Origin of the sequence: Kitasatospora sp. NPDC093550 (assembly GCF_044764985.1) — a bacterium.
Lineage (GTDB): Bacteria > Actinomycetota > Actinomycetes > Streptomycetales > Streptomycetaceae > Kitasatospora.
In genome coordinates this window covers 1-47,551 of sequence record NZ_JBIWJF010000046.1, presented here as the reverse complement: position 1 = coordinate 47,551, position 47,551 = coordinate 1, and the positions used below count along the sequence as shown (strand labels likewise).

The following is a 47,551-nucleotide window of genomic DNA, read 5'->3' as shown; positions in this document are numbered from 1 at the left end:
TTGTCCTATTTCTCGAGCGCCCGACCTGGGAGTCAAACCGCATCCAAACGGACACCCTGCCGCGGCCCCCAGCCTTGTGAAACAACCTTTAGGCGGCGACCAGCGCCGATGCCGGCCGCCCGGCGTGCATCACGCTGAGGTTGGTCGCCAGTCTGACCGGGTCCTGTGCCAGCCAGAGCCGCAGCGCCGCGCCCAGGGCCGCGCTGGCCGACTCGATCCGGACGTCGGTGATCTGCGCGATCCGGGCCGCGCCGGGCACCAGCAGGTCGGCCAGCGCGGTCGGCAGCCACACCGTCAGGGCGCACGGCGCGGGCCTCGCGATGGCGCCCAGCAGCCGGTAGGCGTCCCCCGGCGCGCTGAGCGTGGGGATGATGTCCAGCAGAGCGTCGGCCACCACCTCGGACACGTCGCTCCGGTGTCCCTGGGCGAGCCGGCGGAGCAACATGCGCTCGGCGGCGGTGATTCGGACGGTCAGCATGACCTCGTCGCACTCCATTGCGCGATTTCCTCCTCGTTCCTCCCCGTACCGGCACGGACGGCCGGCACGTACTACCCCTCTTGCACCTCGGCCCGGCTACCTCCTGCGGAAAGCCGGGCCGGTGGGTGTGTGCCCCCGGTCAGATCCCCGCGTAGGAGTGCTTGCCGGTGACGAAGATGTTCACGCCGTAGTAGTTGAAGAGCCAGCAGGCGAAGGCCGCCAGCGCCAGGTACGCGGCCTTGCGGCCCTTCCAGCCGGCCGTCGCGCGGGCGTGCAGGTAGCAGGCGTAGGCCACCCAGGTGATGAACGACCAGGTCTCCTTCGGGTCCCACTCCCAGTACTTGCCCCAGGCCGCCTCGGCCCAGATCGCGCCCGCGATGATGGTGAAGGTCCACAGCGGGAAGACCAGGGCGTTGATCCGGTACGACAGCTTGTCGAAGGTCGACGCGGCGGGCAGCCGGCGCCAGATCGACGCCGAGGTGCCCAGCGGGCCGGTGGTCAGGCCGGCCGCGATCCGCTTGTCGAAGGAGTCCTTGCCCAGGTACAGCAGGGTGGCGATGAAGGCCGCGTAGAAGGCGCCGCCGCAGAAGATCGCGGTGGACACGTGGATCGCCAGCCACGGCGAGTGCAGCGCCGGGACGAGCTGCTCGGAGTCGGTGTACAGCACCGTGGTGGCGATGCCGAGGGTCAGCAGCCCCGCCAGGACCACCGGCAGGCCGAGCCAGCGGACGTTCTTCCTCGACGCCAGCAGCACCAGGTAGGCGGCCGTCATCGCGAAGGCGAACGCGCAGGAGAACTCGTACATGTTGCCCCACGGCCAGCGGGACACCGACAGGCCGCGGGCGACGATGCCGCCGCCGTGGAGCAGCAGGCCCAGGACGGTGAGCGAGACCGCGATCCGGCCGGCCAGGTCGGCCTTCTCGCTGGTGCCGGCCGCGCCCGGGCCGTCCTCCTCGTCGGCGCCGCGCCCGCTGGTGACCACCGTCGCGCCCTCGCCCGCGATCGCGGTGCGGGTGAGCGTGGTGGTGCCGCCGCCGGCCCCCGCCACGGTGACGGTGACCTTCTTGGCGGCCTTCTTCGCGCCCTTCGCCTCCGCCGCGGCGACGGTCTCGGCCAGGCTGCCCGCCTGCTCGGTCGACCGGACGGCGACGGCGCCCTTGCTGCCGAAGGTCCACTCGATCATGTGGGCGAACATGGCGAGCGTGTAGACCACCATCGCCGAATAGATCAGCTTGTTGGAGAGGTCGGCCAGCTGGGGGTCGACCGCCGAGGCGAGTTGCACCGTCTACTCCTTGGAGTTCTGGTCGGCAGGGACTGCGGGGGCTGAGGCCTCGGCCTCGGGGTCGTCGGGCACGGCGTCGGACGCGGCCGGATCCCCGGTCCCGTCCTCGTCCTCCGTCGCCGGGGCGTCGTCCTGGAGGTCCACCGCGAGTTCGGCCAGCTCCTCGGCGATCTTCGCCGACTCGCTGCGGGCCAGCCCGGCCAGCTCCACCTGGGTGCCGCCGCCCGGCAGGGCGACCGCCCGCACCCAGATCCGGCGGCGCTGGATGAACAGCGAGCCGATCAGGCCGAGGATCGCCAGCACGGCGCCGGTCAGGGCGATCGCGTTGCCGGGGCGGTGCGAGACGTTGAAGCTGGCCCACTGCTTGTAGCCCTCGAAGGTGACGGAGCCGTAGCCGTCGGGGAGGTTCCAGCCCTGGCCGGGCTTGAGCCGGGCCTTGGCCGGCTGGCCGTCCTGGGTGAGCTGGGTGAGCTTGCGGGTGTTGAGCTGGTAGACGTTCTGCGGCAGGCCGGAGTCGGTGCCGAGGTCGCCGGCGAAGGCGTTCAGCACCAGCTCGGGGGCGGCGTCGCCGGGGAACAGCGAGACCGGGCCGGTGCCCTCGAAGCTCAGCGGGGCGGTCGGCAGGAAGAAGCCGGAGAAGCCCATCTGGGTCCTGGTGCCGTCCGGGCCGGTGCCGTAGTCGGAGACCTTCACGACGCCGGTCGAGGTCAGGTTGCCGTCCTGCGGCAGGAAGGGGACGGCGCCCTGGTAGACGACGTCGCCCTTGCCGTTGCGGACGGTGATGACCGGGGCGTAGCCGTGGCCGATCAGGAAGACCTTGCTGCCGCCGATCTCCAGCGGGTGGTTGACCTCGATCGTGGACTTCGTCAGCTTCGACGCGTCGCTGCCCTGGTAGTACTCGACGTTCGCGGTGAACTGCCGGGCGGCGCCGATCTGGTCGCCCCGGTCCTGGAACTTGGACGTGAAGCCGTCCAGCTTCAGGTAGAACGGGTCGAGGTCCTGGCTGCCGTAGAAGCGGGTGCCGTTGAAGTCGTCGAGCTGGGTGATGGTGTTCGAGTAGCCCTCGCCCTCGACCATCAGCTTGCCGCCGGTGCCGGAGGCCAGGCTGGCCCAGGCGAATCCGCCGAGCAGCGCGAACAGCGACAGGTGGAAGAGCAGGTTGCCGACCTCGCGCAGGTAGCCCTTCTCGGCGGCCACCGCGCCGCCGGACAGGTTGGCGCGGAAGCCGCGCCTGCGCAGCAGCCGGTGGGCGGCGGCGTTCACCGCGTCGGCGTCCGCCCCGGTGCGCCAGGCGGCGTGCACCGGCATCCGGGTCAGGTTGCGCGGCGCGGCCGGCGGCTGGGCCCGCAGCACCCCGACGAACTGCCAGGTGCGCGGGACGATGCAGCCCGCCAGCGAGACGAACAGCAGGATGTAGATCGCGGAGAACCAGATCGAGCTGTAGACGTCGAACAGCTGGAGCTTCTCGTAGACCGGCGCGACCGTGGTGTGCTGCGCCTTCCAGGCCTCGACCTTCAGCTGCCCCTGGCCGTTCTGGTACTGCGGGATCAGCGAGCCCGGGATGGCGGCCAGCGAGAGCAGGAAGAGCAGGATCAGGGCGACCCGCATCGAGGTCAGCTGGCGCCACATCCAGCGCGCCCAGCCGAACGCCCCTATGCCGGTGGGGCCGTCGGACTCGACCGGGGCGGTGCTGAGCCGCTCGGCGGCGGCGTCGTCCGGCGCCGGCGGCTGCTCGGTCTCGGTCGTGGTGTTGCTCACGGTCAGATTCCGATCGACGAGTCGGCGGTCCAGGACTGCAGGTTGCTCATCCAGTCGTCCCAGGTCCCGGTGACGAGCAGCAGACCGACCACGACGAGCATGCCGCCGCCGATCCGCATCACGAGCGGGTAGTGCCGCTTGACCCACCCGAAGGCGCCGAGCGCACGGCGGAAGGCCAGCGCGGCCAGGATGAACGGTACGCCCAGGCCCAGGCAGTAGAAGGTCGTCAGCAGGGCGCCGCGCTGGGCGTCGGCCTGGTTGAGCGCCAGGTTCTGCACGGCGGTCAGGGTCGGGCCCATGCAGGGCGTCCAGCCGACGCCGAAGACGACGCCGAGCATCGGGGCGCCCAGCAGACCGACCGCCGGGCGGCGGTGCGAGCGCACCTCGCGCATGCTCAGCCCGGGCACCAGGCCCATGAAGGCCAGGCCCATCACCACGGTGAGCGAGCCCAGCACGATGTCGATGGTCCGCTTGTAGTCCCGCAGTTCCTGGCCGAAGTAGCCGAACAGCGCTCCGGTGGAGACGAACACCGCGGTGAAGCCGAGGATGAACAGCAGCACGCCGAGCAGCATCCGGCCGCGCCGCGAGCCCCGGGCGTCCGCCAGGTCGGCGGCGGAGAAACCGGTCACGTACGACAGGTAGCCGGGGACCAGCGGCAGCACGCAGGGCGAGAAGAACGACGCCAGCCCCGCCACCAGCGCGACCGGGGCGGCGACCAGCAGCGCGCCGCTCTGGACGGTCGAGGTGGTGTCGGCGAGCTGGAGGGCCCCACTCACTGCTTCTGCTCCGCGAGCACCGGCTGCAGGATCGACTCCAGCGCGTCCTGGGTCGTGCCGCCGACGGCGCGGGCGGCCAGCTTGCCGTCGCGGTCGACGACCAGCGTGGTCGGGATGGACTGCGGGTTGAGGCTGCCCTTGGGGAACTTCAGCAGCTGGGTGCCGGCCGGGTCGAAGATGCTCGGGAAGGTGACGCCCTGCTCCTGCTCGAAGCGGACGGCGTTGCCCTTCTCGGTGTCCCGGGTGTTGACGCCGAGGAACTGGACGCCCTGGTCCCGGTACTTGTCCGCGACGGCCTGCAGGCTCTTCGCCTCGGCCCGGCACGGACCGCACCAGGAGCCCCAGACGTTCAGCACCACGACCTTGCCCCGGTAGTCGGAGAGCTTGACCTGGCCGCCCTCCAGGGTCTCCCCGGAGATGTCCGGCGCGTCCCCGCGCTTGCCGGCGTCCGCCTTCGACAGGTTGGTGCCCTTGACCGTGACGAAGCCGACCTGGCCCTCGCCGCCGCCGGTCGAGCCCGACGAGGAGCAGCCGGTGAGGACGAGCGCGGCGGCTGCGGCCACGGCGGCGGCCGCTGCGGCGACACGGGGACGGGGGCGCGTCATGGCAGACATGTGAAAAGTTTCGCATGGAGTTCCGGGCAGGTTCGGGGGGGTCCTGCCTTGCGCGTCGCACCCCCTCTGACCTGCGACGAAATCGGGTCACCCGGCACTCGCCGGGTGACCCGAAGTCATACTTACGCACCGCTTACGGGCCGTGCGCGCGGGCGTGTGACACCGCTCGCACGCCCGTGCGGGGGCGGCCCGACGGAGGGCGGCCCCGCCTAGGCGCCGAAGCTCTTGCCCACCGGCTTGTCGCCCTTGCGACCCTTGCCCACCAGGTGCGCGGGCAGCAGGTCGCGGGCGGGCTCGCGGTAGCCCACCGAGACGATCTTGTCGCCCTCGAAGGTGAAGCTGGTCAGCGAGGCCAGCGAGCACTGCCGGTTGCGCGGGTCGTGCCAGAGCCGGCGGCGCTCGACGAAGGAGCGGACGATCCAGATCGGCAGCTGGTGGCTGACGCAGACCGCCTCGTGCCCCCGCGCCGCGTCCCGGGCCGCGCCGAGCGCGCCCATCATCCGCACCACCTGGTCGAGGTACGGCTCGCCCCAGGAGGGCTTGAACGGGTTGGTGAGGTACTTCCAGTAGCCCGGGTTGCGCAGCGAGCCGTCGCCGACGCCGAAGGTCTTGCCCTCGAAGACGTTCTCCGCCTCGATCAGCCGCTCGTCCGCCGCGACGTCCAGGCCGTGCGCCTTGGCGATCGGCTCGGCCGTCTCCTGGGCCCGCTCCAGCGGCGAGGCCACCACGTGGGTGATGTCCCGGTCGGCCAGGTCCTCGGCCACCCGGTCGGCCATCCGCCGGCCCAGCTCGGACAGGTGGTAGTCCGGCAGGCGCCCGTACAGGACGCCCTCCGGGTTGTGCACCTCACCGTGCCGCATCACGTGGACGACGGTGATCTCTTTGGCGCTCACTTCTCGACTGCTCCTGGGGCTCGGGGTGGACTGCTGGGCCGTGGACGCGGGGCCTAGGCCGTGGCGGCCGCGGCGGCGCGCGCGGCGGCCGGCAGGGCGGCGGCGATCCGCTCGATCGCCCGCTCGTCGTGGGCCGCCGAGACGAACCAGGACTCGAAGGCGGACGGCGGCAGGTAGACGCCCTCGGCCAGCATCGCGTGGAAGAAGGCGGTGAAACGGTACGCCTCCTGGGTCTTCGCCTCGTCGTAGTCGGTGACGGCGGCCTCGGTGAAGAACACCGAGAACATGTTCCCGGCGGTCTGCATCCGGTGCGCCACGCCCTCCTTGGCGAGCGCCGCGGAGACCAGGCCGGAGACCTCGGCGGCGACCTTGTCCACGGTCGCGTACACCTCGTCGGTGCAGCCGCGCAGCTGGGCCAGGCCCGCCGCGGTGGCGATCGGGTTCCCGGACAGGGTGCCCGCCTGGTAGACCGGCCCGGCCGGGGCCAGGTGCGCCATCACGTCGGCGCGGCCGCCGAAGGCCGCGGCCGGGAAGCCGCCGCCCATGACCTTGCCGAAGGTCAGCAGGTCCGGCGCCCAGCCCTCGTTCGCGGCCTCCAGGCCGTACCAGCCGGCCTTGGAGACGCGGAAGCCGGTCATCACCTCGTCGGAGACGAACAGCGCGCCGTTGTCGCGGCAGAGCCGGGCCAGGCCGGCGTTGAAGCCGGGCAGCGGCGGGACGACGCCCATGTTGCCGGGCGAGGCCTCGGTGATCACGCAGGCGATCTCACCCGGGTGGGCCGCGAAGGCCTGCTCGACGGCGGCCAGGTCGTTGTACGGCAGCACGATGGTGTCGCCGGCCTGGGCGCCGGTGACGCCCGGGGTGTCCGGCAGGCCGAAGGTGGCCACGCCGGAGCCGGCGGCGGCCAGCAGGGCGTCCACGTGGCCGTGGTAGCAGCCGGCGAACTTCACCACCTTCGCCCGGCCGGTGAAGCCGCGGGCCAGCCGGATCGCGGACATGGTGGCCTCGGTGCCGGAGGAGACCAGCCGGACCTGCTCGACCGGGGCGACCCGGGCGACGATCTCCTCGGCCAGCTCGACCTCGCCCCGGCCGGGCGTGCCGAAGGAGGTGCCGTTGGCGACGGCCCGCTGGACGGCGTCGATCACCGCCGGGTGCGCGTGGCCGAGGATCATCGGACCCCACGAGCACACCAGGTCGACGTACTCGCGGCCGTCGGCGTCGGTCAGGTAGGGGCCGGTGCCGGACACCATGAAGCGCGGCGTGCCGCCGACGGCGCGGAATGCGCGCACCGGGGAGTTGACGCCGCCGGGCGTCACCACGGAGGCGCGGTCGAACAGCGACTGGGACTGGGGGGCTTCGTAGGGGTAGCTCACAAAAGACATGGTCTCAAATCGTGTCCTGACGCTCTGCATGTCGGACCCGATCATCTGGAACGATGATCCGGGCACCGTTGTCTGTACGGTTGTCCGTACAGTCCGTACGGACGGGGTCGCTGACTGCCCCGGAGGACGGACCAGTCAGACTGTGTGCACAGGGTGCGCGAGCGCTCCGGTTGTGTGCAGGGGTGTGGAGAGGACTGCTGTCGGCCGCGAGTGGGTATGGCCCGCGCGTGGGCACGGCGGCGCATGACGGGTAAGGAGCACGTCCGGAGGGACGCCGGGCGTGCGGGGGTCTGTCGATTCCGGCGAATTCCGGTGAGGATGGTCCGAGTGTCCGAGGCGCAGGACGGCTACGACGAGGCCGCGGGGGGCTCCCGCAGGCCCGCCGAGGCCGCACGCGGGGGTACGGGAGCGGGTACAGGACGTGGTCGCCGCGGCGGCGAGAGGCGGGGTGAGGGACGCGTGGGGGTGACGTACAAGTACTTCGGCGCCCCCGACCGCGCGACCGCCGCCAGGGTCCCCACCGCCCTCGGACCGGGCGGGCTGGGCCTGGACGCCGGCGAACTCGGCTCGCTGGGGCGGCTCGGCGACCTGATGGAGACCAGCGGCTCCCCCACCGGCCACCTCTCCACCAAGATCAAACCGGAGACCATGAGCGCCATGGTCCTCACCGGCATCCAGGGCGTCCCGCTGCACCAGGTGCCCCCGCTGGAACTCGTCGTGCTGCACCCGGACTACGCCGTCGTCCAGCTCCCCCACAACGTCGTCGAACCGCTGCGCAAGGCCGACGAGACCGAGCTCGGCGCCGCCGCCTTCATCTGGTCGACCGTCCCGGACCGGCGCGGGCCGCGGGACGCCTTCGTGATCTACAGCATGCTGCACGAGTGGCAGGACTTCGCCAACCGGCTGCACGACGCCGGGCACCAGCTCTACTGCCTGGTCTGGCCGTAACGGCGGCACCGGCCCGCTTCCGGACGCGACGGAAAAACGGCTGCCGCCCTCGCGCGGGGGTTCGCGAGGGCGGCAGCCGGACCGGTCGGATCCCGCTGTCGGCGGGATCCGCCGGTGGAACGTGGTGTCCGGTCAGCCGGAGCCCGTCCATCGGGGCGAACGGCCGGAGTCGGCCCGATCGACCGGGGCGGACCGGTACGGCCGGCCGGCGAGGAACTCGGCGATCCGTCTCAGCACGTCGTTGGCCGAGCGGAGCTCCTCGATCTCGGACTCCAGTCGGGCGATGCGTCGGGCGTGGGACTCACACATGCGGTCCTCCTCCGGAGCGGACATCGGCTCGCCGGCTATCCCTTGACGTTCCGCCGGGCCGAGCCCACCAGGAAGACCACCGCGAGCATCGCCGCGGACAGCGCCACGATCAGCAGCGGGCTGGGACCGGCCGGCCGTCCGTCCACCCGGACCGCGCCCATGAAGTCCAACGCCGCCACGTTGTTGACGAGGACGTACCAGATCGGCAGGTAGATCGCCTGGAAGACCCGGTGGGTACGGCTCAGCACGCCCAGGGACATGGCGAGCGAGGGGATGAACAGCACACCGCCGAACCAGCAGGCCACGCCCGGGCCGTCGCCCGCCACCAGCATCCGCACCAGCGGGGCGACGCCCATCACCGCGGTGAGCACCAGCCCGGACGCCCACTCGGCCAGCAGCCTGCGCCGCGCCGCCGGATAGGCGCCCAGCAGCACCTCCAGGCCGTTCTCGACCTGCTGGCTGCCCAGCCTCGACCAGATCAGCACCGGCCACAGCCAGACTCCGGGCAACAGCATGCCGGTCACGGTGTCCATCGGCAGCGCGAAGCCGGCCACGGTGAGCGCCCCGGCCACCGCCCACCACCAGGGCGAAACGCCCTGCAACAGGATCCGGACCTCGCCGGCCAGCAGGCGCCCGAAGGCTCCGGCCCGGGTCGGCTCGGTCCTCGGGAGCTCGCCCGGCGCGGTGGACCAGGTGGCGGCCGGCGCCGGCCCGGCGGTGTCGAAGGCGCCGGCCGCCAGGGGAACGGACGCGCCGTCCGCTCCCGGCGCGTCCGCGCCCGCCCCGGCCTTGACCGGCGAGCCGGCCGAGCGGGCCGGGTCGAACCGGCCGAACCACAGCGTCGGCAGCAGGGCGACGAGGCAGGCCAGCAGGACCAGCACCAGCCGGCCGAGGACGAAGCCGCCGGACGGGTCGAAGCCGTCCCACACGAAGGTGCCCAACGGCTTGCTCACCTTGGTCAGGCCCAGGCTGAACCCGCCCTCGCCGGACTGCAGGTGCTGGTTCCCCATCGCCGCGTTCATCGACTGCGCGACCTGGTGCACACCGAGGCCACCGAACGGCGCCGAGCCTGACTGGCCACCGATCGAGATCACCAGGGCCAGCACGAACCAGACCACGTTCCCGAAACCGGCCCGCAGCAGCGGCACCGCCTCGAACAGGATCGCGGCCGCGGCGGTCAGCGCCATCAGCGGCAGCGCGAGCAGCACGAACGGCTCGACCAGGGCGACCGGGTCGACCGAGCGGTTCTCGCCGCGGGCCAGCTGCATCACCAGCGCGGTGAGCGCCAGCACGCCCGTCATCGAGGCGAGCACCAGCAGATTGCTCAGGAACTTGGCGAACAGGTAGCTCGACGTCCGCAGCGGGGTGGCGGCGAGGATCTGGCCGACCCGGCTGGTCTCGTCCCGCGCGATGCCGCTGCGCACCACGTAGAAGCCGCCGAAGGTGAGCCAGAGCGCCCCCGCGAGGGCGGTGACCGCGCCCACGTAGGCGCTGTTGTAGACGCCCCGGCTGCCGCCGACGTCCATGATCACCCACGTGCTGTTCACGTTCGGGACGGCCAGGTAGCCGAGCCCGACCGCGGCGAGCAGGGTCACCGCGTACGCCGGTCGACGGACCCGGTCGCGGAAGTCGCCGACCGCCAGGCCGGCGAGCACGCGCGCGTTCATCACCGCACCGCCTGCTGCTGCTCGGCCGCCGTCCGCCCGGTGGGCCGGTGGATGATGCCCAGGTAGGCGTCTTCGAGGTCGGGCGAGACCCGGACCGCGTCCCGGGTCGGCGGGGCGGCGGCGAGCAGCCGCAGCCGTACCCCGTTCGCGGTCCGCACCATGCGGCTGACCACGTGCCGGGCCTGCACGCCCGGGACCTCCGCGGGGGCGACCATGACCTCCCAGACCTGCCCGTCGATCTCCCGGAGCAGCTCGTCGGGGGCGCCGCGGCGCAGCAGGCGCCCCTGGGCGACCACGGCGATGTCGGAGGCGACCGACTCGACGTCGGAGACGATGTGCGTGGAGAGCATCACCACCCGGTCGGCCGCGAGGTCGCTGAGCAGGTTGCGGAAGCGCACCCGCTCCTCCGGGTCGAGGCCGGCCGTCGGCTCGTCGACCACGATCACCCTGGGGTCGGCCAGCAGAGCCTGGGCGATGCCGACCCGGCGGAGCATGCCGCCGGAGTACTTGCCGAGCGGGCGCTTGACCGCCTCGGTGAGGTTCACCAGTTGGATCAGCTCGTCGATCCGGGCCCGGGCGGAGCGCGCCGAGAGGCCCTTGGCGGCCGCCAGGTAGGACAGGAACTCCCGCGAGGTCAGGTTCGGATAGACACCGAAGTCCTGTGGCAGGTAGCCGAGTTCGCGACGCAGCCGGTCCGGGTTGGCGACCACGTCGGTCCCCTCGTACCGGACCTGGCCGCTGGTGGGCTTGGTGACCGTGGAAACGATCCGCATCAGCGAGGACTTGCCGGCACCGTTCGGTCCCAGCAGGCCCAGCATGCCCGGGCTCAGGTGCATCGTCATGCCGTCGACGGCGCGCTTGCCGCCCTTGTACACCTTGGTGATGTCGATCAGTTCGAGCATTGTCGTCTTCTTCCCCGTCGGACCGGTCGGCCTCAACCCTTCAGCTGCGTCTCTTTGCCGTCGCGCGTCACGGCGACGCCGCGCGGGACCTCCACCCGGAACTTGGCGTCACAGTTGGCCAAGCCGGTGCACTGCGCCTGGAGTTCGAGCGTTCCGTTCTCCAGCTGCCAGGTCTCCTTGGTGTCACCCACCTTGGAGCCCTTGTCGAACCAGCGGGTGACCTTGACGTCCTTGCGGTCCGCCGGGACGAGGTCGGTGGGGATGCCGTGCGACTTCACGTCCAGGGACGTGCCGCTGAACTCGAAGGTCTTGTCCTCCGGCGTGGCGTCCCCGGCCTTGGCGCAGCCGGTCAGCGGGATGAGGGCGGCGACGGCGAGGGCGAGCAGGGCGGGTGCAGCTTTCTTGTGCGAGACCACCGGTTCCTCCGGGAGGCTGGAATTGGGCACGTTGAGAGCCTCTCCGATCCGCGGCCCGCTGCCATCTGCCGTTCGGCAGATATTGCGCTATCGCCGGGCCGGCCGCCCGGGCCCCGCGGGGTCGGGGTGCAGCGGCAGCACGCCGCGGACGCGCCAGCCACCGCCGTGCGGGCCGGCGGCCAGGTCGCCGCCGAGGGCGGAGATCCGCTCGGCCAGGCCGGCCAGGCCGGTGCGGCCGCCACCGGGACGGCGGGCCGCCAGGCCGCCGGAGCCGCGTCGACGTCCGCTGTCGGTCACGGTGACCTGCAGGGCGGGTCCGGCGGTGCGGACCACCTCCACGTCCAGCCGGGCGGCGCTCGGGGCGTGCCGGCGGATGTTCGTCAGCGCCTCCAGGACGACCCGGTAGGCGGCGTCCTCGATCTCACGCGGTGCCGTCCCGGCCAGGCCCGGCTCCAGGTCGAGGGCGCCGCCGACCGGGCCGGAGGCCAGGAAGCGCTCGACCAGCTCGGGCAGGTCGGCGAGGCCGTGGACCCTGGTCGGCGGCGGTTCGGCGGCGGTCGGCGCCTCCGGATCGCGCAGGGTCTGCAAGGTGTGGTCCATCGAGTCCAGCGCTCGCAGACCGGCCGCTTCCAGCCGGCCCAGCAGCTCCGTGACCTGCTCCTCGTCGTACGCGCCGACCTGGGCCGCCTGGACCTCCAGCAGGATGCCGGTCACCTCGTGGGCGACGAAGTCGTGGAGGTCCCTCGCCACCTCGAGCCGCTGCTCCCGGCGGGCCTGCTGGACCGCGCGGGCCCGCCGGTCGTCGTTCGCCCGCAAGTAGAGCCCGACGCCCACGGCACAGGCCGCCGGGAACATCGCCATCGCGACGGCGACCACGGAAGGCGCGAGCACCGCCTGGGGCAGCCGGAGGGTGAAGCGCAGGGGGAGCGCCATCAGCGCCAGGGTCAGCGCCGAGCCGACCAGCGCCGCCCGGCGGACGTCCGCCCGCCGGATCACCCGCCCGACCAGCACCAGCATGGCCGCGAACTCGAACGGGAGCCACGGCAGCACGAGCCCCTGACGGCCGGGGTAGCCGATGTCGGCGGCGACCGACAGCACCGCGACCACACCGGCCGCCACGACCGGGGAGACCGGTCCCAGCGGCCGGCGCAGGATCGCGGCCACCACCGCCAGCACGGCGACGAGGGCCACGATCCACGCACTCGGTGGGGCGATCGCCGCCGGAGCCGCGAGCAAGAACGTCGCCGTCGCGCACACCGTGCGGCGGCGGTGCGAGTCAGCCATCAGTTCGGTCTGCACGGGGCCGAGCCTACGCACGGCCCGGGACCGTTGCGGCCCCCTGCAGATGACCGCCGATCAGACATCTGCCGTTCGACAGATCTTTCGGACGCGTGCGGACGGCACAATGGCCGGACGGGCGTTCACGCCACCCCGCCCACCGGGGTCGGCTCCGGCCCCGGCACGGACCGGGGCCGGGACCAGCGGCGCATGGCCGGCCGCTCCACCAGGACGTTCACCACCCAGGCCAGCAGCAGCGACAGCAGGAAGGCGGCGGCGATGAGTGCGATGCCGACCGGCATCCCGTAGCTGGGGCCGACCAGGTCACCGTCCTTCTCCACGGCGCCCAGGGCCAGGTGGCCGTACTTGAGCACCAGGTTGTGCACCAGGTAGAAGGCGAAGGAGAGTTCACCGAGGCGGACGACGACGCGGTGGTTCAGCACGGTGCGCCGACCGGCCAGGTCGGCGACGGCGATGGAGGCGGTGAGCAGACCGATCGGGATCACCGTGGCGGCGCTCGTCCGGTACAGGTACGGCAGTTGCTGTCCGACCCAGTAACCGATCACCAGGAGCGGCGCGGCCACGTACGGCCGCATCCAGGTGATCCAGCGGCCGGCCAGGACGATCCGCGCCAGCAGCATGCCGAGCAGGCACTCCGCCAGGCGGGCCAGCGGGAAGAAGTACACCAGCCAGTACTGGTCGACCGACACCCCGAAGAGCGGCATCTGCCGGTCGTCGTGGACGAAGTTCTGGGCCACCGTGGGGACCAGGACGGTGACCAGCACACAGGCGCCGGCCCAGAACCAGAGCAGACCCGGCCGGATGCGCCCGACCAGCCGGTACAGCAGCGGGAAGAGCGCGTAGACGGCCAGGTCCACCGAGAGCGACCAGGTGACGGAGTTGCCGATGTCGAAGTAGGCCGGGTCGGGTATCCAGGCCTGGAGCAGCAGCGCCTGGGCTCCGAGCCCCTTCCAGTCGGGCAGATCGGCGTAGCGGCTGATCAGCAGGACCGCCGCCGCCAACGCGGCCAGGTGGCTGGGGAAGACTCTGAAGAGCCGCCGGCGCCAGAATCTCCCGACTCCGTCGGCCTGGCGGTACGACCAGGTGAGCACGAAGCCGCTGAGGACGAAGAAGTACGAGACCGCGACGTGTCCGGAGGTGCCGATTCCGTTCAGGAAGTCCCAGTCCGCCTGGGTGTCGCTGAAGATTCCCTCCAGTGAACTGTGGAAGAGGAAGACCGGGATCATCGCGAGGAATCGGAGACCGGTCAGTGAATCCGGTCGGTTTCCGCTCTGTCGGTCGAGCATGGAATGCCTTTCGCCGTTTCGGTGCTGCACGTGCACCGGACCGGCCACCCCTGATCCGTGATTTCTTCGGCACCCGTCGGCCGGACGGAATCCTCACCCCGCCGATCGACCGGTCGCGTATCCCATCTCGAAAGCGCGCACCGCGATTCCGACCCGGTTCCGGACGCCCAGCTTCCGCTGAATGCTGGCGACATGGGTCTTCACCGTGCCCGCCGAGATGAACAGTTCACCGGCGATGTCGGAGTTGGTCTTCCCCTCGGCCACCTTCCCGGCGATCTCCGCCTCCCGATCGGTGAGCGGCTCGACCATGGCCGGGCCGCCCGGCCGGCCGCCGGTGACGTGTTTGAGCAGCCGGACCGTGATGGACGGACTGATCAGGCTGTCGCCCGCCACCGCGGCCCGGACCGCCTCGACCAGCAGCGTCGGGCCCGAGCGTTTGAGCAGGAATCCGGAGGCGCCGTGGCGCAGCGCCGGGTACACGTATTCGTCGAGATCGAAGGTGGTGACGACGACCACCTTGATCGGCGGCGCCGCCGAGGGGCCGGCGAGCAGACGGACGACCTCCAGACCGTCCATGCGCGGCATCCGGATGTCCACCAGCGCCACGTCAGGCCTGAGTCGGCGCGCCGCCTGCACGGCGGCGACTCCGTCCTCGGCTTCGCCGACCACCTCCATGTCCGGCTGGTTCTCAAGGATCCGCCGCATACCGCGGCGGACCATTTCCTGGTCGTCTGCGAGCAGTAATCGAATGGTCACAGCCAGGAATTCTGTCATACCCCCGGCGGACCGGATGGTCCGGTCCGCCGGGCGGGCCGGGCCCGGTCAGCCCTGTCGGGCTGCCAGGCTCGCCGGCCGCATGTCCGTCCAGTGGGTGTTGACGTAGGCGATCGCGGTCTCACGGTCGGCGTCGGCCAGGACCGTGCGCCAGCCGGCCGGTACGTCCGCGAAGACCGGCCACAGCGAGTGCTGGCCCTCCTCGTTCACCAGGACGTGGAAGGAGCCGTCGGGGTCGTCGAACGGGTTCGGGGTGCTCATGGTTGCGCCTCCTCAGGCCGGGATCTCGGTTCGTTGGTGGCTGTGGAACGGCACCGGCGCGAGCTCGCGGCTCTGCAACAGGGCCATGCCGAGCGAGGTGAGGGTGTGCAGTGCGGTGTTCCGGTTGCGCGCGGTGGTGATCAGGCCCGCCCTGCGCAGGACCGCCGCGTGCTTGCTGGCTCCGGCGAGCGATATGCCCAGCCGTTCGGCGAGTTCGCCGGTGGTGCAGCTGTCGGTGAGCGCCTGGAGCGCCGCGGCCCGGGTGTGGCCGACCAGGGCCCCGAGCGCCTGCTCGTCCGACTCCCACGCCTCCCAGAGGCCGGGTTTGACGGCCGAGCCGATCGGGAAGACCACGGCGGGCCCGCCGGCCTCGCGGTCGTCGTCGACGAACACGCAGGACGGGTCGCTGAGGAAGAACGAGGGGCTCAACACCAGGCCCCGGCCGTTGAGATGGACATCGCGGTCCGGCCCGCCGCGGACTTCGAGGACCGGCGCGCTCCAGTGCAGCCTCGGGTGGATGGCGCTCAGCAGCCGCTCCGCGCCGTGGGCGATCGCGATCCGGCCGCGGGCGTCCCGCACCCGCTCCAACTGCGGCCTGATGTCGGTCCAGTGCGGCAGGACCGCGACCTGGGTGAACCTGTTCAGCAGCGCCGCCGTACCGCTCTGTCCCTCGCCCTGACCGGGCGGCCCTAACAGCTCGACCAGATCCGTTAAGTTCGGTGTCTGCTGGGCGAGCAGCTCCAGTTCGGCGGTGCGTGCCCCCAGCGCGGCGCGCACCCGCACGCGCCAGGGCTGGAACAGCACGCTGCCGCTGTTGACGAACCGGTGGAGGGCGAAGACGCCCTCGGTCAGTGGCCCCAGTCCCGCGACCATGCGCAGACGGGCCAGATCCTCGACAGTGAAGTGAATTCTCAACACAAAGCACGCCCCCGTAATTGCTGTGCCTTCGGCTGGTTCAGTCCTTGCCGTCCATCAGGACCCGCCCCCCGTGCAGCGTCTCGGCGTACGAGAAGACGTGACCGGCTCCGACCTCGATCGGGGCGAGGCCCGCGAAGTCCGCGCCGAGCACATCGAGGAATGTCATCTCGGCGGTGCCCGACCACACTTCGGAGAACTCCACACCGGACACCTGGGATGCCACGAGAGTCGCCCTGCTGGGGTTGGCCATGGTCCAGTCCGGAAAGTGCAAAGTATGCGCCAACGGTACCATGTGCAACGCGGGCGGTTCGTGGGCAATTCCCGTGAGCGTGACGGTAGTTCGGACAGCTCTCCGGTCCTGAACGGACAGCGTCCCGGTGAACTTCCCGCCGGCCTCCAGCCGGGGTGCGGCCCGGCCCACGGTGGCCGCACGGGTCTGGTGGACCGACCCGAACTGCTTGGGCATGCCCTGCATCCACCCGCGCATCATCGGCACCGGCTGGTCGACCCACGCGAACGGGCAGCGCGCCATCGGCTCGCCCTCGAACTCGCAGGCGAGCAGCACCAGGAACTCGGAGAAGCGGTTGTGGCCGGGCTCGGTCAGCTCCTCCCCCGAGTCCGAGCACCATTGCCAGTCGGCGAAGACCGCCGCCGCGGCGCCGGCGTCCCGCCCCGGGGTCAGTCCGGGCGGCAGGAAGGCCGCCGCGGCATCGGGGTCCACTCGGTAGTCCACCATCACCACCTCTCCCGTGAAGTGCCACGGGGGCGCGGTGATCATGGATGACCGGCCGGACGGGGAGAGCGGCAGGCTGTACCCGCGCAGGCCGCCCACGACGGCGGGCGTCCCCTCTTCGGTCACGGACACGTTCGGCTCCTGTCGGTAGCTAGGACGTCGGTGGGTGGGACATCGACGGGTGGGGCAGGGTGCGCCACGCGGCGGCCAGCCGCTCGGTGGCCGTCGTCAGCCGCTCGGGCGAGTTGAAGCTGAAGGCCAGCCGGAACGCGTGCACGCCACCGGGGCCGAACCGCGAACCGGCGGCGATCCGCACACCGGCCAGCGCCGCGGCCCGGAGCAGTTCCTCCTCCGGCCGGCCGGCCACCGGCTCCAGCCAGAGGAAGTAGCCGCCGGACGGCACCCGGAAGCGGACCGGCTCCGGGTGGTCCACGGCCCGCAGGCCCGCCGCCAGGGCGTCCCGGCGCAACCTCAACTGCTCGCACAGGAAGGCCACATGGCGGTCGTACTCGCCGTTGTCGAGCATGACGGCGGCGGCCAGCGAGGCAACGTGGTTGAGCGAGCCGCCACTGACGAACAGGCCGTGCGAGGCCAGCCGGTCGACCAGCGCGGGATCGCCGAGCAGCCAGCCGAGACGCAGTCCGGGGGCCAGCGTCTTGGCGAAGGTGCCCAGGCGCAGCACCCCCCGGTACTCCGCCAGCGCGGCCAACGACGGCGGCGGTTGAGCCGCCGGGTCGAGCGCCAGACCGGCGTACGCGTCGTCCTCGACGACCAGCAGCCCGTGGTCCGCCGCCACCGCGAGCAGTTCCCGCCGCCGGGGGGTCGACAGCGTGCGGCCGGTCGGGTTGTGGAACGTGGGGTTCAGGTACAGGAAGGCGGGGCGCACGCCCTCCCGCTCCAGAGCCCGGAGGGTCTCCCGCAGCCCCTCCGGCGAGGTGCCCGCGGCGTCCGCGGGCACTCGACGGAGGGTCAGGCGGCAGTCGGCGAAGAGCTTCTGTGCCAGGTCGTAGCAGAGCCCGTCGACCAGCACCGCGTCGCCCGGCGAGGCCAGCGCGGTGGAGACCAGGTACAGCGCCTGCGAGGTGCCCGAGGTCACCAGGACGTTCTCCGGCGCGCACGGGTGCCCGTCCGCACGGGCGGCCCGCTCGGCGAGCGCCTGCCGCAGCGGGGCCGCGCCGGCGTTGGTCCCGTACGCCAGCGCGGCGGCGCCGAACTCGGCCAGCGCGGCCGACTGCGCCTCGCGCAGCAGCTCGACCGGGAGCAGGGCCGGTTCGAGGTAGCCGGGCCCGAGGTCGACCACCCCGGGCTCGGCCGTCTCCTGCACCAGGCCGCGCTGCCAGCGCCGGGTGTGCCGGGCGGCAGCCGTCGCCAGGGTCACCGGCTCTCCAGCACGGTCCGGAGCAGGCGGACCGACTCGGTCAGCGGCTCGCGGGAGCGGGCCAGGGCGATCCGCAGCATCCGGTCCCCCTCGGCCGGGTCGGCCCAGTGGAACTGCCGGCACGGCAGGGCGAAGACGTTGTGCTCCTGCAGCGCCTCCCACACCTCGGTGCCGGTGCGGCCGGCGAAGCGGACCCGCTCCACGCTGGTCCGGCTGTCCGGGTCCGGGAAGTCCACGCCGGGCAGGTCGGCCAGGGTGGCGCGGACCACCGCCCGGTTGCCCTCGATGAACTCGTGCAGCTCGGCCAGGCCACCGGACGCCGCGTCCTCGGCGAAGCGGCGGATCAGCGCCAGGATCAGCGGCGAGACCCCCAGCAGGATGTCGGAGTAGATCTTCTCCACCGGCAGCCCGAGGTGCTCGGAGACGACCAGCAGGCCGGCCTTCAGGTCGAGCGTGGGCCAGAGCTTGCCGGTGTCCTCGATCACCGCCCAGCGGCAGCCGCTGGCGTTCAGCACCGCGTAGTGGTCGTAGTGGGCGCGCGGGTCGAAGCCGCGGAAGGACGTGTCCAGGGCCAGGATCACGTCGTGCTCGGCGCACTGCTCGGCCAGCCGGCGCAGCCGGTCCTCGCCGAGCACCCGGCCGGTGGGGTTGTTGGGCGTGGTCACGAAGACGCAGCCCACCGAGGCCAGCAGCTCCGTCGGGAGGTCCTCGTGGTGCAGCGGGTCCTCGGCCACCGGGACCAGCGCGAGGCCGTTGCCGCGCAGCAGGTCGGCGATGTTGTCGAAGGTGGGGTGGACCAGGGCGACCGTCTCCACCGTGGCCGACAGCGCCCGGGAGAGGATCTCCATCGCGACGGACGAGGAGTAGCAGCTCATCACCCGGCCGTGCTCGGCCGGGTAGCTGTGCTGGCCGAGCAGGGTGAGGTAGGCCTCGTGCGCCTCCCGCTCGATCTGCTCGACGGGGCGGCGCTCGCCCTCGGCGAAGAGCAGCGGAAGCTCGTCCACGATCTTGGTCTGGCCCGGGGTCAGCGCCTGCCGGGCGTGTCCGTCCGCGATGTTCAGCTCACTGTTGAGGGCCAGGAACTCCCACTGGGTCAGGTTGCCCTTGGTCTGCAGCATTCCGGTCACGGTTAACCTCGCGTGAGAGAAGTGTGGGGATCGTCGGTGACGTCAGTAGATGACCCGGGAGGAGGCGCTGAGCCGGTACTCCCGGGATTTGCGCAGGTCACGGGCGATGTTGAGGCGGCGCAGCCAGCGGTCCGTCCCGTCGTAGCGGGCGCGGAACGGCTTGCGGCCGTGCACCACCCGGTAGTTGTCGAGGAAGACGATGTCGCCGGGCTCCAGGACGACGCCGGTGAGGGCGCGGTCGATGGCGGCGCCGGCGGCGTCGAGCACGCGCTGCTCCTCGTCGCCGTGGACTCCCTGCATGTAGTACGGGTCGATGACCAGGTAGGGGTCGTCGGGGTCGCCGAACAGGACGGCCAGCGGGTCGGGCTGCTCCAGCGCCCGCTCGACCCGGTCCAGGGCGCGCCTGCGCAGCCGCTCCTCGCGGTCCGCCGCCCCGGCGGGCTGGGCACCGCCGCGGTGCGCGTCGTCGGGCAGGATGCGGAACCGCGGTTCGCTGAGCGCGGCCCGGGTCTCCTCGTCCAGCTCGACGTCGGCGATGTCCGCGACGGTGGTCTCGACGCCGTCCGGGTTCCGCAGGCACATCAGACCGAGGTAGTCGGTGCGCAGCGGGTGGAAGGCGTCCTCGGTGTGCCAGCTGAGGGTCTCGGCGCTGCCCCAGCCGATCTGGTCGTTCTCGTGCGACCGCACCGGGTAGACGTCGTGCATGATCAGGCCGTCCTGCTGGGTGGCCCAACCGATCGGGTCGCCGAGCACGCTCCCGATCAGGAAGAAGGCGATGTCCTGGCGGAGCGAGGGGGACGGCGCCGGCTTGCCGCGGCGCTCGGACGGGGTCGCGCCGAGCGCCGCGTCCTCGACCCGGAGGCCGGAGACCACGAGGGTCCCGGACCGCTCGGCCAGCCGGAACTCGTTGAGCTCCGCGCGCAGTCGGCGGGGCAGTTCCTGGGCGTGGGTGCGGCTCTCGCGCTGGAACGCCGTCGACTCCACGGTGTCGTACCGCTGGGCGAGTTCGTCGGCGATCGCCTCGACGGCCGAGACCTCGTCGCCGGTGAGTCGGACACTGATCACGAGCGGGTACCTCCTTGACAGGTCTGCGACGGAAACGTCTCGGTGCGCATTCGGAGCCTCACCGATGTCCGCCCGGGGTTTCCAGTCACTTGAATCGAGAGTGAAATTGCCGTTCCGCCGTGACGCTCGTTACTCGTGGGTCCTGCCGGACGCCGGGAAGCGGCGCAGCACGGGGCTGGCGGTCGTCCCGGCGGCGATCAGCACCAGCGCCGCGCCGCAGGCCAGCACGGCCTCCGTACCGCCCCCCGACCTGGCCACCAGCACGCCGCCCACCAGCGGCCCCAACGCCCCGGCGCCACCGGCGCACAGGGCGCTGATGGAGCTGACCCGGCCGCGCATGCCGTCGGGGGTGACCAGGAGCTGATGGGTCATCACCGTGGTGTTGGCCACGGGCGCGAACAGGGCCGCCAGGCCGAGCAGCACGCCGAGCGGCACCCCGCCCGAGACGACCGCCATCAACCCGGTCGCGACGGCCGCCAGCCAGGCGAAGCCCAGCACGATCACCGGGGCCGACAGCCGCCGGTGGAGCCAGGGCGCGAGGGCGGCCCCGAGCAGGCCGCCGGCACCGAGACAGGCCATCATCAGCCCGATCTCGCCGGGGGCGGTGTGGTCCTCGTGGGACAGCGCCAGGATGATCACCAGGAGGGCGTTGAAGACCAGGTTGGTGCCCATCATCCAGAGCAGCGTGGTCCGCAGCACCCGGTTGCGCAGGACCCAGCGGAACCCGGCGGCCATCTCGCCGCCCATCCCGCCGTCCGCCTCCCCCGGGTCCGGACGGGCCACCGGGGGCAGTCGGAGCAGGGTCAGCGCACCGGCCGAGAGCGCCAGCATGGCGGCCGTCGCCGTGAAGGGTTCGGTCGGGTGCACGCTGAACAGGAAGCCGGCGACGGACGGGCCGAGCAGGGTCGCCACGTACGGCCGGGCGGCGTTGCGGGCCACCGCGGTGGAGAGCTGGGACTCCGGGACCACTTGCGGCAGGGCCGCGTGCTCGGCCGGCTCGAAGACCGAGCCGAGCACGCCCTCCAGCACCACGACGCACAGCAGGTGCCAGTAGCTGTAGCGGTCCAGGGCCAGCGCCGCGGCGAGGCTCCCCATGCTGACGGCGCGCAGGCCCTGGCAGGTGAGCATCACGGTGCGCCGGTTCCAGCGGTCCGCGATCGCGCCGGCCGGGATGGCGGCCAGCATCCGGACGGCGGCGAGCACCGAGGAGGCGATGCCCATCTGGACCGCCGATCCGGTGTGCGCCAGGATCAGCAGCGGGACGGCCACCATCGCGATCTCGAAGGCGAGTTCGGACAGGAGCTGGCCGGTCCAGAGGATGTTGTAGTTGCCGTTGCGGGACAGCGGCCGCGGCGGTGCCGGCGGGCCGGTCGGCTCGCCGACCGGTGGCTCGGTCGACGCGTCCGTCGGCTCGTTGGTCGGGCGTGCGACTGTCATCGGCTCACCACTCCTCGGGTCGCCTCGCGGCGCGCGAGCCGACCGGACACCTGCAGGTACTCGACCCGGCCGGTGCCGGGATCGCGGAGGAAGCGTCCGGCGAAGGCGGGCCCGCCGGACGGATCGCCGCCCGCCTCACGCATGGTGAAGCGCAGGTCGGCGGTACAGCTCAGCCCGTACTGCGGCGGTCCGCCGAGACCGAGCAGCAGCCCGGGCTCGCCCCGGGAGACCGTGTACCGCAGGTCCCCGTTGGCGTAGTCGCCCAGGCAGTCCTCGGGCGCCGGACCCGCGTCGCCGTCCGGCTCCCCGGCGCGGGGGCCGGGGCTCGGGACAGCGGTTCCGGCCGCCCGGAGACAGCCGACCAGGTCGGCCCAGAGGTTCTGGCCCGTGTTGGCGTTGGTGGTGAGGGCCACCACGGTGCCCGCGACCGGTTCGAACCTCAGGTGGCAGGAGATCCCGTCGCCGGTGCCGTCGTGCCCGTACCAGTCCGGGCCGCCGTCCCGGTAGCGGGCCCAGCCGAGCCCCCAGCCGTCGGCCATCCCGTACGGCCCGAAGGGGACGCCGGCGAGCTGGTCCCGGCACATCTCGGCGACCGTCTCCGCGGCCAGCAGCGGGCCCGGCCGGGCCAGGAACTGCCGGGCGAACAGGACGGCCTCCTCGGCGCTCAGCGCGAGCGAGCCGACCGGCGCCTCGACCACCGACACGCCCTGCTCGGCGACCGGGAGCGTCCGCCACCCCGAGCCGCGCACCACGTGGCCGCCGGCCGACGAACGGCCGCGCGGGTCACGGACGTCCCCGACGAACGCCGGGGTGAGATCGAGCGGGGAGAGCAGGATCGCGTCCAGCGCCTCCGGCCAGTCCATGCCGGTCGTCTCCTCGACCACCAGGCCGGCCAACGCGTAGCCCACGTTGGAGTACGAGAACGCCGTTCCCGGCGCGGCCACCGGGGCCTGCCGGTTGGCGTGCCTGGCCGCCCAGCGGCGGGCGCTGCCCGACCGCCCGGCGTCCTCGGGCAGCGCCGCCGGCAGCCCGGAGGTGTGGCAGAGCACCTGCCGGACGGTCGCGGCGGTGTCCGGCCCGGCCTCCGGGAGGTGGTGGGTCACGAGGTCGTCCAACTCGACCTCCCCGTCCGCCACCAGGGCCATCACCAGCGCCGCGGTGAACGGCTTGGTGAGCGAGGCGAGCGGGAACGCCGTGTCCCGGCGGACCGGCCGTCCCCCGCCGAGGACCTGCTCCCCGAAGGCCACCGAGACGGTACGGCCCCCGTGGTGGACGGCCAGCTGGGCACCGGGGACCCGGTGCGCGCGGGCCAGGCGTTCCAGCAGCGCGGAGAGAGCCGGCTCGTCGAGCCGGTGCCGGTCGTTCACGGTCGGCTCGTCGGCCACCTGGTCGTTCACCTCGCACTGGTCGTTCACGTCACGCCGGTCCGTCACCGACGGCCGGTCCTCCACCGCCACCCGGTCCTTCACGGTCACCCGCTCGTCGTTCGTCACCTCGCCGGTCATGCTCACCGCCCCGCCCCGTGCCGGGCCGCCGACCGCAGCTCCGCCAGGAGGCCTTCGGCCAGGCGCTCGATCGTGGCCCTCCGGTGCACGTTCCGGGAGTGGTACCAGCTGAGCCGCAGGCTGCCCCCGCTCACCGCCCCGACCACCTCCAGCAGGTGGCCGACCTCGGCCTCGGGACTGCGGTCCCGGCCGATGGAGGGGTGGAAGGCGTGGTAGAGCGGGCCGTCGCCGTCCCCGCCCACCGGGTCCGCCTGGCCGTGGTAGTTGAACACCACCTGGGCGGTGGTGCCGGCCGGGCCGGCCGGCTCCTTCAGGTGGCGCAGCGCGCCGTAACCCAGGCCGTTGCCGGGCACCGCACGCAGCTGGCGCCGGACGGACCGGGCGAGCGACGACCAGTCGGCGTCCGGCCCGGGCAGCTCCAGGGCGACCGGGTAGACCGTGGTGAACCAACCGACGGTGCGGGAGAGTTCGAGGTCGTCGAAGATCTCCTCACGGCCGTGCCCCTCAAGGTCGATCAGCACCCGCCGCTCGCCGGTCCAGTCGCCGAGGGTGCGGGCCAGGGCGGCGAGCAGGAGGTCGCGGGCGGAGGTGCGCAGCCGCCCGACCGCGCGCAGGAACCGCGTGGTCTCCTCCGGGTCCAGACCCACCGTCACGGTGTCCACCGAGCCGGCCAGGTTCGGCCCGTCGCCGTCCCGCGGCAGCTCGGCCGCCGGCCCGACGGCCTCCCAGTACGGTGCCTCCCGGTCGAAGCCGCCCTCCAGGGCGTGTCGCCGCAACCGCTCGGCCCAGCGGCGGAAGGAGGCACTGCGGAGCGGGGGAGGGGCCGGCTCACCGCTGCGCCGGGCCTGGTAGGCGGTCTGCAGGTCGTCCAGCAGGATGCGCCAGGAGACCGCGTCGACCACCAGGTGGTGCGCGGTGAGGAAGAGCCGGGGCCGCCGGCCCGCCCCGAGGTCGAACAGCAGGGCGCGCAGCAGCGGTCCCTCCCGCAGGTCCAGGGCGGCGTCCAGCTCCGCGGCCAGCCGGTCCATCTCCTCGGCCTGTTCCGGTTCGGGGAGCTCCGACAGATCGTGTCGCCGCAGCAGATCGACCGCTCCGGCGGCGACCGCGTACTGCCGCCAGCCCTCGTCCGTGTGCCGGTAGCGCAGGCGCAACGCGTCGTGCCGGTCGGGCAGTTCGGCCAGAGCGGCACGCAGGGCCGGTACGTCCGGGTCGTCGGCCAACTCGACCAGCACCGACTGGCTGAAGTGGTGCGGCGCCACCGGGTCGGCACCCAGGAAGGCGGCCTGAATCGGGGTCAGCGGCACCTCTCCGGTCACCGGCTCGTCCTGTTCCGGTCCGGCGGCCGGCTCGGGGGTGACCACCTCGGCCAGTCGGGCGATGGTCGGGTGCAGGAAGAGGTCCCGGGAGACCACCCGCAGACCGGCCCGCCGGATGCGGTGGACCAACTGGATGCTCAGGATGGAGTCGCCGCCCGACTCGAAGAAGTCGTCGTCCACCCCCACCCGTTCGAGGCCGAGGACGTCCGCCCAGAGGTCGGCGAGGAGCCGCTCGGTGTCGGTGCGCGGCGCCGTGTACGCGCCCTCCGTGCCCTCGACCGGACCGGGTGCCGGCAGGGCCCGTCGGTCCACCTTGCCGCTGGGGGTGACCGGAAGCGCGTCCAGCGCCACCACGGCCGCGGGGACCATGTAGGGCGGCAGCGCCTGCCGGGCGAACGCCCGCAGCTGCGCGGGATCGGGTGCCCCGGCCGCCGCCGGGGTCACGTAGGCCACCAGCTGCGGCGGGCCGGCCGGGCCGGGCCGTACCGCCGCGGCGGCGTCGGCCACCGTCGGGTGCTCCCGCAGCAGGGCCTCGACCTCGCCGAGTTCGATCCGGTAGCCGCGCAGCTTGACCTGGTCGTCGAGCCGGCCGAGGAACTCCACGGTGCCGTCCGCCCGCCGTCGGGCGAGGTCGCCGGTGCGGTACATCCGATCGCCGGCGGCACCGAAGGGGTCGGCGACGAAGCGCTCGGCGGTGAGCGCGGCCCGGTTGAGGTAGCCCCGGGCCAGCTGCCGGCCGGTCAGGTAGAGCTCGCCCGGCACACCGACCGGAACCGGCCGCAGGTAGCGGTCGAGCAGGTGGGCGCCGGTGTTGGCGCCGGGCCGTCCGAGATTGGGTCGGTCGTCGGCGAGGAGCGGTCCGTGCAGGCTGTCCACCGTGCACTCGGTGGGGCCGTAGCAGTTGTGGGCCGCGACGCCGTCGGCCTCGGCCAGGCGCTGCCAGAGGCGGTCGCCGACCGCCTCACCGCCGAGCAGGACCAGCCGCGGCCGGTGCTCCGGGGCCTCCAGGAGACCTGCGGCGACGAGCTGTTCGGCGAAGGTCGGGGTGAGCTCGAGGTGGTCGATCCGGTGCTCGGTGACGTAGCCGGCCAGGGCCTCCGGGTCCCGGCGGACCGTCTCGTCCACGACGTGCAGTTCACCGCCGGAGGCCAGCAGGATCAGCCCGACCAGCGAGCTGTCGAACGAGAAGGTCGTGGTGAGCGCGGACTTCAGCCCGACGGCCGGACCGAACAACCGCTCCCGGTGGTCGACCAGGAGGTTGGCCAGGTTGCGGTGCTCGACCAGCACGCCCTTCGGCCGGCCGGTGGAGCCGGAGGTGAAGATGACGTAGGCCGGGTGCTCGGGGTGCAGCGGCTCGGTGCGATCGGCGTCGGTCGGGTTCCCGGCCGGGGCGGCCGGGGATGCCGGGGCGGCCGGGGATGCCGGGTCCTCCGGGGTGTCGGGGGCGAGGACCGGCACGTCGCCCGCACCGGGCAGGTCACCGATGACCAGCGCCGGCGCGGCGTCGGCCAGCATGAACGCGATGCGTTCGGCCGGCAGTCCGGGGTCGACGGGGAGGTAGCCGGCGCCGGCCTTCAGCACCGCCAGTAGCGCCACGACGGTGTGCACGGACCGGGTGCCGGCCACCGCGACCAGCCGCTCGGGGCCGATGCCCCGGGCGATCAGCCGGTGCGCCAGCCGGTTCGCCCGGGCGTTGGCCTCGGCGAAGGTCAGCGTGCCGTCCGGGCCGACCAGCGCGGTCAGCTCGGGGGTCGCGGCCGCCTGCCGCTCGAAGCTCTCGACGAACCCGGGGGCCGGGTCCGGGAGTTCGGGCCCGGCGATCTCCTCGGCCCCGTCCGGGGCGAGCAGCGGGAGGTCCGCCAGGCGGCGGTGGCCGACGACCGCGCCGGTCAGCAGGACCCGCAGCTGCTCGGCCAGCGCCGTGACGGTGCCGGGGTCGAACAGGGCGGTGCTGTAGCCGATCACCGCCTTCAACCGCCCTTGTTGCTCGTAGAAGTTGAAGCTCAGGTCGTGGCTGATCTCGGAGCTCACCAGCGGGGTCGGCTCGACCCGGAGGCCGGGCATCCGGATCTCGCCGGAGCGGTCGGTCTCCAGGCCGACCATGACCTCGACCAGGGCGTTGCGGCTCGGGTCGCGGTCCGGTCGGAGCACCTCGACCAGCTGGTCGAACGGCGTCTCCTCGTGGACGAAGGCCGCCAGGACGGTCTCGCGCACCCGGCCGAGCAGCTCGGGGAAGGTCAGCGACTCGTCGACCGTGGTACGCAGCACCACCGTGTTGACGAAGAAGCCGACCATGTCCTCCAGTTCGGGGCGACCCCGGCCGGAGGTCGGAGTGCCGACGGCGAGGTCCGCCTGCCCCGATGCCCGGGACAGCACCACCTGGACGGCGGCGACCAGGGCCATGAACAGGGTGGCGTCCTGCCGCCGGGCCAGCGCCCGGAGCCGGTCCACCAGCGACTCGGGCAGGTCGACGGCGAGCATCGCCCCCGCCGCCTCCCGGACCGCCGGGCGCGGCCGGTCGGTGGGCAGCTCCAGCGGGGCGAGTCCGTCCAGCCGCTCCCGCCAGTACTCCAGGTGGCGCCGCTGTTCCGGGGTGTCCAGACGCCCGCGCTGCCAGGTGGCGTAGTCGGCGTACTGCACCGGCAGTGGCGGGAGGACGGCCGCGGCGCCCTCCAGTGCCGCCGTGTAGCAGGCACCGAGGTCGCGGGCGAGCAGGTCCATCGACCAGCCGTCGGTGGCGATGTGGTGGATGACCAGCGCGAGCAGGTGCCGGTCCGGGCCGGTCCGGGCCAGCGCGGCCCGCAGCACCGGGCCGTTGCGCAGGTCGAAGGGCTGCGCGATCCGCCCGCGGAGCCACTCCCGCGCCGGCTCCTCGGCACCGTCCGCGGCTTCCCGGTCCGGTTCGAACAGCAGCAGTTCGGGCTGTTCGGCGGGCCGGACCAGCTGGACGCCACGGCCGTCCACGGTCTGGAAGACGGTGCGCAGCGGTTCGTGCCGGGCGACCAGGGCGGCGAGCGCGGTGCGCAGCGCGTCGACGTCCAGCGGCCCGTCCAGCCGCAGCCCGAGCACGGTGTTGTACTCGGCGCCCTCGGGCGCGAAGTCGTGCAGGAACCACAGGCGCTGCTGGGCGGAGGAGAGCGGGAGCGGACCGCTGCGGTCGACCGGCACCGGGCCGGCCGTCTCGACGACGTCCTGCCCGTCGAGCCAGGCGGCCAGCCCGGCCACCGTGGGCGTGTCGAACAGCTGCCGGGGCGAGACCGCGAGTCCGAGGTCGGCGCGGATGCGGGAGATCACCCGGATGCTGAGGATCGAGTCCCCGCCGAGGTCGAAGAAGTTGTCCTCGGTCCCGACCCGGGCGACACCGAGCAGCTGGGCCCAGATCCCGGCCAGCAGTTCCTCGGTGTCGGTGCGGGGGGCGGTGTACGGGAGGTCGGCGGTGTCCGGAGCGGCCGGGGCGGGCAGTGCCCGCCGGTCGACCGTCCCGCTGGGCGTCATCGGCAGAGCGTCCAGCACCACGTAGGCGGTGGGCACGGCCGCGGCCGGCAGGCTCTCGGCCAGGAAGGACCGGAGATCGGCGGGGCCGGGCACCGGGCCGTCCGCGACCACGTACCCGACCAGTCGGCTCGGGCCGGTGTCGTCCGCGCGGACGGCCGCGGCGGCCGAGTGCACGGCGGGGTGCCGGGCCAGGGCGGCCTCGACCTCACCGAGCTCCACCCGGAAGCCGCGGATCTTCACCTGGTCGTCGGCCCGGCCGAGGCACTCCAGGTTGCCGTCGGCCCGCCAGCGGGCGAGGTCGCCGGTGCGGTACATCCGGGCGCCCTCCGTCGTGACGAAGGGGTCGGGCCGGAAGCGCTCGGCTGTCAGTTCGGGGCGGTTGAGGTAGCCCCGCGAGACGCCGCCGCCGGCGATCCAGCACTCGCCCACCACCCCTGTCGGCACCGGCCGCAGGTCGCGGTCCAGGACGTAGATCCGGGTGTTGGCGAGCGGACGGCCGATCGGCACGAAGGCCGCTTCGCCCAGCGGGTCGCCGCCGAGCTGGAACACCGTGGAGTCGACCGTGGTCTCGGTGGAGCCGTAGGCGTTGACCAGGACGGTGCCGGGGGTGAGCCCGGCCAGCACCTCGGCGGCCGCGTCGGCGGGCCAGCCCTCGGAACCGACCATCAGGACCTTCAGCGAATCCGGCTCGACGCCGCGCCAGCCGAGTTCGGCGACCAGGGCGCGGGCCAGGGTCGGCACCGTGATCATGAGCTCGGACCGGTCGGCCAGCAGCAGGTCGGCCAGGGCGACCGGGTCGCTCACCGACTTCGCCGGGCAGATCGTCATGGTGCCGCCGAACAGGGTGGCCAGCAGGAAGTCGGAGAAGAAGAGGTCCACCGAGAGGCTGGAGACCGAGAGCACCCGGGGCCGCAGCCCGGTGAGGCCGTAGCGGGCGTCCCAGCCGTTGACCATGTGGTAGACGTGCCGGTGCTCGACCATGACGCCCTTGGGCCGGCCCGTGGTACCGGAGGTGTAGATCACGTAGGCGAGGTCGTCCGGGGTCGCGCCGCTCTCCGGCGCGGTCGCCGGCCGGGCCGCCAGCAGCGCCCGGTCGCGGTCCAGGCACACGGTCCGCGCCCGGTGTCCGGCGATCCGGTCGAGCAGGCGCTCCTCGGTGACCACCACCGGGGCGTCGGCGTCCGACAGCATCTGCCGCAGTCGCTGCGCGGGGTACTCCGGGTCCAGCGGGACGAACGCGCCGCCCGACTTCAGCACCGCGAGCAGGGCGACCACCGCGTTCACGCCGCGGGCGACGCAGACGCCCACCAGCACCCCGGGCGCCACCCCGAGACCCTTCAGGTGGTGCGCCAACCGGTTCGCGCGCTCATCGAGTTGACGGTAGGTCAACTCCTCCTCTCCGTCCGCCACCGCGATCCCGTCCGTGGTGCGGGCGGCCTGCTCGGCGAACAGCTCGGGCACGGTGCGCGGGCGCGGCAGGCGGGTCGCGGTGTCGTTCCACTCCACCAGCAGCCGGTGCCGCTCCGCCTCGGTGAGCACGGGCAGCTCGCCCACCGGGGTGTGCGGAGCCGCGGCGAGCGCGTCCAGCAGGGTGGTGAGGTGCCCGGTCATCCGGGTGACGGTCTCCGGGTCGAAGAGCGCCGGGTCGTAGCCGATCGCCAGCCGCAGCTCCTCGCCCGCGTGGGCGGTGAGGGTGAGCGCGTAGTTGGTGTGCTCGTCGCCCCGGTACGCGCCGACCCGCAGGCCCGACCGAGCCGCCTCGGCCTCGTCGTACGGGTAGTTCTCGAAGACCACGATGCTGTCGAACAGGCCGCTCGGGCCGCCGCTCCACCGCTGGATCCGGATCAGGTCCACGTGCTCGTACTGACGCGCCTCCACCTGGGCGGCCTGCAGGCCCCGCAGCCACTCGGTGGCCTCGGCGGCGGCGTCGACCGCGATCCGGACCGGCACGGTGTTGATGAACAGGCCGACCATGTGCTCCGCACCGGGCAGGGTCGCCGGGCGGCCGGAGACGGTGGCGCCGAAGCACACCTCGGGCTCGCCGCTGTAGCGCGCGAGCAGCACCGCCCAGGCTCCCTGGACCAGGGTGTTGACGGTCAGCCGGGCGGCCCGGGCCGCCTCGTACAGTCGTTCGGAGCGCTCCGGGCCGAGGCCCACCAGCTCCTCGCGGGAGGACCGGGTGCCGTGCGCCCGCACGGGCTGCCGGTCGAAGGGCAGCGGGGTGGGCACGGAGAATCCGTCCAGCACGCCGCGCCAGTACCGCTCGGCCTCGGCGTCGTCCTGCCCGGCCAGCCACTGCACGTAGTCGCGGTACGGGCGGCGCGCGACGGCGGGACCGACCTGCCCGCCGGTGACCAGCGCGTACTCCCGGAAGACGTCGGACAGCACGCCGGCGAAGCTCCAGCCGTCCAGCATCATGTGGTGGGTCGACCAGAACACCGCCACCGCGTCGTCGGCGAGCCGGACGATGCCCACCCGGATCAGCGGGGCGGTGGCGAGGTCGAGGCTCTGCCCGGTCCGCTCGGCCCAGAGCCGGTCCAGCTCGGCCTCGCGTTCCGGCTCGGGCAGCGCGCGCAGGTCACGGTGCTCGACCGGCACCCGGACGCCCGTGTGCACCACCTGCAGCGGCTCGGGGACGTCCTGCCAGACCACCGCGGTGCGCAGCACCGGGGTGCGGTCCACCGTGCGCTGCCAGGCCTCGGCCAGCGCGGCGACGTCCTCGACCCCGTCCAGCCGGAGCCCGAAGTGCCCGGTGTACATGTCCCGGCCGTCCTCGGCGAGGGCGTGGAAGAGCATGCCGCTCTGGGGCGCGGTGAGCGGGTAGACGTCCTCGACCGACCGGCCGTCGCCGACCAGCCGGTCCACGGTGGCCTGGTCGAGCGCGGCGAGCGGGAAGTCCGAGGGAGTGCAGCCGCCCGCGCCCGGGGTGGCGCAGTGCTCGACGATCTCCCCCAACGCGGTCAGGAAGGCCTCGGCCACCCGCCGCACCGTGGCCTCCTCGTGCAGTTCGCCGGAGTACACCCAATGGAACTCCAACTGCCCGTCCGCGACCCAGCCGTTGACCTCCAGGAGCTGGTGCCGGGCCTGGCCGACGCCCCGCTCGTGCCCTTCGACCGGCAGCCGGCCGAGGAACAGCTCGGACTGCGGCGCCCCCGCGTCCAGCCGGCCCAGGTAGTTGAAGCTGATCCCGGGCTCGGCGGCGGCCACAGCGCCGCCCGTCCCGCCCAGCCTGCGCAGCGCGCCGTAGCCGAGGCCGTTGGACGGCACGGCCCGCAGCTGCTCCTTGACGCTCTTGAGCACCGGGCCCCAGTCGGCGCCGGCCGGGGCGGCCAGCACGACCGGGAACAGCGTGGTGAACCACCCGACCGTACGGGAGAGGTCGACGTCGGCGAACAGGTCCTCGCGGCCGTGGCCCTCCAGCGCGACCGCCACGGTGCCGTCCCCGGTCCAGCCGGAGACGGCCCGCCAGAGCGCACTGAGCAACACGTCGTTGACCTGGGTCCGGTAGACGCCCGGCACCTTGCGCAGCAGCGCGTCGGTGCGGTCGGCGTCCAGCCGGACCGAGACGGTGCGGGCCGAGCCCGCGGTGTTCGCCCCGGTGCGGTCCACGGGCAGCGGGGCGGCGGCCGCCACGGCCGCCTTCACCCCTTCCCAGTAAGCCAGTTGGTCGGCGAAACCACCGGACCGGGTGTGCTCGCCGAGCCGGACGGCCCACTCCTGGAAGGAGGTGCTCCGGGGCGGCAGGGCGATCGGTTCGCCCTGCCGGGCCTGCCGGTAGCCGGTCTCCAGGTCCGCGAGCAGGATCTGCCAGGACAGCGCGTCCACCACCAGGTGGTGGGCGACCAGCAGCAGCCGCGGCCGATGGTCCCCGTCCTCGCCGGACACGAGCAGCCGGGCGCGCAGCAACGGTCCGTCCGCCAGCGGGAAGCCGGTCTGGGCTCGTTCCACGAGCTCCCGGACGGCCGCCTCCCGGCGCTCCGGGCCGAGGCCGGCGAGGTCGATCCGCTCGAAGTCGGCGACCCCGTGGGCGGGGTGGTGCAGCCGCCACCGCCCGTCGGTGCGCTCGGCGCGCAGCCGGAGCGCGTCGTGGTGCCCGACCAGCGCGTCGAGCGCGGCTCGGAGCGCGGCCTCGTCGGCGCCCTCGGCGGACAGTTCGAGGCACACCGCCTGGTTGAACCGGTCGAGGCTGTCGGTGAGCCGCTCGAAGAACCAGTGGTGGATCGGGGTCAGTGGCACCTCACCGGCCGCCGGACCCCGCTCGGCCGCGGATCCGGTCCCCGCCGCCCGCGCGGCCTCGACGGCTTCGGCCGCGAGTTCGGCGACGGTCTGCCGCAGGAAGGTCTGTCGAGCGGTGATCGCCAGGCCCGCCTCGCGGGCCCGGGCGACCACCTGGAGGCTGAGGATGGAGTCGCCGCCGAGGTCGAAGAAGTTGTCCTCGACGCCGATCTCCTCGACGCCGAGCAGTTCCTGCCAGATCCGCGCGAGGGTCTCCTCGGCCGGGTTGCGGGGCGCGACCCGGGAGGCGGCCGGGTCGCGGCGCAGGTCCGGGTCGGGCAGGGCCCGCCGGTCGACCTTGCCGTTGGCGTTCAGCGGCAGCCGGTCCAGCAGGACGAACGCCGCCGGAACCATGTACTCGGGCAGCTGTTCGCGGGCGTGGGCCCGCAGCCGGGCGGCGTCCGGGCCGTCGGCCTCGACCACCAGGTAGGCGACCAGGCGGCGGGTGCCGCGCGCGTCCTGCTTCACGGCCACCGCGGCGGAGGTCACGCCGGGATGCCGGGCGAGCACGGACTCGATCTCACCGGGCTCGATCCGGAAACCCCTCAGCTTGACCTGGTCGTCGGCCCGGCCGAGGTAGTCCAGGGTGCCGTCGGCCAGCCACCGGGCGCGGTCGCCGGTGCGGTACATCCGGGCGCCCGGCGCGCCGTACGGGTCGGCGACGAAGCGCTCGGCGGTCAGGTCGGGCCGGCCCAGGTAGCCGCGGGCCAGGGCGTGGCCCGAGAGGTAGACCTCGCCCGGGACACCGGCCGGCACCGGGCGGAGCCTGCCGTCCAGCACCCGCACCCGGACCCCGGGCAGCGGGCGGCCGATCGGGACCGGGCCGTCGCCCAGGGCGGCCGGGTCGAGTGGTGCGCTCATCGTCGCGCAGACCGTCGACTCGGTCGGCCCGTACGCGTTCACCATCCGGCGGCCGGCCGACCAGGCCCTGGCCAGCGCGGGCGGGCAGGCCTCGCCGGCCACGACCAGGGTCAGGCCGGCAGGCACCCGCTCCGCCGGGAGCGCGGTCAGGGCGCTCGGCGGCAGGGTGACGTGGGTGACCCGGTGCCGGGTGAGCAGCTCGGCCAACGGCTCGCCGGGCACCAGCTCGTCCTTGCCGGCGATCACCAGGGTCCCGCCGGAGAGGAGAGCCATGCCGATCTCGGAGAAGGCGGCGTCGAAGGAGAGCGAGGCGAACTGCAGCACCCGGGTGTCCGGGCCGGTGCCGAAGTGCGCGGACTGGCCGGCCACCAGGCCGTGGACGCCCGCGTGGGTGACGACCACGCCCTTGGGGCGGCCGGTCGAGCCCGAGGTGTAGATGACGTAGGCGGGGTGCGCCGGGAGCAGGGTCTCGACCGGCTCGGGCGCGGTGTCCGGGAGCGCGGCGAGCTCGGCGACGGTCCGCGGCGCGTCCAGGACGATCGGCTCCGCCGCGCAGGAGAGCCGCTCGGCGTCGGCCGCCCCGGTCACCAGCAGGACGGGCGCGGCGTCGTCGAGCACCAGGCGCAGCCGCTCCTCCGGGTGGTCGAGATCCAGCGGCAGGTACGCGGCACCGCTCTTCAGCACGGCCAGCACCGCGACCACGGCCGCCACCGACTTCGGCAGGCCGATCGCGACCAGCCGCTCCGGTCCGGCGCCCCGGGCGATCAGCAGGTGCGCCAACCGGTTCGCCCGCCGGTCGAGTTCGGCGTAGCCGAGGGTCTCCTCGGCGGAGACCAGGGCGGGCGCGGTCGGGTCGTCGGCGAGCCGTGCCGCGAAGAGCTCCGGTACGGTCCGGGGCTCCTGCCCCTCCCCCGCGCCGCTCCACTCCTCGACCAGTCGGTGCCACTCGTCCGGGCCGAGCATCGACAGCCCGGCGACCGGTTCGCGCGGCGCCCGGGTGATCCGCCCGAACAGGGCGACCAGGTGGTCGGCCAGCCGCGCCACGGTCTGCGGTGTGAACAGGTCGGTGCTGTACCCGAGGTAGCCGGTCAGCGCTCCGTCCCGCTCGAAGAAGTCGAAGGAGAGGTCCATGCTGCTGGTGACCACCGGCGGCGGGACGTCCTCGATCCGCAGGCCGACCGGTGCCGCGACGGCTTCGGGGGTGTTGTGCAGGTTGACCGCCACCTCGGCCAGCGCCGGCCGACTGGAGTCGCGCTCCGGCCGGAGCGCCTCGACCACCTGCTGGAACGGGATCTCCTGGTTGGTGAGCGCCGCCAGCACGGTGGACCGGGTGGCGTCCAGCAGTTCGGTGAACGACCGGGACTCGTCGATCCGGCCGCGCAGCACCAGGTTGTTGACGAAGAAGCCGACCAGCTGCTCGGTCTCGGTCCGGCCCCGGCCGGAGACCGCGGTCGCCACCGCGACGTCGCTCCGGCCCGCCCAGCGGGAGAGCAGCAACTGGACACCGGCGACCAGCGCCATGAACAGGGTCGCGCCACCGGCGCGCGCCACTTCCCTCAGCTGATCGGCGAGTTCGGCGGGCACCCGGAACTCGTGCAGTCCGCCCGCGCCGCTGCGCACCGGCGGCCGGGGCAGGTCGGTCGGCAGGTCGAGCGGGGTGAGGCCGGCCAGCTGCTCCCGCCAGTGGTCCAGCTGCCCGCGCAGCGCCTCACCGGCCACCCGCTCCCGCTGCCAGGCGGCGAAGTCGGCGTACTGCACGGACAGTTCGGGCAGCTCGGCGGGTCGACCGGCGGTCTCGCCGGAGTACAGCGCGGCCAGGTCTCCGACCAGGACGCCGAGCGACCAGCCGTCGGTGACGATGTGGTGCATGCCCAGCACGAGGACGTGCTCGCGCTCGGCCAGCCGTAGCAACCCGGCCCGGAACACCGGCCCGGTCCGCAGGTCGAAGGGCCGCCCCGCCTCCGCCAGCAGCGCGGACCGGACGGCGGACTCCCGCTCGGGCTCCGGCAGGTGGGAGAGGTCGACGACCGGAAGCGGCACCGCCCCGGCCGGCCGGACGTGCTGCAGGCCGACTCCGTCCACCGCGTCGAAGACCGTCCGCAGCGACTCGTGCCGGGCGACCAGCAGGTCCAGCGCGGCCCGCAGCGCCGCCAGGTCGAGCGCGCCGCTCAGCCGGACCGCCCGAAGGGTGTTGTACTCGACGCTCTCCGGGTCGATCTCGTACAGGTACCAGAGCCGCTGCTGGGCCGAGGAGATCGGGGAGCCGCCCTCCCGGGAGACCCGGGTGATCCGGTCCTGCTCCCAGTCGTCCAGCGCCCGGCCCATCAGCCGGCTGCGCAGGAGTTCCTGGAGGTGGGCCGGCAGCGCGGCGATCCGGGCTTCCCTCGAAGCGCCGTCGTCCACGGTGCCCTTTCCGTCATGCCCTGCCATGCGTACCGCCCCCTACCGCTGCTTCCAGACTGCTCAGGATCTTTTCCTCCAGGACTTCCGCGAGCGCGGCCACCGTCGGCCGGTCGAAGAAGTCCGCCGGCGAGAGCTCGACGCCGAACGTCCCCGCCATCCGCGACATCAGCCGCAAGCTCGTGATGGAGTCCCCGCCGAGGTCGAAGAAGTTGTCGTCGGCCCCGATCCGCTCGGTGTCGAGCACCTCCGCCCAGATCCGGGCCAGGGCCTCCTCGGTCGGCGTCCGGGGCGCCAGGTAGCCGTCCGCCACGGTGTCCCGGCGGGTCGGCGCGGGCAGCGCCTTGCGGTCGACCTTGCCGCTGGGGTTCAGCGGCAGGGCCGCCAGGACCACGAAGGCGGAGGGCACCAGGTGGTCCGGGAGGACGGCGGCGGCGGACCGGCGCAGCACGGCGGAGTCGAGCCCCGGACCGTCGGGCGCGGGCACGAGGTAGGCGACCAGGCGCTTGTGTCCGGACTCCTCCTCGCGGGCGACCACCACCGCCTCGCCGACCCCGTCCAGGCCGAGCAGCGCGTTCTCCACCTCGGCCGGCTCGACCCGGAAGCCGCGGATCTTCACCTGCTGGTCCACCCGACCGGCGAACTCCAGCTGTCCGTCGGCGTTCCAGCGCACCAGGTCACCGGTGCGGTACAGCCGGGAGCCGGGCGGGCCGAACGGGTCGGCGACGAACCGGCCGGCGGTCAGCCCGGGCTGGTCGAAGTAGCCCCGGGCCAGCCCGACCCCGCCGACGTAGAGCTCGCCGGTGACGCCCACCGGAACCAGGGCCAGGGCTCGGTCCAGGACGTGCACCCGGATGTTCGGCGCGGACCTTCCGATCGGGACGGTCCGGTGCCCGGCGCCCGGCTCGACCGGGAACAGGGAGACCGCCATCGCGGTCTCGGTCGGGCCGTAGACGTTGAACAGGCGCCGGCCGTGCGACCACTGCTCGGCCAGCTCCGGCGGCAGCACGTCGCCGGCCACGCCGAGCACGGCCAGGTCCGGCAGCGCGCCCGGGTCCAGTGCCGGCAGCAGGGCCGGCGGCACGGTCAGGGCGCCGATCCGGTCCTCGCGCAGCTGCCGCTGCAGCAGCTCCGGACTCCGCACCGCGTCGGGCCGGGCCAGCACCAGGGTGGCGCCCGCCACCAGGGTCTTGAAGACGTCCCAGACGCCGCCGTCGAAGCTGAGCGTGTAGAACTGCAGCACCCGGCTGCCGGGGCCCAGCCCGTAGGCCCGGCCGGCCATCAGCACGATGTTGTACAGCGAGCGGTGCTCGATCATCACGCCTTTGGGACGGCCGGTGGAGCCCGAGGTGAACATCAGGTAGGCGAGGTCGCGCGGGCCGGCGCCGGTCTCCGGTGCGGTGGACGGCCGGGCGGCGATCGCCGCTCCCTCCTCGTCCAGGCAGACCACGACGGTGCCGTTCCCGGCGAACCGGTCGGCCAGCTCCCGTCGGGTGAGCAGCACCGGCGGCCGGACCTCGGCCAGCATGCCGTTCAGCCGCTCCGGCGGGAAACCGGGGTCGAGCGGCAGGTAGCCGGCCCCCGCCTTGAGCACGCCGACAATGGCCTGGACGGCCTCCGGTCCGCGCTCCAGCGCGATCCCGACCACGTCACCCCGGCCGACGCCCAGCGCCGCCAGGTGGTGGCCGAGCCGGTTGGCCCGCCGGTCGAGTTCGGCGTAGCTGAGCACGGTGTCGCCGGAGACCAGTGCGGCGACATCAGGCTGACGCTCGGCCAGTTCGGCGATCACCTGCTCCACCCGGCGGTCGACGACGTCCGCGGTGACGGTGCCGCTCCACTCCTGCCCGAGGGTGCGCCGCTCCGCGGCGGTGAGCACCGGCAGCCGGCCGAGTGGCCGGTACGGGTCCTCGGCGACCGCCGCGAGCAGCACCTCCAGGTGTCCGGCCATCCGTTCGACCGTGCCGGCGTCGAAGCATCCCGGGTCGTAGTGCAGCAGCAGCGAGAGCCGGCCCTCGGCGTAGGCGACCAGGTTCAGCGGGAAGTTGGTGCCGCTGCGCGCCTTGATGCCGACCAGCTCCAGGCCGAAGTCGGCCGCCAGCCGGTCGTCCACCGGGTAGTTCTCGAAGATCACCACGCTGTCGAACAGCTCGGCGTCACTGTGCGGGGCCACCCACTGCTTCAGCCTGGTCAGCGGGACCTGCTCGTACTGCCGGGCCTGGGCCTGGTCCTCCTGCAACTTCCGCAGCCAGTCGACCAGTTCGGCGCCAGGATCGACCTCGGCCCGGACCGGCAGGGTGTTGATGAACAGGCCGATCATGTCGTCCACGCCGTCCAGGTCCGCCGACCGGCCCGACACCGTGGCGCCGAAGCAGACCCGCGACTCACCGCTGTAGCGGGCCAGCAGCAGCGCCCAGACGCCCTGCAGCACCGTGTTCAGCGTCACCCCCGCCTCACGAGCCACCGCGTTCAGCCGCTCGGACAGCTCGGCCGGCAGCCCGAGCGCCACCTCCGCCGAGGAGGCGCTCCGGCGGCCCGCCGCCGGAGGCCGGTCGTACGGCAGCGGGGTCGGCGACTCCCAGCCCGCCAGCACCTCGCGCCAGTACTCCTCGCCGGTCCCGGGCTCGAGCGTGCGCAGCCAGGCCACGTGGTCCCGGAACGGCCGCCGCTCGGGGACGCGGCCGCGGCCGGGGAGCCGCCCGCCCGTCTCCGGGCGCTCCCGGCCCGAGGCCAGGGCGGTGTACTCGGTGAGCACCTCCGCCAGCAGCCGGGCCGCACTCCAGCCGTCCAGCAGCACATGGTGGAAGGTCCAGAACACCCGGACCCGGCTGTCGTCGAGGACGGCCACCGCGATCCGCATCAACGGCGCGGTGGCGAAGTCGAGCCCGCGCTCGCGGTCCTCGCGCAGGAAGCGCTCGACCGCCGCCCGGTGGTCGGCCGCGTCCAGTCCCGCCCAGTCCAGCCGGGTCACCTCCAGCGCGGCCTCGGTCCGGACCACCTGCAGCGGCTCCGGCAGACCGTCCCAGCGCAGCGCGGTGCGCAGCACCGGCGTGCGGTCCACCACCCGCTGCCAGGCCGGGCCGAGCAGCTCCGGGCGCCGGACGCCGGACAGCTCGAAGTGGTTCTGTTCCAGGTACAGCCCGCGCCGCCGGTCCACCAGGCTGTGGAAGAGCATGCCGCTCTGCATCGGCGTGAGCGGGTAGACGTCCGCGACCTGCCGGCCGTCGCCGACCAGCCGGTCCAGGGCCTCCTGGTCCAGTCCGGCCAGCGGGTAGTCCGACGGGGTACGGCCGCCGGCCCCCGGCTCGGCGCAGTGGGCGACCAGCGCGGCGAGCGCGTCGAGGTACTCCTGGGCGAGCCGCTCGACGGTCTCCCGGCGGTGCACCCGCTCGCCGTACTGCCAGCTGAACTCCAGCCGCCCGTCCCGGACGGCGCCGACCACGTCGATCAGGTGCAGCCGGGTGCCCCCGCCGTCCTGGTACAGGCCGATCCCGGACACCGTCCGGTACAGCCCGCCGGGCGCGGCACCGCCGAAGCGGCCCAGGTAGTTGAAGCCGAACTGCGGCAGCGGGTCGGCGGCCAGCTCCGGCGCCCGGACGGTGCGGCGCAGCGCGCCGTAGCCCAGGCCGCGGCCGGGCACCGCCCGCAGCTGTTCCTTGACCGACTTCAGCAGCCCGCCCAGGCCGGCGGCGGCCGAGCCGTCCAGCAGCACCGGGAAGTACGAGGTGAACCAGCCGACCGTGCGGGAGAGGTCCAGGTCGTCGAAGAGCTCCTCGCGGCCGTGCCCCTCCAGGGCGATCACGGTGCGCGGCCGACCGGTCCAGCGCGCCAGCACCGGGGCGAGGGCGGCCAGCAGGACGTCGTTCACCTCGGTCCGGTAGACCTCCGGGACGTCCCGCAGCAGCGCCTCGGTCGTGGCGGCGTCCAGCCGGACCCGCACCTCCCCGGTCGCGGCGGCCGGGTTGGGTCCGTCGGCGTCCCGCGGCAGCCGGTGCTCGGCGTGCGCGAAGACCCGCTGCCAGACGTCGAGTTCGCGGTCGAAATGACCCTCGGTGGTCAGCGCGGTGAAGCGGCGGGCCCAGTCCCCCACCGAGGCTCCGGGCGGGCCGAGCTCGGCCGGGTCGCCGGCCAGGGCCTGCCGGTAGGCCGTCTCCAGGTCCTCCAGCAGGATGCGCCAGGACACTCCGTCGACCGCCAGGTGATGGGCGGTCAGCAGCAGGTCGGCCGCGCCGTCTCCGGCGGCGAACAGGACGGCACGCAGCAGCGGCCCCTCGACCGGGTCCAGGCCGTGCTGGGCCTCCGCGGTCGCGGCGGCGACCGCGGCTTGCGCGTCCGGGAGCCCGGCGAGGTCCACCACCCGCAGCAGCTCGGCGTCGGTCCCGGCGGCGCCCTGCTCGGCGGCGCACTGCTGCCAGCGGCCGTCGACACGGGCGAAGCGCGTCCGCAGGGCGTCGTGCCGGTCGAGCAGGGCCGTCAGGGCGGCGCGCAGCGCCGACTCGTCCAGCGCCTCGGCGAGTCCGACCGTGACGAACTGGTTGAAGGCCGTCGCGTCGGCGGCGTGGACGTGCTCGAAGTAGAGCTGCTGGATCGGTGTCAGTGGCGCGGGCCCCGTCGCCCGGTCGGTCCCGGCCGGCGCCGGCAGCCCCGGCTCCGGCCCGTCCGCCAGGCCGCCCGCCAGCTCGGCGACGGTCGGCCGGCGGAACACGTCCCTGGAGGTGATCCGCAGGCCGGCCCGGCGGGCCCGGGCGACCACCTGCAGGCTGAGGATCGAGTCGCCCCCGAGGGCGAAGAAGTTGTCCCGCACACCGATCCGCTCGACGCCGAGCACCTCGGCCCAGATCCCCGCCAGGGTGCGCTCGGTCCCGGTGACCGGCTCGGCCGGCTCCGCCTCCGTTGCCGGGGCCGACTCCGGTACGGGCAGCGCCCGCCGGTCGACCTTCCCGTTCGGGGTCAGCGGCATCCGGTCGAGGACGGTGAGGACGTCCGGCACCATGTAGCCGGGCAGCAGCTCCCGCAGGCGGGCGGTGAGCGCCTCCGCACTCGGTTCGGTCCCCGGCTCGGCGGTGACGTACCCGAGCAGCCGGCGTCCGTCGGCGGTCGGTGTGACGGCGCACTGCGCGACCTGCGCCAGCGCGCCCAGCTGGCTCTCGATCTCGCCCAGCTCGATCCGGAACCCACGCACCTTGACCTGGGTGTCCACCCGGCCGAGGTAGTCGAGCGTCCCGTCCGGAAGGCGGCGCACCAGGTCGCCGGTGCGGTACATCCGTGACCCGGGCGGGCCGAACGGGCAGGCGACGAAGCGCTCGGCGGTCAGGCCCGGCCGGTCGAGGTAGCCGCGGGCCAGACCGGCGCCCGCCAGGTGGAGCTCGCCGGGCACGCCGACCGGGACGGGCTGCCCGTACGGGTCGAGCACGTAGGCGGCGGTGTTGTCGACCGGTGCGCCGATGCCGGGCGGGCGTCCGTCGGAGTCGCCGGGGGTCACCTCCCCGGCCGTGGCGACCACGGTGGCCTCGGTCGGCCCGTAGTTGTTGACCAGCCGGAACGGCAGGCCGGGAGCGGGGCGGCGGTGCAGCACGTCACCGCCGGTGAGGACGGTGCGCAGGGCGGTGCCGGCCAGACCCGGCTGGTCCAGCAGGACCTCGGCGAGCGGGGTGGGCAGGAAGCAGACCGTCGTCCCGATCCGGGCGAACCAGTCCACCAGGGCCGCCGGGTCGTCCAGGACCTCCGGCGCCGGCAGGTCGACCCGGGCCCCCGCGAGCAGGTACGGCCAGAGCTCCCACTGCGCCGCGTCGAAGCCCAGCCCGGCCAGCTGAGTGGCCCGGTCCGCGGTCCCGATCCGGTACGCCCGCCGGTGCCAGGCACAGAGGTCGGCGAGCGAGCGGTGCGTGACCATCACGCCCTTGGGCACGCCGGTGGAGCCGGAGGTGTAGATGACGTACGCCAGGTCCTCCGGCTCCACCCGGACCTCCGGCTCCACGGCCGGCCGGCGCTCGATCCGCGGCCAGGCGCGGTCGAGTTCGACCACCGTCGCACCGGTGACCGGCAGCCGTCCGGCGGTGGCGGAGGTGGCGAGCAGCACCGGTGCGCCGGTGTCCTCGACCACCAGTCGCACCCGCTCGGCCGGCAGGCCGGGGGCCAGCGGCACGTACGCCGCGCCCGCCTTCAGCACGGCCAGCATCGCCACCGGCAGCAGCGTCCCCCGCTCCATCGCCAGCACCACCCGCGCACCCGGGGCCACGCCGAGCGCCGCCAGGTGGTGGGCGAGGCGGTTGGCCCGCTCGTCCAGTTCGGCGTAGGAGAGCTGCCGCTGCCCGGCGCCGACGGCGATCGCGGCCGGGGCGCGCCGGGCCTGCTCGGCGAAGAGCCGGTGTACGGGCCGCGCGGTGTCGTGGTCGACGGCGGTGCCGTTCCAGCCGGTCAGCAGCTGCTCGCGCTCCGCGCCGGTGAGCAGCGGGAGTTCGGCGATCCGCCGGTGCGGGTCGGTGCCCAGCTCGGCGAGCAGCATCCGCAGCCGGTCGGCCAGCACCTCGATGGTCCGCGCGTCGAACAGGTCGGCGTTGTACTCGACCATGACGTCGAGCGCGCCGTCCCGCTCCGTGAACTCCAGGGTGAGGTCCAGCACCGCCGAGCGGCGCGGCAGGACGTGCCACTCGCCGCGGACCCCGGCGAGGTCGAGCGCCCCGGCCGGGGCGTTCTGCAGCACCACCATGGCCTGCACCAGCGGGGTGAGGCTCGGGTCGCGCTCCTCGCAGAGCTCGTCCACCAGGTGCTCGAACGGGACGTCCTGGTGGGCGAAGGCGCCGAGCACGGTCTCCCGCACCTGGGCCAACAGCTCCGGGAAGGCGGCCCGGCCGTCCACCTCGGAGCGCAGCACCACGGTGTTGATGAACGACCCGACCAGCTGCTCCAGCTCGGGCCGGTCGCGGCCGGAGACGGCCGTGCCCACCGCGATGTCCGACTGGCCGGAGAGCCGGGCCAGCAGCACCTGGGCGGCTGCCACCAGGGTCATGAACAGGGTGGCCCCGTTGGCCCCGCCCAGCGCCTTCAGCCCGGTCACCACGTGGTGGTCGATCCCGAAGCGGTGGACCGCGCCGGTCGAGGTGCGGACCGCCGGGCGCGGGCGGTCCAGGGGCAGCTCCAGGGGGGTCAGTCCGGCCAACCGGTCGCGCCAGTAGTCGAGTTGCCCGGACACCGCTTCTCCGGCGGCGCGCTCGCGCTGCCAGACCGCGTAGTCGGGGTAGCCGACGCTCAGCGGCTCCAACGCGGCGGGCCGTCCCCCGGCGGCCTCGGTGTAGAGCGCGCTCAGCTCGTCGGCGATCAGGCCCATCGACCAGCCGTCGGTGGCCAGGTGGTGGACGCCGAGGGCGAGGACGTGGTCGCGCTCGGCCAGGCGGACCAGCAGCGCCCGCAGCACCGGGCCGGTGCGCGGGTCGAACGGTCGCTCGGCCTCCTCGGTGAGCACCCGCTCCAGCTCCGCGGCGCGTTGCTCGGCGGGCACCGCCGAGAGGTCGGTCACGGCCAGCGGCACGTCCGCCACGGACGCGGGAAGGACCACCTGGTACGGCTCGCCGTCCTCGGTGGAGATCACGGTGCGCAGCGGCTCGTGCCGCGCGATCAGTCCGGCCAGGGCCGAACGCAGGGCCTCCTCGACCAGGGCGCCGCGCAGCCGGTGGCCGACGTGCACGTTCAGCGCCGCGCCGTCCGGGTCGAACTCGTGGAAGAACCAGAAGCGCAGCTGGGTGGAGGAGAGCGGCAGCCGGCCACCGCGGTCCACCGGCTCGATCGGCGCCCCGGTGGCCGACTCGGCCCGCCCGTGGGCCAGTTCGGCGACCGTACGGGCCTCGAACAGCGCCCGGACGCTCAGGTCCCAGCCGAGCTCCGTCCGGATGCGGGAGATCGCCCGCACCGCGGAGAGCGAGTCGCCGCCGAGCTCGAAGAAGTCGTCGGTGACCCCGACCTCGGCCAGGCCCAGCACCTCGCGCCAGACCCCGGCCAGCACCTCCTCGACGGCGTCGCGCGGCGCGACGGACTCCACCTCGACGCTGTCCTGCCGGGTCGGCGCCGGGAGCCTGCGACGGTCCAACTTGCCGTTGGTGGTGAGCGGGAACCGCTCCATCACGTGGAAGGCCGAGGGGATCATGTAGCCGGGCAGCCGGTCGGCCAGCAGTTCGCGCAGCCGTGACGGCGGCGGCACGACCGCCTCCGACCGTGCGCCGGCAGGCTCGGCGGGCACCAGGTAGGCGACCAGCCGACGGTCGCCCGGACGGTCCTCGCGGACCAGCACCGCGGCCGCCCCGATCGACGGCTCGCGCTTCAACGCGGCCTCGATCTCGCCGAGTTCGATCCGGAAGCCGCGCAGCTTCACCTGGTCGTCACTGCGCCGCAGGTACTCCAGGGAGCCGTCCGCGCGCGGCCGCACCAGGTCGCCCGAGCGGTACATCCGCTCGCCCGGCGCCCCGAACGGGCAGGCCACGAACCGCGCGGCGGTCAGGTCGGGCCGGTTGGCGTAGTTCCGGGCGAGCCCGGGCCCGGACACGTACAGCTCGCCGACCGCGCCCGGCGCGACCGGCCTCAGGCCGGCGTCCAGCACGTGGAAGCGCAGGTCCGGAATCGCCGTACCGATATCGCTTCCGGCGGCCGCGGCCGCCCCGGCCTCGTCGAGCGCGACGAAGGAGGCGTGCACGGTGGTCTCGGTGATCCCGTACATGTTGACCAGGGTCGGGGCGGTGTCGCTGTGCCGTTCGTACCACTCCCCCAGCCGGCCGAGGTCCAGCGCCTCCCCGGCGAAGACCACCCAGCGCAGGGCCAGCCGGGCGCTGAGCTCCGGCTCGGCGCGGTCGGCGGGCATCAACTGGTAGAACGCCGACGGGGTCTGGTTCAGCACCGTGACCCGCTCGTCGGCCAGCAGCCGCAGGAAGTCGGCCGGCGAACGGGTCACGGACTGCGGCACCACCACCAGCCGGCCACCGTGCAGCAGGGCGCCCCAGATCTCCCACACCGAGACGTCGAAGGCGAAGGAGTGGAACAGCGGCCACACGTCGTGCTCGTCGAAGCCGTACCAGTGCGCGGTCGAGGTGAAGAGCCGCACCACGTTGCCGTGCGGGATCACCACGCCCTTGGGCCGCCCGGTGGAGCCCGAGGTGTAGATGACGTACGCGGGGTCCTCCGGGCTGCGCCCGGTCTCGGGCAGGGCCGTCGCCGCCGCACCGGCCACCGCCGCGGCCGTGCCCGGGTCGTCCAGGGCCAGCCAGTGGCCGTCCGTCCGGACCTCGGCGAGCGCCGAGCCCACCTCGGTGGTGGTCAGGGTGAGCACCGGTCGGGCGTCGGCCAGCACGTAGGCGATCCGCTCCGCCGGGTACTCGGGATCGATCGGCACGTATCCCGCACCGGACTTGAGCACCGCGAGGATCGCCACCAGCATCTCGGCCGACCTCGGCAGCACCAGCGCGACGAAGCGCTCGGGACCGGCCCCTTCGGCCACCAGCAACCGGGCCAACTCGTCTGACCTGGCGTCCAGTTCCGCGTAGCTGAGTGACTCGTCGCGGTACGTCAGCGCGGTCCTGTCCGGCGTCCGCGCCGCCTGCTCGGCGAACAGCCGGTCCAGGCAACGCTCCTGTGCCACACCCATCGGAACTACTCCTCCTCGGCCTTCGGCCTGCTCTACGGGGCTGCGACTCACGGATCCGCGGTCCGTCACTCGTACGCGCCGAGATGGCGGTACGCGGGCCAGAGCGACTTCCACGGCGCGCGCGGCCCCCGGCAGACCGAGATCTGCCGGCCCTGCTCCGGATTGCTGATGTCCAGCCCGTTGTCGAGCTTGGCGGCAGCCGTGCACCGCTCGAAGTCGGCAGTGAGCCGGGCCTGGTCGACCCCCACGGTGACCACCACGTCCGCGGAGTCGGGCGGCGGTCCCCAGTCGTGGAGCTCGTTGTGGCCGCTGTAGACCTCGGGCAGCCGGTACTTCCCGCCGAAGCGGTCCAGCGCGCCGGCCTCACCGAAGTTGCCCGCCAGCAGCACCGCGCGGGCCTTCTCCTCGGCCGGCAGCCCGTCGTACACCGCCGCCACCTGGGCCACCGTGGTCGGCCAGCCGACCGTCTCCAGGGCCATGCTGTTGACCGCCGCCCGGTTCAGCGACTCCTCCGGGATCACCGGCAGCGCCAGCAGCGCCTGGAGCAACGAGGTCAGCGCCAGTCCGGCCGCCACCACCGGCAGCCGCCGCCGGCCGCGAGCGATCCAGCGGTCGGCCCGGATCGCCCCGACCGCGAAGAGCGCGATCAGGAACCCGCCGGTGTAGTCCGGCCGGCCGCCCTCGATCATCAGCGCGGCGACCGTCGCCAGCAGGTAGCCGACCGCCACCGCCCGCACCGGGCGCCACTCCCGCTTGCGGAACAACCCGATCAGGCCGGCGATCCAGAACACCGCCAGCCCCGGTCCGAGCAGCAGCAGCAGGTTCGAGACGAACAGGGAACGGTTCGCCGACCCGTCGCTGGCGCCCAGCGCGTGCGCCATCTGCAGCTGCGGGAAGTCGTGGGTGATCTGGTAGATCAGGTTCGGCGCTCCGATCACCAGCGCCAGCGCCATCCCCAGGTAGAGCCGCCGGTCGCGGAACGCCTGCCGGGGCCCGGCCAGGGCCAGACCGAGCAGCAGCGACACCGGCAGCAGCAGCACCATGTACTTGGCGTACAGCGCCACGCCGCACACCACACCCGCCCAGATCCACCACCGGCCGTCCCGCCGCAGCAGGGCCCTCAGCACGAACAGCATCACCAGGCACCAGGCCACCGTGTCCAGGCTGCTGGTCAGGATCCAGTGACCGACGCTCAGCACCATCACCGAGCTGCCGAGCCCGAACGCCGTCATCAGCTGCGCCCGCCGCGAGGCCCCCAGCTCGACCGCGATCAGCGAACCGAGTACCACCACCGCCGCCGCGCACAGCACGGCCGGCACGCGGATCGCCCAGAGGCTGTCCCCCAGGAGCAGCGTGGCCGCCCGGACCACCATCGGCAGCGCCGGCGGCTGGTCCACGTAGCCCCAGGCCGGGCCCCGCTCACCCAGCATCCGGAAGTACAACTCGTCGGCGTCATAGCCGTATTCGTTGCTGAAGAGCAGCAGGACGAAGGCCGTCCCCGCCGCCACCGCGGCCACCGCTCGCCAGGCGGGCACCGCCGCCGGCGGGGGGACCTCGGCCTCCCGTCGTCCGGAGAGTCGTGTCTCGTCTGTTCCAGTGGTAGCCATCACAACCCTCACGTACCGGTAGGTCTGCCGACACTTGGGCAGGCCGGACGCCGGGCGTCACGACCCGTGTCGGATCCTCGTCGAACTACCGAGCGAGGCTCCACGTGTTTGACTCGTCCGCTAAACAGCTTCTTCCGGAGGCCGGTTGACGAGTTCATCTCCACCTTGCGGCTGATGCCGCCTCAGACTTTCGGTGGACCTGGACACTTGGCACACCTGCCTAGCCTGAGGAAGTGCATCGACTCAACGCCCGGCTGCGCACCCACCCGATGGCGGTCGACGCCGGTTGGGCCGGGCTGCTGTCGGTCATCGGCCTGCTGCACGCGTCACAGTTCGTCGGGCCGCAGCTGGCGTGGCGGGCGGCCTCGGCCGTGCTGCTGGCCGCACTGCTCGTCGTCCGACGCCGGGCCCCCGGCCCGGCCGTGGTCGGCGGCGTCCTGCACGGGACCGGCCAGCTCGGCCTCGACGTCGCGGTGGGCCCGACGGGCGTCGGCTACCTCGTCCTGGCGTACACCGCCGCCGCGTACGGACCGGTCTGGGCCTCCCGACTCGCGCTGGCCGGCGGCGCGCTGGCCGGTCCGCTGGCGGTCTGGCGCTTCGATCCGGGCGGGCCGACGGACGGCTGGCTCCGGGCCGTCCTGTTCTCCGGGTTCCTGGCCACGCCGTTCGTCCTGTGCTGGGCCTGGGGCCGGCTGACCAGGGTCCGCCGCGCCTACCTGACCGAGCTGGAGGACCGCGCCGCCCGGCTGGAACGCGAGCGGGAC

At 73.6% G+C, this 47,551-nt stretch carries 26 protein-coding genes and 1 pseudogene; 2 read left to right on the top strand and 25 right to left on the bottom strand.

Annotation, left to right across the window (positions count from 1 at the left end; translation table 11 throughout):
* Positions 1-88 precede the first annotated feature (88 nt).
* The 7 genes from ACIRD3_RS38330 to hemL all read right to left on the bottom strand — a co-directional run bounded on the left by ACIRD3_RS38330 (position 89) and on the right by hemL (position 7,183).
* Positions 89-478 (bottom strand): hypothetical protein, encoded by a 390-nt coding sequence (locus tag ACIRD3_RS38330; protein WP_402226179.1) that lies wholly within the window; start codon positions 476-478, stop codon positions 89-91.
* 139 nt (positions 479-617) lie between these two features.
* Positions 618-1,760 (bottom strand): c-type cytochrome biogenesis protein CcsB, encoded by a 1,143-nt coding sequence (gene ccsB / locus ACIRD3_RS38325; protein ID WP_402226176.1) that lies wholly within the window; start codon positions 1,758-1,760, stop codon positions 618-620.
* Positions 1,761-1,763: 3 nt separating this feature from the next.
* Entirely contained in the window at positions 1,764-3,518 is a 1,755-nt protein-coding gene (locus ACIRD3_RS38320) for a cytochrome c biogenesis protein ResB (RefSeq protein WP_402226173.1), read from the bottom strand.
* Between the two features lie 2 nt (positions 3,519-3,520).
* Positions 3,521-4,294, bottom strand: coding sequence for a cytochrome c biogenesis CcdA family protein (locus ACIRD3_RS38315; RefSeq protein WP_402226170.1), 774 nt, complete (start codon positions 4,292-4,294; stop codon positions 3,521-3,523).
* Positions 4,291-4,908, bottom strand: a complete 618-nt coding sequence (locus ACIRD3_RS38310; RefSeq protein ID WP_402226168.1) for a TlpA family protein disulfide reductase — start codon at positions 4,906-4,908, stop codon at positions 4,291-4,293. Before ACIRD3_RS38310 ends, ACIRD3_RS38315 begins: the two co-directional genes overlap by 4 nt.
* Before the next feature lie 209 nt (positions 4,909-5,117).
* Positions 5,118-5,768 carry a histidine phosphatase family protein gene (locus tag ACIRD3_RS38305; protein ID WP_402226186.1) on the bottom strand — a complete coding sequence of 217 codons (651 nt, stop codon included), beginning with the start codon at positions 5,766-5,768 and terminating at the stop codon, positions 5,118-5,120.
* 86 nt (positions 5,769-5,854) lie between these two features.
* Entirely contained in the window at positions 5,855-7,183 is a 1,329-nt protein-coding gene (gene hemL / locus ACIRD3_RS38300; protein WP_402226166.1) for a glutamate-1-semialdehyde 2,1-aminomutase, read from the bottom strand.
* Positions 7,184-7,642: 459 nt separating this feature from the next.
* On the opposite strand from hemL, the gene ACIRD3_RS38295 reads away from it, so the two are divergent.
* Positions 7,643-8,131, top strand: coding sequence for a hypothetical protein (locus ACIRD3_RS38295; protein WP_183107029.1), 489 nt, complete (start codon positions 7,643-7,645; stop codon positions 8,129-8,131).
* Between the two features lie 132 nt (positions 8,132-8,263).
* On the opposite strand, the gene ACIRD3_RS38290 is transcribed toward ACIRD3_RS38295, so the two are convergent.
* From ACIRD3_RS38290 to ACIRD3_RS38205, 18 genes are all read right to left on the bottom strand, one after another.
* Positions 8,264-8,440, bottom strand: coding sequence for a hypothetical protein (locus ACIRD3_RS38290; RefSeq protein WP_402226164.1), 177 nt, complete (start codon positions 8,438-8,440; stop codon positions 8,264-8,266).
* 35 nt (positions 8,441-8,475) lie between these two features.
* A complete protein-coding gene (locus tag ACIRD3_RS38285; protein ID WP_402226162.1) occupies positions 8,476-10,107 on the bottom strand; it encodes a hypothetical protein in 1,632 nt (543 codons plus the stop codon).
* Positions 10,107-11,009, bottom strand: coding sequence for an ABC transporter ATP-binding protein (locus tag ACIRD3_RS38280; RefSeq protein WP_402226160.1), 903 nt, complete (start codon positions 11,007-11,009; stop codon positions 10,107-10,109). The genes ACIRD3_RS38285 and ACIRD3_RS38280 overlap by 1 nt, the downstream gene beginning before the upstream one ends.
* Before the next feature lie 32 nt (positions 11,010-11,041).
* The gene (locus ACIRD3_RS38275; protein WP_402226157.1) at positions 11,042-11,455 is read right to left on the bottom strand and encodes a hypothetical protein; all 414 of its coding nucleotides are present in this window, start codon (positions 11,453-11,455) and stop codon (positions 11,042-11,044) included.
* Between the two features lie 57 nt (positions 11,456-11,512).
* On the bottom strand, positions 11,513-12,724 hold the full coding sequence (locus tag ACIRD3_RS38270) for a sensor histidine kinase (protein ID WP_402226155.1): 1,212 nt from the start codon (positions 12,722-12,724) through the stop codon (positions 11,513-11,515).
* Between the two features lie 122 nt (positions 12,725-12,846).
* On the bottom strand, positions 12,847-14,010 hold the full coding sequence (locus tag ACIRD3_RS38265; RefSeq protein ID WP_402226153.1) for an acyltransferase family protein: 1,164 nt from the start codon (positions 14,008-14,010) through the stop codon (positions 12,847-12,849).
* Between the two features lie 93 nt (positions 14,011-14,103).
* Positions 14,104-14,766 (bottom strand): response regulator, encoded by a 663-nt coding sequence (locus ACIRD3_RS38260; RefSeq protein WP_402226183.1) that lies wholly within the window; start codon positions 14,764-14,766, stop codon positions 14,104-14,106.
* A gap of 66 nt (positions 14,767-14,832) precedes the next feature.
* Positions 14,833-15,045 (bottom strand): MbtH family protein, encoded by a 213-nt coding sequence (locus ACIRD3_RS38255; RefSeq protein ID WP_402226150.1) that lies wholly within the window; start codon positions 15,043-15,045, stop codon positions 14,833-14,835.
* Positions 15,046-15,057: 12 nt separating this feature from the next.
* Positions 15,058-15,918, bottom strand: a complete 861-nt coding sequence (locus ACIRD3_RS38250; protein WP_402226148.1) for an ArsR/SmtB family transcription factor — start codon at positions 15,916-15,918, stop codon at positions 15,058-15,060.
* Positions 15,919-16,000: 82 nt separating this feature from the next.
* Positions 16,001-16,828 (bottom strand): enduracididine biosynthesis enzyme MppR, encoded by an 828-nt coding sequence (gene mppR / locus ACIRD3_RS38245; RefSeq protein WP_402226145.1) that lies wholly within the window; start codon positions 16,826-16,828, stop codon positions 16,001-16,003.
* Positions 16,829-16,847: 19 nt separating this feature from the next.
* On the bottom strand, positions 16,848-18,074 hold the full coding sequence (locus ACIRD3_RS38240) for an aminotransferase class I/II-fold pyridoxal phosphate-dependent enzyme (RefSeq protein WP_402226143.1): 1,227 nt from the start codon (positions 18,072-18,074) through the stop codon (positions 16,848-16,850).
* On the bottom strand, positions 18,071-19,192 hold the full coding sequence (mppP, locus tag ACIRD3_RS38235; RefSeq protein WP_402226181.1) for an enduracididine biosynthesis enzyme MppP: 1,122 nt from the start codon (positions 19,190-19,192) through the stop codon (positions 18,071-18,073). The genes ACIRD3_RS38240 and mppP overlap by 4 nt, the downstream gene beginning before the upstream one ends.
* Positions 19,193-19,243: 51 nt before the next feature.
* Entirely contained in the window at positions 19,244-20,266 is a 1,023-nt protein-coding gene (gene gntD / locus ACIRD3_RS38230) for a guanitoxin biosynthesis L-enduracididine beta-hydroxylase GntD (RefSeq protein WP_402226140.1), read from the bottom strand.
* 129 nt (positions 20,267-20,395) lie between these two features.
* The gene (locus ACIRD3_RS38225; protein WP_402226137.1) at positions 20,396-21,703 is read right to left on the bottom strand and encodes an MFS transporter; all 1,308 of its coding nucleotides are present in this window, start codon (positions 21,701-21,703) and stop codon (positions 20,396-20,398) included.
* Positions 21,700-23,208 (bottom strand): serine hydrolase domain-containing protein, encoded by a 1,509-nt coding sequence (locus ACIRD3_RS38220; RefSeq protein WP_402226135.1) that lies wholly within the window; start codon positions 23,206-23,208, stop codon positions 21,700-21,702. The genes ACIRD3_RS38225 and ACIRD3_RS38220 overlap by 4 nt, the downstream gene beginning before the upstream one ends.
* A 2-nt stretch (positions 23,209-23,210) precedes the next feature.
* Positions 23,211-35,585 (bottom strand): amino acid adenylation domain-containing protein, encoded by a 12,375-nt coding sequence (locus tag ACIRD3_RS38215; RefSeq protein ID WP_402226132.1) that lies wholly within the window; start codon positions 35,583-35,585, stop codon positions 23,211-23,213.
* Positions 35,572-45,180, bottom strand: a complete 9,609-nt coding sequence (locus ACIRD3_RS38210; RefSeq protein ID WP_402226130.1) for an amino acid adenylation domain-containing protein — start codon at positions 45,178-45,180, stop codon at positions 35,572-35,574. The genes ACIRD3_RS38215 and ACIRD3_RS38210 overlap by 14 nt, the downstream gene beginning before the upstream one ends.
* 65 nt (positions 45,181-45,245) lie before the next feature.
* Positions 45,246-46,715 carry a glycosyltransferase family 39 protein gene (locus tag ACIRD3_RS38205; RefSeq protein ID WP_402226128.1) on the bottom strand — a complete coding sequence of 490 codons (1,470 nt, stop codon included), beginning with the start codon at positions 46,713-46,715 and terminating at the stop codon, positions 45,246-45,248.
* 305 nt (positions 46,716-47,020) lie between these two features.
* Between ACIRD3_RS38205 and ACIRD3_RS38200 the strand changes: the two are divergent.
* Positions 47,021-47,551, top strand: a pseudogene (locus ACIRD3_RS38200) (sensor histidine kinase); the annotation flags it as partial.

What these genes read in the sequence shown, in the direction of transcription:
- ACIRD3_RS38330 (WP_402226179.1), bottom strand. Translation starts at nt 478, where the DNA reads ATGCTGACCGTCCGAATCACCGCCGCCGAGCGCATGTTGCTCCGCCGG.
- ACIRD3_RS38310 (WP_402226168.1), bottom strand. Translation starts at nt 4,908, where the DNA reads ATGTCTGCCATGACGCGCCCCCGTCCCCGTGTCGCCGCAGCGGCCGCC.
- ACIRD3_RS38305 (WP_402226186.1), bottom strand. Translation starts at nt 5,768, where the DNA reads ATGCGGCACGGTGAGGTGCACAACCCGGAGGGCGTCCTGTACGGGCGC.
- hemL (WP_402226166.1), bottom strand. Translation starts at nt 7,183, where the DNA reads ATGTCTTTTGTGAGCTACCCCTACGAAGCCCCCCAGTCCCAGTCGCTG.
- ACIRD3_RS38290 (WP_402226164.1), bottom strand. Translation starts at nt 8,440, where the DNA reads ATGTGTGAGTCCCACGCCCGACGCATCGCCCGACTGGAGTCCGAGATC.
- ACIRD3_RS38285 (WP_402226162.1), bottom strand. Translation starts at nt 10,107, where the DNA reads ATGAACGCGCGCGTGCTCGCCGGCCTGGCGGTCGGCGACTTCCGCGAC.
- ACIRD3_RS38280 (WP_402226160.1), bottom strand. Translation starts at nt 11,009, where the DNA reads ATGCTCGAACTGATCGACATCACCAAGGTGTACAAGGGCGGCAAGCGC.
- ACIRD3_RS38265 (WP_402226153.1), bottom strand. Translation starts at nt 14,010, where the DNA reads ATGCTCGACCGACAGAGCGGAAACCGACCGGATTCACTGACCGGTCTC.
- ACIRD3_RS38255 (WP_402226150.1), bottom strand. Translation starts at nt 15,045, where the DNA reads ATGAGCACCCCGAACCCGTTCGACGACCCCGACGGCTCCTTCCACGTC.
- ACIRD3_RS38250 (WP_402226148.1), bottom strand. Translation starts at nt 15,918, where the DNA reads ATGGTCGCGGGACTGGGGCCACTGACCGAGGGCGTCTTCGCCCTCCAC.
- mppP (WP_402226181.1), bottom strand. Translation starts at nt 19,192, where the DNA reads ATGCTGCAGACCAAGGGCAACCTGACCCAGTGGGAGTTCCTGGCCCTC.
- ACIRD3_RS38225 (WP_402226137.1), bottom strand. Translation starts at nt 21,703, where the DNA reads ATGACAGTCGCACGCCCGACCAACGAGCCGACGGACGCGTCGACCGAG.
- ACIRD3_RS38220 (WP_402226135.1), bottom strand. Translation starts at nt 23,208, where the DNA reads ATGACCGGCGAGGTGACGAACGACGAGCGGGTGACCGTGAAGGACCGG.
- ACIRD3_RS38215 (WP_402226132.1), bottom strand. Translation starts at nt 35,585, where the DNA reads ATGGCAGGGCATGACGGAAAGGGCACCGTGGACGACGGCGCTTCGAGG.
- ACIRD3_RS38210 (WP_402226130.1), bottom strand. Translation starts at nt 45,180, where the DNA reads ATGGGTGTGGCACAGGAGCGTTGCCTGGACCGGCTGTTCGCCGAGCAG.